Here is a 55,192-nt window from a genome sequence, read left to right as displayed (position 1 = left end):
CAACTCGCCCTCAAAGCGGCAGCCGAGCCTCTCGGCCTGACCGAAGTCCCCACCCTCCGTCAGGTCATCGCCGCCTACCGCCGCTGGCTCCGCGCCGACACCGCCAACCTCACGCCGTCCGCACCCTGAACAGCACCCCCGCCATCCCCACCCCCACCGCCAGAATCCCCCCGCACCACACCAGCGCCACCCACGGGGCCGACCCCACCGGCTGGCCCAGCAGCAGGCCGCGGATGGACTCGATCAGGGGGGTCACCGGCTGGTGGTCCGCGAAGGTGTGGAGCCAGGGCGGCATCGTGTCGATCGGGACGAACGCGCTGCTCGGGTACGGCAGGAACGTCATGAAGAACGTGAAGCCGCTTGCCGCCTCCGGGGTTCGGGCCAGGAGGCCGATCGCCGCCGAGAACCAGGAGAACGCGATCAGGAATGCGACCAGGATGCCGCCGGCCGCGAGCCAGGCGGCCGGGGTTGCCGAGGGGCGGAAGCCGATGAGGAGGGCGACCGCGAGGACGAGGGCCGTCGAGGCCAGGTTGCGCAGGGTGCTGGCGGCGACGTGGCCCGCGAGGATTGCTGTCGCGCCGACGTCGAGTGTGCGGAGGCGGTCGATGATGCCGCCCTTCATGTCCTCGCTGACGCCGACCGCCGTCGTCGACGCACCGAACGAGGCGCACAGGATGAGGATGCCGGGCACGACGTACGTCACGTACTTCGTTCCGGTGTCGATCGCGCCGCCGAAGAAGTAGATGAAGACCACCATCAGCATCAGCGGAAGCATCATCGACGTGATCACCGCGTCCACATTGCGCCGGCTGAGCCGGATGCTGCGGCCCGCCATGGTCAGCGAGCGGGTCAGTCCCGTAGCCGTCAGTACGTCAGACATGCGCGGGCTCCTTCTCGGTCGGCGTGCCGGTGGATGTGCCGGTCAGCGTGAGGAAAACTTCGTCGAGCGTGGCCCGCTCCACCGAGAAGCTCGCGATGTCCCGCCGCTCGGGGTCCAGTTCGTCCAGTAGCGCGCGGACCTCGGCCGCGCCCCCGTCCGTGGGGAAGCCGAGCGTGAGTGTCTCCGGCGAGCGGTGGGCCGCGCGGGATTCGAGCCGCCAGTACGCCGCGGTGCTGGTCAGTACGAGTTCCAGGCGGTGGCCCGCGACCTTGGCCTTCAGTTCGTCCGCCGTGCCCTCGGCCACCAGCCGGCCGTGGTCGACGAGCGCGATACGGTCCGCCAGCCGGTCCGCCTCCTCCAGGTACTGCGTGGTGAGGAAGACCGTGGTGCCGCGCCCGGAGAGGTCGCGGACCACCTGCCAGAGCTCCTGCCGGCTGCGCGGGTCGAGGCCGGTCGTCGGCTCGTCGAGGAAGACGATCTCCGGGTCGCCGACCAGGCCCGCCGCCAGGTCGAGGCGGCGGCGCATGCCACCGGAGTACGTCGCCGTCTGGCGTCGGCCGGCGTCCGTGAGGCCGAAGCGGTCGAGGAGTTCGGTTGCGCGGCGGCGGGCGGCCGGGCGGGTCAGGCCGCTGAGGCGGGCCATCATGCGGAGGTTCTCCTCGCCGGTCTGCTTCTCGTCGACCGCCGCGAACTGGCCGGTGAGGCTGATGGCCCGGCGTACACGGGCGCGGTCGGCGACGACGTCGTAACCGGCGACGCGGGCCCGGCCGGAGTCGGCCGTGGTGAGCGTGGCCAGGATCCGTACGGTCGTCGTCTTGCCCGCGCCGTTCGGGCCGAGCAGCGCGAAGACGGTGCCGCGGTCGACCCGCAGGCCGATGCCGTCGAGGACCTTGACCTTTCCGTAGGCCTTGGCCAGATCTGTGGCCTCGATGGCCGGTGACTCGCTCCCCATGGCTCTCCCCGTCTCCTTTGCGTATGACATACGCGTTACTGTGTAAGGGTTACGCATTACTAGGATGTGCGTCAAGCGGTGACGGAAGAGAAGGCGGAGGGCATGGCGGCGGACAGCGGGGACGGCAGAGACAAGGACAGCGGAACCGGCCTGCCCGCGAGCATCGAAGCCGCGTGGGGGCTGCGCGAACGCCCCGCCAAAGGGCCCAAGCCCGGTCTGAGCCTGGACCGGATCGTCGACGCCGCAGTCGCACTCGCCGCGGCGGAGGGGCTCGGCGCCGTGTCCATGGGGCGCGTCGCCAAGGAACTCGGCGTCTCGACGATGTCGCTGTACCGGTACGTCGCCGCCAAGGACGAGCTCTACATCCTGATGCAGGAGGCCGTCATCGGCACTCCGCCCCCGCCGCCCGACCCCGCAACCGGCTGGCGCGACGCGATCGCCGCCTGGGCCCGTGCGCAGCGCGAGGTCTTCCACCGCAATCTGTGGGTCCTGCGCATCCCGATCTCCGGCCCGCCGGCCACGCCGAACAACGTGGCCTGGTGGGAACAGGGCCTCGTCGCACTGGCGGAGACCGGCCTCGACGACGGGACGAAGATCTCGGTGATCCTGCTGGTCAGCGGCTTCGTGCGGAACGAGGCACTGCTGATGGCGGACATGGGCGCGGCGATCGAGGCAAGCGGGGTGGGCCCGGCGGAGGTCATGCGCCGGTACGCCACCACGCTGAAGCGGCTCGCGGACCCGGACCGCTATCCGTCGGTGGCGCGGCTGCTGGAGTCCGGGGTGATGTACGAACCGGACGAGCCGGACTACGAGTTCGAGTTCGGGCTGGAGCGGATCCTGGACGGGGTCGAGGTCCTCGTCCGCGGGAGCGAGGGCGGGAGTGGGGGCGGGGGCGGGAGGGAGTAGGCCGACCGGGGGCCGGCGCTGGTCTGCGGCCTCGGCCCTGCCGGTCCGCACGTGCCCGGGAGCCCCGGCGAGACCTCGGGCCTCGGCCCTGCCGGTCCGCCCGTGCCCCGGAGAGCCCCCCGAGACCGCGGCCCAACTCCCCTCACGGCCTCAGCAGCACCTTCCCCACCAGCTCCCGGCCCTCGATCGCCCGGTGCGCCTCCGCCGCCCGCTCCAGCGGGAACGTCGCGCCGATCACCGGACGCAGGCTGCCCGACGCCGCCACCTCCAACGCCCTTGCCGCCAGGCGCACATACTCCTCGTCGGAGAGCTGGACGTCCGCGATGCCCAGCAGTTTGATGCCGCGGCGTGCCGCATCCGACGGGTCCACCGGCGCGAAGCCGCCCGTCGGCGCGCCGTGGGCCGAGAAGCGGCCGCCGTCCGCAGTCAACGGGAAGGCCGCGAGGCCGACTTCGCCGCCCACGCCGTCTAGGACCACGTCCGCGCCCGCCGGGCCCAGCGCCGTACGGACCCTGACGGTCCAGTCGTCGCCGGACACGTCCCCTGCCGTGCCCACCGCCGTGCCCGCCGCCGCGTCCACCACCGCGTCCGCGCCCAACTCCCGTACCAGCGACGCCTTCCGCTCCCCGCGCGCGACGCCGACGACCTTCGCTCCCGCCGCCTTCGCCAGCTGCACGAGCAGTGTGCCCATGCCGCCCGAAGCCCCCAGGATCAGCACCTGGTCGCCCGCTCCCAGGCCGGTGGACTCGAGCAGCGCGCCGGCCGTGACGCCGTCGTGGACCAGGGCCGCCGCCACCTCCAGCGGGAGGCCGTCCGGTACCGGGACCAGTTTGGCCGCCGGCGCCACGGCCTGTTCGGCGTAGCCGCCGCCGAAGCCGAGCGAGGTGATCACACGTCGGCCGGTCCAGGCCGCGTCCACGCCGTCGCCGACCGCGCGCACCGTGCCCGCGATGCCGCCGCCCGGTACGTAGGGCGTACGGGCCGGGAAGTGCTCGCTGAAGGCGCCGGCGCGGATCTGTGTCTCGACGAAGATCGTGTCGATCGCGGCGATGTCCACGACGACGGATCCCGGCCCGGCGACGGGGTCCGGGACCTCCGCCGTGACCAGCGCTTCCGGGCCGCCGAACTCCTTGACCTGTGCAACGCGCATGACGTTCACACCCTCCGTGACGGGCGTTTCCGGCCTGTCCGGCGCCCTGTTGGGAAGCCTCGAACATCAAGTGCGATTGAGGTCAAGGGCCGACCGGCGGCAGGAGGTGCCAGGCAGGAGGACGGGGTGCGAGATGCGTAGGCTCGGGGGCATGAGCGGTGAGACGGGCCTGCGGGAGCGCAAGAAACAGCAGACGTACCGCGCGATCTCGGAGGCCGCGATCGCGCTCTTCCTGGAGCGGGGCTTCGACCAGGTCTCCGTCGCCGAGGTCGCGGCCGCCGCCGATGTCTCCAAGCCGACCCTCTTCCGGTACTTCCCGGCCAAGGAGGACCTGGTCCTGCACCGGTTCGCCGATCACGAGGACGAGGCCGCCCGCGTCGTGGCCGGCCGGCCGGCCGGGATCTCGCCGCTGGACGCGCTGCACCACCACTTCCTCGATGGCCTGGCGAGGTACGACCCGGTCACCGGGCTCAGCGACCACGCGCAGGTGCTCGCCTTCCACCGGCTGCTGTACGGGACTCCGAGCCTGGTCGCGCGCCTGTACGGGTACCAGGGCAGGTCGGAGGAGGCGCTGGCCACGGCGCTCGGCGGAGGTTTCGCGGCGCGGCTCGCGGCGGGGCAGATCATCGCCGTGCAGCGGATTCTCGCGGAGGAGAACTGGCGGCGGATGGCGGCCGGCGAGAGTGCCGTGGCGGTCCGGCCGGACGCGGAGGCCGCGGCCCGGCTCGCCTTCGACCAGCTGCGCCGCGCCCTGAACCAGTCGAACCAGTAGAGTCGCGGTTAAAAATGTTACTCGGTAACGTTATCCATTATTCTCGGTGGAATGACGGCACTCGATGACGCACTTGATGACGCACTCAGCCATGCCCTGAACCAGGAACGCGCCTACCACGACGCCTGCCGAGCCGCCATGAAGCGCATGGTCGAAGGCGCCGCACAACGGGTCGTCACCGGCGAGAACGCCTTCGCCTCGGGCGCCGACGCCGAAGTTCTCGGCTACCAACTGCGCAGCTGGGCAAAGGAGCTGGCCGAAGTGCCGGACACCCCGCTCTTCTTCGGCCGCCTCGACCACCGGGACGGACAGAGCTACCACATCGGCCGCCGCCGCATCACCGAACACCCGGCGGCCCCGCCCCGTGTCGTCGACTGGCGCGCTCCCGTCTCGCGCACCTTCTACCAGGCGGGTGCGCGCGATCCGCAGGGAGTCGCCGTACGCCGCCGGTTCGGCTGGGCCCCGCACAGCACGGGCGACTCGGCGGATCTCACCGGCATCGAGGACGAGCACCTCGCCGAAGAAGGAGAAGAGAGCGGCGCGAGCGCGATCGTCGCCGACGAGATCGAGCGGCCGCGCGTCGGCCCGATGCGCGACATCGCCGCCACCATCCAGCCCGATCAGGACGATCTCGTACGGTCCGATCTCGCCCGGTCCCTGTGCGTGCAGGGCGCTCCCGGCACCGGAAAGACCGCCGTCGGCCTGCACCGCGCCGCCTATCTTCTCTACACGTATCCGCAGCGCATCCGGCGCAGCGGACTGCTGATCCTCGGCCCCAACCGCACGTTTCTCTCCTACATCTCCGAAGTGCTGCCGTCGCTGGGCGAGTTCGACATCCGCCAGTCGACCGTCGACGACGAGATCGCCCGCATCGTCCGCCACGAGGTGCGCGCGCAGGACACCGCGGCCGCCGCGGCCGTCAAGCACGACGCCCGTATGGCCGCCGTACTGCATCGTGCGCTGTACGCCAGGGTGTCGCCGCCCGCCGAACCACTCGCCGTCCCGGACGGTTCGTACCGCTGGCGGATTCCGCTCGGCGAGCTGGAGCGGATCGTCGACGAGGTGCGCGCCGAGGCGCCGCCGTACGCCGTCGGCCGCGAACGCGTCCGCACCCGTGCCGTACGCGCCGTCCAGCTGCTGGCGGAGCGCCGCGCCGGGGCGGTGAGCAGCAGTTGGGTGCAGCGGATCGGACGGGCCCGTGCGGTCGCGGCCTTCGTCGACGCGGTCTGGCCGCGGACCCGGCCGGAGGAGGTGCTGGCCGCGCTCCTCACCGACCCGGACGACCCGCTGCTGACTCCGCAGGAGCGGGACGCCGTCCGCTGGTCGAAGCCGCCGCGCTCGTACAAGTCGGCCAAGTGGACCGCGGCCGACCTCGTACTCCTCGACGAGCTCGCCGGCCTGATCGAACGGCCCGACGGCTACGGCCATATCGTCGTCGACGAGGCGCAGGACCTCTCGCCGATGCAGTGCCGCGCTATCGCGCGCCGGGCCGGTTTCGGCTCGCTGACCGTACTCGGCGACCTCGCCCAGGGCACCACCGAGTGGGCGGCGCGCAGCTGGCCCGAGCAGCTGGCGCACCTCGGCAAGCAGCAGGCGGCGGTGGTTCCGCTGACGACCGGCTTCCGGGTCCCGGCGTCGATCGTGGCGCTCGCGAACCGGCTGTTGGGGGCGCTGGACGTCGATGTGCCGCCGGCGCGGTCGCTGCGCAGGGACGGGGAGTTGACGATCCGCCGGGTCGACGACCTGGCCGCAGCGGTGGTCGGCGCGGTGCGGGCCGCGCTGACGCGCGAGGGCTCGGTCGGGGTGATCGCCGACGAGCAGGACACGCACCGGCTGCGCGCCGCGCTCGCCGAGGCGGGCCTCGGAGGCGACGCCCGGGTCACGGTGCTGGCCGCGGCGGTCGCGAAAGGGCTGGAGTACGACCATGTCGTGGTCGCCGAACCGGCGGCGATCGTGGCGGCGGAGGCCCGCGGGCTGCACCGGTTGTACGTGGCCCTCACGCGGGCGGTGTCCCGGCTGGACGTGCTCCATGTCGGCCCGCTGCCAAGGGAGTTCTCCCGGTGAGCGGCGCCCAGGTCAGGCGCCCACGGTGCCGTCGATGCCTTCGCGCAGGAAGTCCGCGTGGCCGTTGTGGCGGGCGTACTCGTGGATCAGATGCAGCATCACCAGCCGCAGCGACACGTCCTCGCCCCACCGGGCCTGGTGGCCCGTCACATCGAGCGACTCCGCCTCCTTCTCGATCCGGCGCGCGTGCTCGATCTCCGTCTGCCAGGCGTCGAACGCCTCCGCGCGTGTGGCCGCGCTCGCGTCGTACGCCACCTGGAAGTCGCCCTCGTCCGACCAGACGAGCGGCAGGTCCTCACCGTTGATCACCCGGCGGAACCAGGTGCGTTCCACCTCCGCCATGTGCCGCACCAGGCCGAGCAGCGAGAGCGTCGACGGCGGCATGGACTGCCGGCGCAACTCGTCGTCGGACAGGCCGTCGGCCTTCATGGCGAGCGTCGCACGGTGGTAGTCGAGGAAGGCGCGGAGCGTCTCGCGCTCGCCTGCGAGGAGGGGCGGGGCTGTGCGTTTGACGGTCAAGGCGGGTCCTTTCGGCGGCGCACGGGCTCGACGGCTGCGGGGAATCTACGTCATGGCGGTCACCGAGGTCACAGAGTTCACCGCGGTCACGCCGGATCGTCGGGACTCCTGCCCGGCCCGCTCCCGCCCGGCGGCCCGTACATCGTGGCCAGTTCCGCCGCCAGCCGTGCCAGCCGCTCCCGCGCCTCCGGCGGCGCGAGGACTTCGACGCGCGAGCCGAGGCCCGCCAGCTGCGCGGCCACGATCTCCGGTGACGGGCCGTCGATCTCCAGCTCCGTCCAGCCGTCCGGGAGCGGCCGGACGATCCGCAGCCGGCCGCCGAACAGGCCCTGGAGCAGCGGTTCGGCGGCCCGTTCCGCGCGGGCCCGGACGGTTGCCGCGAGCATGCGGTCCTCCATCCGGTTGGCGAGCGAGCGCCAGGCGGTGCTGAGGTCGAAGCCGTCCGGACGTACGACGGGATCTCCGGTCGGCTCGACGGACGTGACACGGCTGAGCCGGAAGGTCCGCAGCCCGTCGTCCGTGCCCGCGACCAGATACCGGACCCCGGCCTTGGCTGCGACGCCGAGCGGATGGACCGTCCGTACGCCCGCGGGCCTGCCGGGACTGGCGTAGCCGAGCCGGATCTGGGTCCCGTCGACCACCGCCCGCTGGAGCGCGTCGAGGTGCGGCGGCGCGGCGGTCACGGGGGAGCGGGACCAGTCCGTGTCGTCGGTGACGCCTGCCTGCGAGGCCGCCTCCGCGCCGGACCGAAGCGTCGACGGCAGGGCGCGTACGAGCTTGCGCAGCGCCGTGCGCATCTCGGGCGTCGTCGACGATGGACCGGCGATCAGGAACAGCGCACGGATCTCGTCGGCGGTCAGGCCGCTGAGATCGGTCCTGGCCCCGCCGACCAGCGACCAGCCGCCGCCGCGCCCGCGCTGCGAGTACACCGGGATGCCGGCGGTCGCCAGCGCCTCCAGGTCACGGCGGGCCGTGCGCTCGGACACCTCGAGCTCCGCGGCCAGCTCGGACACGGTCACTCGCCCGCGTGTCTGCAGGAACAGCAGCGCCGCCACCAGGCGATCGGCTCTCATGCCGGTCATTCTTCCCGTCAAACAGGCCAGGAGATGACCTCTTTGATCCGCAGGATGGCTTTCAGAACCCCGAACCGGAGTGGAGTCGATCATGATCGTGGTGACCGGAGCGACCGGGAACGTCGGACGGCCGTTGGTGCAAGCGCTGGCAGCGGCAGGCGAGCAGGTGACAGCGGTGTCCCGGCGGCCGGACTCGGACGCGGATGCCCGGGCCGGCGTAACGCACCGCCGGGCCGACCTGTCCGATCCCGCAAGCCTCACCCCCGTACTCGACGGAGCCGACGCGCTGTTCCTCCTTGTCGCCGGCAGCGGCGAGGGCCTCGGCCCGCGCGAGATCCTCGACGCCGCGAAGACCGGCGGCGTCCGGCGGGTGGTCCTGCTGTCCTCGCAGGCCGCCGGGACCCGCCCCGATGCCGTTTCGCACGCACCGCTGCGGGCCTTCGAGGAGGCCGTACGGCACGCAGGCCCGGACTGGACGGTGCTGCGGCCGTCCGGCTTCGCCTCCAACGCCTTCGCCTGGGCGGACCCGGTCCGCTCGCGGCGGACGGTCGCCGCGCCCTTCGGCGACGTGGCGCTGCCGGTCGTCGATCCGCAGGACATCGCCGAGGCCGCGGCCGCGGTTCTGCGCGAGGACGGCCACGCGGGTCGTACGTACGAACTCACCGGACCTGCGGCGATCTCACCGCGCGAACAGGCTCGGGCGATCGCCGACGTCCTCGCAACGCCCGTACGGTTCCACGAGCTCAGCCGCGCCGAGGCCAGGGCGCAGCTGCTGAACTTCATGCCCGAGCCGGTGGTGGACGGCACGCTTGCCGTTCTCGGCGAGCCGACGCCCGCCGAACAGCGGGTCAGTCCCCATGTCGAGCAGCTCCTGGGCCGCCCGGCGCGCGCCTTCGGGGAGTGGGCGGCGCGCCATGCCGCTGCCTTCGGATGAGGCCCCGCGTCGGACGGGTTCAGGTGAGGGCTGACGCCCGGTCAGGCCGGTTGTCCCAGGGGTGAATCGATTCGCCGAGCGGTGCCGCCGTGGGCTGGAGGAGGTCCCACCACCAGGCGACGACGGGGATGTCCAGCGGTTCTTCGCTGTCGTCGGTCGGTGCGTTGCTGAAGGTCGACGGCAGCAGGGCCGGATCGTCGGGTGTGGTGTAGCGCATGGAGCTGATGCCCCAGTCCTGTGCGCCGCGTATGAAGTTGGCGAGGCTGTGCAGATAGCGCCGCAGCTGCGGACTTGCCGTCACCGCGAGTTCGTCGTGCAGCCGCAGGAAGAGGCACATCACCCGGTCCCGCTGCGCGACCGCGGTGGTCAGCGCCTGGTCCTGGTCGAGTCCGTACTCCTGTTGCAGCACTCGCAGGACGTTCAGGAAGTAGTCCGTCCCGCGGCTCTCCTTGTGGTGCGAGAAGATGTCGTTGTCCCAGGTGATGATGAACGACGCCATCTCGGCCGCGGCACGCACCGGTGCCTGGTCCCGCTCGTGCGGCTGGAGTTCGAAGCCGTGGCCCATCTCCAGCAGCGGCAGTACGACGGAGGTCGCGCCGTCGTAGAGGCGCATGAGGGTGTAGTCGTTCAGGTCGGGCACCGTGCCCGCCCGCCGGTGGTCGGCCTCCCACGCGACGGAGAAGAAGTACTCGCGCAGGGCGTCGACCCAGCGGGCGGCCTGACCTGCCGTGCCGTACCGGTCGATCCGCATCCGCAGGTCCCGCAGGCCGCGGGCGAGCGGATCGCTCTGCAGCATGGGGACTTCGGGGTTCTGCGCGACGCGCAGCAGCCGGTGGAGCACGGCGACGAGTTCGCCGGGCCGCCGGCCGATCTCGCCCTCCTCGCAGTAGCCGTCGTCGACGCCGAAGAGCCACAGGACGAAGTCGCCGAGCAGCGAGACGACTTCCTCGCGACCCTCGGGGAGGACGCGGGCGGCGAAGGTGCCGATGTCATGGCGTACGAGCCGGCTGCGCAGTTCCTCGGATCCGATGCCGAATGCCTCGGCCCAGGCGGTGGTCCGGGCGTCTATGGCCGCGTGGCTCGGGTGGATCGCCGGGAGTATTGGAGAGTAGATCGGCGGAACTGTCAGGTCGGGCCCCACCCTGATCACCTCTCTGCGAAACAAATATCGACTTTTCTGTTGCACTACCGGACGCAACTGATCAACTACGCTGCATAGTACCCACGAGAATCAGCCGTTCCAATAGGGCCTTGTCGACATGTTGATGAGGCCACAGCGGGTGTGCAGCATGTGCAACGGCGTCCTGGGGATCGGCCGGTATTTGACCCTTGGTCAGGTAGTTCGTTCTTGGTGAGTTTGCCGTATCGGCAACAATGTTTGCTCCTCCACGGGGTGCGGGTGCACCTTCGGGCGGGAACGGAGGTGCCACACATGACCCAGCAAACGGCACAAACGGCAGATACGGCACAGAACTACGACGTGGTGGTGATCGGCGGTGGAGCCGCCGGCCTGAGCGGCGCGCTGACCCTCGCCCGGGCCCGTCGTTCGGTCCTGGTGATCGACTCGGGCCGGCCGCGCAACGCACCGGCGGAAGGTGTCCACACGTACCTGGGCCGCGAAGGAACGCCCCCCGGCCAACTTCTGGCCATCGGCCGTACAGAAGTGACCGGCTACGGCGGCGAGATCGTCGACGGCAGTGTCGCGACGGCGGAGCGCCTGGACGGCGGCGGCTTCCGCGTCGTACTCGACGACGGATCGGTGGTCGCGGCGGCCCGGCTGCTGGTGACCACCGGACTCGTCGACGAGCTGCCTCAGGTGCCGGGCCTGGCCGAGCGCTTCGGCCGCGACGTGCTGCACTGCCCGTACTGCCACGGCTGGGAGGTGCGCGACGAGCCGATCGGCATCCTGGCGACCGGCCCGATGGCTGTGCATCACGCGTTGTTGTGGCGGCAGTGGAGCAAGGACGTGACGCTGTTCCTGCACACCGCGGCGGAGCCGGGTGACGAGGAGTACGAGCAGCTCGCCGCCCGTGGCATCTCGGTCGTGGACGGCGAGGTCACCGGCCTGGAGGTGACCGGCGACCAGCTCACCGGAGTGCACATCGGCGGCCGTACGATCCGGTGCCACGCACTCGCGGTCGCGCCGCGTTTCACGGCCCGCACCGGCGTCCTCGCCGGCCTCGGCCTCGAGGTGACCGAGCAGGAGATGGCAGGCCATGTCATCGGCAGCCGTATCGCGACGGATCCGATGGGGGCGACGGAGGTGCCGGGCGTGTGGGCGGCCGGCAATGTCACCGCCTTGACGGACAACGTCATCGGCGCGGCCGCGGCGGGTGTGCGGGCCGCGGCGGCGATCAACGCGGACCTGATCGCGGAGGATACGCGCCAGGCGGTCGCCGCGCGTCGCGAGATCTTCACGCCGGAGCTGGAACAGGAGGTCAGTGAGCGGGTCCTGGGCAACCGCCGCGGTTTCTGAGCGAGCCGAACTCCCGCCTGTGGCAGCCTGTTTCACACAGCTCACGAGTCTCAGGAGTCTCAGGAGTCTCAGGAGGAGAGTGCGGCCATGACCGGTACCGGAGACGACTTCCTGGCGACGGCCCGTACGGCCGCGGACCTGCTCCGCGACCCGGCGGTCGCCGCCGCCTGGAACAGCCCGAGTGCACTGCCGGACTTCGGCGTGAGCGGCCTGGCCGGCCACCTGGCGTACCAGGTCCTGGCCGTCCCGCAGATCCTCGCCGGACCGGTGCCGCAGGAGCCGACCGTCTCGCTGCTCGAACACTACGACCGGGTGTCATGGATCGGCGCGGACCTCGACGCCGACATCAACGTGCGTATCCGCCAGGGCGGTGAAGAGACCGCGACCGACGGTCCCGCCGCACTGGCGGCCCGCGTCGACGCGGCCGTCAAGGAACTGGAACCGGCCCTGACGGCCGGCCTCGGGCCGACGCCGGACCGGCCGGTGCGTATCCCGTTCTGGGGCCCGTGGTCGCTGACGCTCGACGATCTGCTGATCACCCGGATGATGGAACTGGCGGTCCACTCCGACGACTTGGCGGTCAGCGTCGGCCTCCCGACGCCGGAGTTCCCGCCAGCCGCCATGACCACGGTGATCGACCTGCTGTCCCGCCTGGCGGTGCGCCGCCACGGCGGGACGAACGTACTGCGGGCGCTGAGCCGCGCGGAACGGGCGCCGGGGACGATCTCTGCCTTCTGAGCCGGCGCAGTGCTGAGGGGCCAGAGGTCAGGGCTCTGCCGCGCGTCGATTCGTGGAATCGTGGATTCGTGCGCGGTCCCTACCCGACCCGCTGCAGTGCCTTCTCGCGGCGCACCGCCACGCTCGACCCCGACTCCCGCCGCGCCATCCGGCGCAGCACGATCGGCGCCAGAGCCAGGCCGAGCACGGCCCAGGTTCCCAGCACCCCGACGGTCTCCAAGTGCCGCCAGGAATCGCCGATTTCGACGCCGACCGCGCTGTCCGGCAGCAGCGCCGAACGCATGCCGAGGCCGAGCCAGTAGATCGGGAACGCCTGGGCGATCCCTTGCACCCACTCCGGCATCGACGTGACCGGGTAGAAGATCCCGGAGATTGCGATCAGACCGAGGATCGGCAGCGTCAACAGCCCCTGGCTGCGCGCGCTCGTGAACACCGATCCCAGCACCGCGCCGATCGGCAGCGTTGCCACCAGGCCCAGTGCCAGCACCCAGATCAGCGTGAGCCAGGCACCCGGGCTGCCGACCGCGAGGCCGGGGACGATGAGCAGGGCGGGAATCAGGAAGATCGCGAGGTCGGCGATCAGACCGCCGGACACCGAGACGATTTTTCCGAGCAGGTAGCCCGGCATTCCGTTCGGAGTCGCCTTTGCGCGCAGCAGGGTTCCGTCCTCGCGTTCTGCGGTGAGCTGCTGGCTCATGCTGACCATGGCCATCGAGGCGTTCATACCGAGGATGCTCGGCAGCACGAGGGTGCCGAGCAGCAGTCCGCCGGTCCCGAAGGACACGTCGCGCAGGAAGAACGTGACGGTCACCATCAGCCCCGGCCAGAAGAAGTGGCCCCACAGATCCGCGCCGTTGGTGAACGACTGCCGTAGCTCGATCAGCCCACGGGACCAGCCGGCGCGCAGCGCCGCAGCTGTCGGGTTCGCCGTTGTCGCACTCATCGGGCCACCGCTTCCGGCTCTTCCGCTTCTTCCGGTTTTTCCGGTGCGGTTGCCTGGTGCACGAGGGAGAGATACGTGTCCTCCAGCGAGGACCGGCGGACTTCGAGATCGGCGATCGATTCGCCGTACTGCCTGAACAGTTCGAAAGCGAACTTGGTGGACTCGGTGGTCGACTTCACGAAGTGCTGCCCGTCGCGGGTCCAGCGCACTTCGTCCTCGCCCGCGATCTGCTCGGCGAGTTCCGCGGCCGTGCCGTCCGCGACGATCCGACCGCCGTTGAGGACCATGATCCGGTCGGCGAGCTTCTCGGCCTCGTTCAGGTCGTGGGTGGTGAGCAGGATCGTGGTCTCGCCCTCCTCGGCGAGGTCCTGCACGAGCCCGTGGAACTCGCGCCGGGCCACGGGGTCAAGACCGGCGGTGGGCTCGTCGAGGAACAGCAGCTCAGGACGGCCGACGAGGCCGATCGCCACATCCAGCCGGCGCCGCTGGCCACCGGAGAGCATCCGGATCTTCTTGTCCGCGTGCCCGGTCAGACCCACCGCCGCCACCAGTTCGTCCGCGTCCCACGGGCGTCGGACGAATTCGGTGGAGTAGCAGGCGTAGTACGAACCGAGATGCGCGAGCAGCTCTCGCACCCGCCACTTGCCGTGGTCCCGCCAGGACTGCAGGACGATCCCAAGTCGCGCCCGCCACTGCTCGGTTCCGTGCGCCGGATCCGAACCGAGCACCTCGGCCCGGCCGGCGGACCGCATCCGGAAGCCCTCCAGGATTTCGATCGTGGTGGTCTTGCCCGCTCCGTTCGGCCCGAGGAGGGCCAGCACCTCGCCGTGGTGCGCCTGGAACGTCACATCGTGCAGCACGTCGTGCGCGCCGTAGCGCATGCGCAGCCCCGCGACATCGAGCACGACTTCCTCGCTCGTCCTCATCCCGTCACCTTCTCGCGATCCTTCAGATGTTCGCGAAGCTACGTTGCCTTTCGTTCACCGTCAACGAATTCCGGCGCGTGAAGGCGCTCTATTGCAAGCCAATGCGCCATAGATTGCAATGACGTTGCCGGTAAATGCAACGCCTGCTCGACGTACCGTTGCAATGGACTGATCGTGAACGCACACTGGACCGGACCATCCACCAAGAGGAGGCGGGCACCCATGCCGGGAGGCAGGCTGACCCACGAGGACCGCCGGAGCATCGCTTCAGGGCTGGCCGAAGGACTCGGATACGCCGAGATCGCCAGGCGGCTCGGCCGTCCGACGTCGACCATCAGCCGGGAGGTCGCCCGTAACGGCGGGCCAATGGGCTACCGGCCCGACCACGCCCACCAGGCCACGGGACGCCGCGCCCGCCGGAGCCGGCCGACGCCGCAGCCCGAACTGCCGGGCGCGGCAGGCGCGTACGGACGCGACCCCGAGGCGGTACGCGGCTTCGTGGAGGAGTTCGCGACGCTGATGGCCCAGACGGGCGTCCCGCGGATGGCCGCCCGCGTGCTCACCTGCCTGTTCACCACCGACTCCGGCAGCCTCACCGCCGCCGAACTGGCCCAGCTCCTGCGGGTCAGCCCTGCCTCGGTCTCCAAAGCCGTCGGCTACCTCGAAGACCTTGACCTGATCCGCCGCGCACGCGACCCCCGGACGCGTCGCGAGCGGTACGCCGTCGACGACGACGTCTGGCTCCGGGCGTGGTCCACGAGCGCCCAGAAGAACACGCTCTGGTCGGACGCCGCCCGGCAGGGCGCCGAAATCTTCGACTCAACGACCCCCGCAGGAGCGCGGCTGGAGCACATGGGCCTGTTCTTCGCCCGCCTCGGCGACGACATGGCGAGCGGCCCCATCACAGCGGCAGCCGGCGAGAACGTACTGACCGTTCTCGCCGCGCTCGTGCACGCGGCCACGCCACTCACCGCGGCCCAACTGGCCACCGCGCTGGGCTGGCCCCCGGACCGGGTCACCACGGCTCTGCACGACGCCGTGCAACACCCGGGCCTCACCGACCCGGTGACGGTCAGCCGCACGGAGCCGGGCACGTACACCGTCACGGCCAGACCCGACCGGCTCACCAACGCGCAGCGCGAGGCGCTCAGCCGTGCGTAGTCGGCAGGACCGCGATCTCGAGCTCGCTGAGCCGGTCCCGGTCCGCCACCACGTCGATTGCGGTGATCCTGCCCTGCGTGATCGTGAACTCGAGTACCAGGAACAGCCGTCCGCGCGGGGCCATCACCAGTCCGGCCTTTCCGTTGATCAGCGCCGGCTGGGTGAAGCGGACCCGTTCCGCGGCGGCCGATGCGCCCTTGGCCACGTTGCGGGCGCCGTGGAGCACGATCGGTGCGGGCGTCGGGCCGGCGGTGCGGTCGGCGTGGAAGACCACGTCCGGGTCGAGCAGGGCGAGCAGGGCCCCGAAGTCCCCGCCGCGGGAGGCGGCCTGGAAGGCCTCGACGACCTGGCGCTGGCGGGTCAGATCGGCGTCGGGCACCGACGCGTTCCCTCTGACCCGGCGGCGGGCGCGGCTCGCGAGTTGTCTGGTCGCGGCCGGGGAGCGCTCCATCATCGGGCCGATCTCGTCGAACGGCACGGCGAACATGTCGTGCAGCACGAAGGCGAGCCGCTCGGCCGGCGACAGCGTGTCCAGGACCACCAGCAGGGCAAGACCGACCGAGTCGGCGAGCAGCGTTTCCTGTTCGGGGTCGGCTCCTGACTCCGGGTCGACGACCGGGTCGGGCACGCGCATCTCGAGCGGCTCCTCGCGCCTGCGCTCGCGCGAGCGCAGCATGTTCAGGCACACGCGCGCCACCACCGTTGTCAGCCACCCGCCGGGGTTCTCCACGTCGCTGGTGTCGGTGCGGCTGATGCGCAGCCAGGCGTCCTGCACGGCGTCATCGGCCTCGCTCAGCGAGCCGAGCATCCGGTAGGCCACCGCCCGCAGACGGGGCCGGTGTTCCTCGAAGTGCTCCGCCAGCCATGCCCGCTCGTCCACCGTGTCACATCCCTTTCTCGGGTGGGGTCATAGCAGTAGACCCACAAAACCCGGCCGATGTGACCGGGAGACCGACTCTGGACCGTACGACTTTGGAGAAGCCATGACGTCAACCATCCTGGTCACCGGCGGCACGGGCACGCTCGGGCGGCTCGTTGTGCCGCTTCTGCGGGATGCCGGCTGCACGGTGCGGGTGCTCAGCAGGAGCGGCCGCGCGTCCGGGGACGGCAACGACGGCAATGACGGAAGCGACGGAAACGACGGCGTCGAGTACGTGACCGGTGACCTGCTCAAGGGTGAGGGGATCGAGGCCGCGCTGAACGAGGCCGGCACCGTCCTGCATCTCGCGGGCGGGCCCAAGGGCGACGACGAGGCGACCCGGAACCTGGTGCGGGCCGCTTCGCGGGCCGGGGTGCGGCACCTGGTGTACATCTCGGTCATCGGGGCGGACCGCGTCCCGCTGGGCTGGTTCAGGGCCAAGCTTGGCGCCGAGCAGGCCGTGTCCGGCTCCGGCATCCCGTGGACCATCCTGCGTGCCGCCCAGTTCCACGACCTCGCCCTGACCATGGTGGAGAAGATGGCGAAGATGCCGGTGATACCGGTTCCGGGCGGACTGCGGTTCCAGCCGGTCGACGCGCGCGAGGTGGCCGCCCGGCTCGTGGAACTGACGCTCGGCAAGCCGGCCGGCCTGGTGCCCGACCTGGCCGGGCCGGCGGTGTACGGGATGGCCGAGCTGAGCCGCGGATACCTCCAGGCCCGCGGCAAGCGCCGGCTGACGATGCCGCTCCGTATGCCCGGAAAGGCCGGGCGCGCCTACCGGGCCGGCGAGAATCTGACTCTCGAAGGGGCCGCTGTCGGCACGCGGACGTGGGAGGCATTCCTCGACGAGCGGGTGGGCCGGCCCCTTCAGCAGCGCTGAGACCGACCCTCCCGAGAGATCTTCGGTCAGGCGCCGACGTACTCCGCGAGGTGCTCGCCGGTGAGGGTGGAGCGGGCGGCGACAAGATCGGCGGGCGAGCCCTCGAAGACGATCTTGCCGCCGTCGTGGCCGGCGCCCGGTCCGAGGTCGATGATCCAGTCGGCGTGGGCCATGACCGCCTGGTGGTGCTCGATGACGATCACCGACTTGCCGGAGTCGACGAGCCGGTCGAGCAGGCCGAGCAACTGCTCGACGTCGGCGAGGTGCAGGCCGGTGGTCGGCTCGTCGAGGACGTACACGCCGCCCTTGTCGCCCATGTGGGTGGCCAGCTTGAGCCGCTGGCGCTCGCCGCCGGACAGCGTGGTGAGCGGCTGGCCGAGGGTGAGGTAGCCGAGGCCGACGTCCGCGAGCCGCTCCAGGATCTTGTGCGCGGCCGGGGTGCGCGCCTCGCCGGCGCCGAGGAACTTCTCGGCCTCGGTCACCGACATCGCGAGGACCTCGCTGATGTCGCGGCCGCCGAGGTGGTACTCGAGCACCGACGCGTCGAACCGCTTGCCTTCGCAGTCCTCGCAGGTGGTGGCCACGCCGGCCATCATCGCCAGGTCGGTGTAGATGACGCCGGCGCCGTTGCAAGTGGGGCAGGCGCCCTCGGAGTTGGCGCTGAACAGCGCCGGCTTCACGCCGTTCTCCTTGGCGAACGCCTTGCGGATCGGCTCGAGCAGTCCGGTGTACGTCGCCGGGTTGCTGCGCCGGGAGCCCTTGATCGGGGTCTGGTCGACCGCCACCACGCCCTCGTCGGACGGGATCGAGCCGTGCACGAGCGAGCTCTTGCCGGAACCGGCGACCCCGGTGATGACGGTGAGCACGCCGAGCGGGATGTCGACGTCCACCTTCCGCAGGTTGTTCGCCTCCGCGCCACGGATCTTCAGAGCGCCGGTGGGATTGCGCACCGTCTCCTTGAGGGAGGCGCGGTCGTCGAGATGGCGGCCGGTGACGGTGCCGCTGGACCGCAGCCCGTCGAGGGTGCCCTCGTAGCAGACGGTGCCGCCGGCCGTACCGGCGCCGGGGCCGAGGTCGACGACATGGTCGGCGATCGCGATGGCCTCCGGCTTGTGCTCCACGACGAGCACGGTGTTGCCTTTGTCGCGCAGCCGCAGGAGCAGGTCGTTCATCCGCTGGATGTCGTGCGGGTGCAGGCCGATCGTCGGCTCGTCGAAGACGTACGTGACGTCGGTGAGCGAGGAGCCGAGGTGGCGGATCATCTTCACGCGCTGCGCCTCGCCGCCCGACAGCGTGCCGGCCGGCCGGTCGAGCGAGAGATAGCCGAGGCCGATCTCCACGAACGAGTCGAGGGTCTGCTGCAGCGCGGCGAGCAGCGGCGCGACCGACGGCTCCTTGAGAGTGCGGACCCACTCGGCCAGGTCCCTGATCTCCATGGAGCAGCAGTCGGCGATGCTCTTCCGCTTGATCTTCGACGAGCGGGCACCCTCGTTCAGGCGGGTGCCGTCGCACTCGGGGCAGATGCTGAAGGCGACCGCCCGCTCCACGAACGCCCGGATGTGCGGCTGCATCGCCTCCTTGTCCTTGGACAGGAAGGACTTCTGGATCTTGGGGATCAGCCCCTCGTAGGTCAGGTTGATGCCGTTGACCTTGATCTTGACCGGCTCCCCGTAGAGGAAGGCCTGCATCTCCCTCTTGGTGTACTGGCGGATCGGCTTGTCCGGGTCGACGAAGCCGGACTGTGCGTAGAGCTGCACGGTCCACTGGCTGTCCGACTTCCAGCCGGGGATGGTGAACGCCCCCTCGGAGAGCGACTGGGAGTCGTCGTAGAGCTGGGTGAGGTCGATGTCGGAGACCTTGCCCCGGCCCTCGCAGCGCGCACACATGCCGCCGGTGATGCTGAAGCTGCGCCGCTCCTTCACGGTTGTGCCGGCGCGCTGCACCGTGACCGCGCCCGCGCCGCTGATCGAGGCGACGTTGAAGGAGAACGCCTTGGCCGAGCCGATGTGCGGCTTGCCGAGCCGGCTGAAGAGGATGCGCAGCATCGCGTTGGCGTCGGTGGCGGTGCCGACCGTGGAGCGCGGGTCCGACCCCATCCGCTGCTGGTCCACGCTGATCGCGGTGGTCAGACCGTCGAGTACGTCGACGTCGGGCCGCGCGAGGGTCGGCATGAAGCCCTGCACGAAGCTGCTGTACGTCTCGTTGATCAGCCGCTGCGACTCCGCGGCGATCGTGTCGAACACCAGCGAGCTCTTGCCCGAGCCGGAGACCCCGGTGAACACCGTGAGCCGGCGCTTCGGGATCTCGATGCTGACGTCCTTGAGGTTGTTCTCGCGCGCGCCGTGCACACGGATCATTTCGTGGGTGTCGGCGGCGTGCGGCTCAGGCGCCTGCGTGTCGGTCCTCGTGGCCATGCTCACTGTCTCCATCTGTGGTGCGGGCTCCATCTGTGGTGCGGGCCGCGTTCGCGGTCTCCGTCGGTTTCGCCCGGCTCGATCCGGCCAACCGGCGGCCGTCGCCCGTCAGCACCTCGCGCCAAGTCTGGACGCGACATGGGGAGATGCGGAACGGGTTGGCACTTATCGGTCCTGAAGCAAGCCGAGAACATTGCCGTCGGGGTCGGTGAAGGCGGCCACCAGGCGGCCGCCGCCGACATCGTGCGCGGGCTCCTTCACGGTGCCACCCGCGGCGGTCACCTCGGCCAGCTTCGCCTCGATGTCCGGCACGTGCCAGTAGGTCACCGGTGAGGTCATGCCCTGCTGTCCACCGCCCGGCACCAGCCCGATGTGCTGGCCCGCGGCCTCGAAGCCGACGTAGTAGGGCTCGTCGGTCTGCGGCGGTACGCCGAGCAGTGCGGCGTACACCGCCTTGGCCTTCGCCAGGTCGGAGACCGGATGCAGCACGGTCTTGATTCCCTGGGTCTCAGCGCCGGTCATGGTCACTCCCGAAGTCGTGGGTCAACTCGAGGAAGCTCGAGTGGATGGTGACGTCCATGGAGGTCACGCTAGCCACGGCTCGGTGACGGCGCTTCTCCATTCCTGACCTGTCTGGTCGCCTGCCACCCAGGCACGCGAAGCAGACTTCGGTGAGGCCGGAGCGCAGAGGTGGGAGGTCGCCTGTCCGGTGGCCGATCCGACTCTTGACGCCGCCCCGGCATCGACCGAGTCGGCCGCCACATGGCAAAGGCAAGGAGGTCACTCACTCCTTGCCACTCTCAACGTATAGCGCGCCGGGGGCCTTGCGGCAAGACCGGGGTCGTGCCGCAGAATCGTCCGCCGAGTACAGGACCTGCGGAAATTCAATCTCGTTGAATGGGCGTTCTGATGATTGACGTGATCATTGCCGGCGGCGGACCGACCGGCATGATGCTGGCCGGCGAGTTGCGGCTGCACGGCGTGCACGTGGTCGTGCTGGAGAAGCTGACCGAGCCGACCAGGGAGTCCCGCGGGCAAGGCCTGCACGCGCGCAGCGTCGAGATGATGGACCAGCGCGGCCTGCTCGACCGGTTCCTCGCGGTCAGTGAGAAGTTCCAGGTCGGCGGTCTCTTCGGCGGCATCATGAAGCCGTGGCCGGACCGGCTGGACACGGCGCACCCGTACGGCGTCGCCACCCCGCAGCCGGTCACCGAGCGGCTGCTCAACGAGCGTGCCCTCGAACTCGGTGCCGAGATCCGGCGCGGCTGCGAAGTGGTCGGGCTGAGCCAGCACGAAGACGGGGCCGGGGCCGGGGCCGGGGCCGGGGTGACCGTCGAGCTGGCGGACGGCACGCACCTGCGCTCGCGCTACCTGGTCGGGTGCGACGGCGGCCGCAGTGCCGTACGCAAGCTGCTCGGCGTCGGTTTCCCCGGTGTGCCCGCCACGGTGGAGACGCTGCTGGGCGAAATGGAGGTGACCGAGGATCCGGCGACGATTGCCGCCGTCGTCGAGGAAGTCCGCAAGACCCAACTGCGGTTCGGCGTCACCACTCCCAGCGAGGACGGGTTGTGCCGCGTCGTCGTGCCCGCCGACGGCGTGGCCGAGGACCGTGCGACCGCGCCGACCCTCGAGGAGTTCAAGAAGCAGCTGCGGGCGGTCGCGGGCACCGACTTCGGCGTGCACTCGCCGCGCTGGCTGTCCCGGTTCGGCGACGCCACCCGGCAGGCCGAGCGCTACCGGGTCGGCCGGGTGCTGCTGGCCGGCGACGCGGCGCACATCCACCCGCCGACCGGCGGGCAGGGACTCAACCTCGGCGTCCAGGACGCGTTCAACCTCGGCTGGAAGCTGGCCGCCGCGGTGGGCGGCTGGGCGCCGGAGGGGCTGCTGGACAGCTACCACGCGGAACGGCACCCGGTGGGCGCCGCCGTGCTGGACAACACCCGCGCGCAGATCACGCTGCTGGGGACCGATCCGGGTGCGACCGCGCTGCGGGAACTGTTCTCGAAGCTGATGGACTTCGAGGAGGTGAACCGGTACGTGACCGGGCTCATCACCGCGGTCGGGGTCCGCTACGACTTCGGCGAGGGACACGAGCTGCTCGGCCGGCGGATGCGGGACGTGGCGCTGAAGCGGGGTCGCCTCTACGAGCTGATGCACGGCGGCCGCGGACTGCTGCTCGACCAGACCGGCCGGCTCTCGGTGGCGGGCTGGGCGGACCGGGTCGACCACGTCGTCGACGTCAGCGAGGAACTGGACGTGCCCGCGGTGCTGCTGCGGCCGGACGGTCACGTGGCGTGGGTCGGTGAGGATCAGCAGGATCTGCTCGGCCGGCTGCCCACGTGGTTCGGCGCTGCCGTCGGCTGAGCGCGCAGTTGTGGCCCGGAAGGGGCGGTGTCCTGAAATATGGCGTTTGTCGCGCCCGGGCACAGCCAACCGGGTGTTGTCTGGAACACTTTTGCAAGCAGGTGCTTGCAATAGTTAGCGCCGACCCGGCACCATCGGAACATGGCATCACTCAACGTCGGCAATCTCGGTGAGTATCTGCGCGAGCAGCGGCGCAGTGCGCAGCTCTCGCTGCGGCAGCTCGCCGATGCCGCCGGGGTGTCCAATCCGTATCTGAGCCAGATCGAGCGCGGGCTGCGCAAGCCGAGCGCGGAGGTGCTGCAGCAGGTCGCCAAGGCCCTGCGCATCTCCGCCGAGACGCTGTACGTGCGGGCCGGGATTCTGGACGAGCGGGAGCGCGAGGAGCTGGAGACACGTGCCGTCATCCTCGCGGACCCCTCGATCAACGAACGGCAGAAGGCCGTTCTGCTGCAGATCTACGAGTCCTTCCGTAAAGAGAACGGATTCGAGAGCTCGGAAAGTACGGAGAGCTCGTTGAACCCGGAGAGCGCACATGGCGCACAGAGCTCCGAGGCATCGGCGGACAAGGAATCGCACTCCATGGACACCACCGCCCGACGGCCCCGCACGGCCGGAGGCAACGATGCCGACCAACCCTCAAACTGACCTGCGTCCCGGGAGGACCACCGTCATGGCCATCACCGATGACCTGCGTAAGACTTTCACCGACCCGACCCCCCTCTACTTCGCGGCCGGCACCGCCGATCTCGCCCTCCAGCAGGCGAAGAAGGTCCCGGCGCTGTTCGAGCAGCTTGCCGCCGAGGCGCCGAGCCGGATCGACGCCGTGCGCAACACCGACCCCAAGGCCGTTCAGGAGAAGGTGACCATCCAGGCCAAGGAGGCCCAGGCCACCGTCCAGGCCAAGGTCACCGAGGTGATCGGCACCTTCGACACCGATCTGAAGAAGCTGGGCGAGAGCGCCCAGGACCTGGCGCTGCGCAGTGTCGGCGTCGCCGCCGAGTACGCCGTCAAGGCCCGTGAGGCGTACGAGAAGGTCGCCGAGCACGGCGAGCAGACCGTGAAGTCCTGGCGCGGCGAGGCCGCCGAGGAGATCGCGGAGATCGCCGTCGCCGTCGAGCCCGAGGCCGCGAAGGAGCCGAAGGCGCAGACCACCGCCGCGGCGAAGACCGAGGTCAAGGCGGAGGCCAAGGTCGAGGAGAAGAAGGCTCCGGCCCCTCGCAAGTCCACCGCGCGCAAGCCGGTCGCGAAGAAGGCCACGCCTCCGGCCAAGTAGGGCCCGGTAGGCCGAGGCCGAGCAGGACAAGTAAGTCGGGTGTGCGCCGGGCACCATTTGGGGTGTCCGGCGCGTTCTCCCGGTACCTTGGCGGCGAGGCGCTACACATCACTCACTAGGCGGTGCTCAGCATGTTGCGCGCGGGATTCGACTTCACTCTCTGGCTGGTGCTGGATCTGGTCTTCCTTGTCACCGCCGTGACGGCGCTGATCATGGCCGCTTTCGCGCGCGACGACGCCTACCGCGCCGCCGACAAGCAGACCAAGACCTTCTGGCTGGTCATCCTCGGTGTCACGGTCGCGGTGAACCTGTTCATCTCCGTGCTGTTCCTGTCGATCGCCGGACTCATCGCCACGATCGTCTTCTTCGTGGACGTGCGGCCCGCGCTCAAGCAGGTCTCCGGCGGCGGCCGGCGCGGCGGCTCCAGCAGTGACGGCCCGTACGGTCCGTACAACGGCGGCAGGTAGCCGACCGGGCTCCTGGGGCCTGATCCAGAGGACAGGCCCTAGCCCGCGGCCCCGTTCCTGCTCAGCAGCAGCACCGCCACGTCGTCGGTGAGCTCTCCGCCGTTCAGCTCGCGCACCTCCGCCACCGCCGATTCCAGCAGCGCCTCGCCCTCGAGGCCCGCCGCCAGCTGGCGGTTGATCATGTCGACCATGCCGTCCTGGCCGAGCCGCTGCTTCTCTCCCGGCCCCTGACGGCCCTCTATCAGGCCGTCCGTGTACATCATCAGGCTCCACGCGCCGCCCAGCTCCACCTGGCGGCGCGGCCAGCGGGCCCGCGGCAGCAGGCCGAGCGCCGGGCCGCCGCCCTCGCCGTACGGCAGCAGCTGCGCCGCCCGCCCGGGCCGCGCGATCAGCGGTGTCGGATGGCCCGCCAGGCAGAGTCCCGCCCGCCGGCCGTCCGGCGAGATGTCGATCGTGCACAGCGTCGCGAAGATCTCCTCGCTCTCCCGCTCGTGCTCCAGCACCTGCTGCATCGTGGAGAGCAGCTCGTCCCCGCACAGGCCCGCGAAGGTCAGCGCCCGCCAGGCGATGCGCAGCTCCACGCCGAGCGCCGCCTCGTCCGGGCCGTGGCCGCAGACGTCGCCGATCATCGCGTGGACCGTGCCGTCGGCGGTGCGGACGGTGTCGTAGAAGTCGCCGCCGAGCAGCGCGCGCGAGCGGCCGGGCCGGTAGCGCGCGGCGAACCGCAGGTCGGAGCCCTGGAGCAGGGGAGTGGGCAGCAGGCCGCGTTCGAGCCGGGCGTTCTCCTGGGCGCGCAGCCGGGACTCGGCGAGCTTGACCTGCGCGGTGTCGGCGCGCTTGCGCTCCACGGCGTAGCGGACGGCGCGGCTGAGCAGCCGGGCGTCGAGCTCGTCGCGGAAGAGATGGTCCTGGGCCCCGATCCGTACCGCCTCGGCCGCCCGCTCGGCGTCGCTCGAGGTCGTCAGCGCGAGCACCGCATGGCGCGGTGCGAGGCGCAGTACGTGTTTGAGCGGGCCGAGTTCGTCGTCGCCCGCGCCGGGCAGCGCGAGGTCGACGAGCACGCAGTGGACGTCGTCGGTGAGCAGCCGCTCGGCCTCGGTGAGGTTGCGGGCGCTGCGGATCCGGACCCGGGTGCCGGCCGAGTCGAGCGGCTCGGGGACGGAGAAGGCGCCTGCCGGGTCGTCCTCGATGACGAGGAGCACGAGGTCGCCGGTGGAGGAGCCGGTGCTGCCGGCGGTGTTGCCGGGGCCGCTCTTGGCGCCGACGGCGCGGCGGTCGGCACTTGTGGTGCCTCCGCTGCTGAGGCCGCCTGGGGCGCTCTCCGCGGCAGGGGCATTCCTCTGTCGCGGTACGGGTACGGGCATAGAACCGGTTTCCTTCCCTCCCCCCGAGGGCGCGGGACGACGATCGACGTCCCGCCCGACGGGGACCATAGCGGTAGCCGGCGGTCCAGCGGAATGGCGAAGCGTGAAGAGCCGATGGCATATGCCGCGCATGGGGAGGTAGTTGGCTGTGGAGCCATGACGAACATCACGCCTGGCGCCCAAGTGCTCGAAGAATCAACTGTTCAGGCGCGCGTGACGGTGCTCACGTGACTGTGCTCACGTGTCCGCGCGCTTACTTGTCGGGGCGTACGACCCCCAGGATCGCCATCGAACCCGCGCCCGCGATCGTTACATTCCGGCCCGGCCGGGGCGCGTGCACGATCGCGCCGTCGCCGATGTACATCCCGACATGGCTCGCGTCCGCGTGGTAGATGATCAGGTCCCCGGGCCGCATGTCCTTGACGGCGATACGCGGCAGCAGCCGCCATTGTTCCTGCGAGGTACGCGGGATGCCCTTGCCCGCCGCCGACCAGGCCTGTGACGTCAGTCCCGAGCAGTCGTACGACTTGGGGCCCTCGGCGCCCCAGACGTACGGCTTGCCGATCTGCGCGGTCGCGAACTTGACCGCCTTCTTGCCCTGTTCGCTCGCTTTGCCGCCTATGTCCTTCAATGCGCCGGAACTCAGCCAGGCCGTCTGCGCCTTGTACTCCGCCTGCTGCTCCAGCAGAAGGAGCCGGGCGCGCTCCTCCTTCTCCAGCTTGTCCTCTATCTTCTTCGCCTCGGCGATCCGGTCCTCGATGTCCTTCTTCGCCTTGGCCTGCTTGACGCGGTTGGCCTCCAGCTTCTTCCACTGGGTGCTCGCGTCCTTGGTGTACGAAGCCAAGTCGGTCTGGGTCCGGGTGAGTTCGCCCAGCAGGTCCTTGGTCGCCTTCTGGCTCTGCCGGATCCGGCCCGCGCCGTCCAGGAACAGCTGCGGATCGTCGGTGAGGATCAGCTGCGCCCCGGCCGGAAGCCCGCCGTCGCGGTACTGCGCGCGGGCCGCGGCGCCCGCGCGGTTCTTGAGGTCGTCTATGCGCGCCTGGCCCTTCACGATCTCCTGGGCCAGCTTGACGATTTCGGCCGACTGCTTGTCCGCCTGGTCCTCGGCGAGGTTGTACGCGTCGGTCGCGGACGACGCCCGGCGGTACAGCGCGTCGAGCTCCAGGCGCACCTGCTCCAGCGACTTCTTGGCGGCGGGAGTGGTGGCGGAGGCCGGTGGCTCGGGGGCCGCGAAGGCCTGGCCGGGTGACGCCAGCACGGTCAGTGCGCAGACCAGAACGATCGCGGCAGTGGCACAGTGGCGTCGGTTCACGACTCCCCCTCCGGGCTCCGGACATGGACCAGAAAGCTGATTTACCGTCAGTAACTTATGGGTGTCGTCGCGATGGTGCCACGGCCGCCGTCAAATCGACAGAGCCGAGCACTCAATCGGTACTCCTTGCCCATCGGTAGATCACTTCCACCCGTGACGGACGAACAACACGCCGTACGCGTTCCCTTGTTCGAACCCGTTCATCCGGAATTGGGAGCGAGCGCGGCCCAGTTCACCGTGACTTCCCCCTGCCGCCACCGCCGCGGATCGTCCGTCAGCGGCCAGCCGGCCGCCAGTTCCCGTACGGCCCGGATCCAGCGCTGCCGTGCGCCGAGCGAGGCGTACGGAGCGGCCGCCGCCCACGCGCGGTCGAAGTCCCGCAGGAAGGCGTGCACCGGCTCGCCCGGCACATTGCGGTGGATCAGCGCCTTCGGCAGCCGTTCGGCGAGGTCCGACGGCCGGTCCAGGGAGCCGAGACGGGTCGCGAACGTGACCGTGCGCGGACCCTCCGGACCGAGCGCCACCCAGACGTGCCGGCGCCCGATCTCGTCGCACGTCCCCTCGACCAGCAGCCCGCCGGGTGCGAGCCGCGCGCACAGCCTGGCCCAGACCGCGGCGACCTCGCCCTCGTCGTACTGGCGCAGCACATTCGCCGCGCGGATCAGCATCGGCCGGGCTTGCAGGGGCACCTCGAAGCCGCCGTGCCGGAAGCTGAGCCCTTCGCGCTCGTACGGCTTCGCCGCCGCCACCCGAGCCGGGTCGATCTCGATGCCGACGACCTCGCAGCGCGGGTCCGCGGCCCGCAGCCGGTTCAGCAGTTCCAGGGCCGTCCAGGGGGCGGCTCCGTATCCGAGGTCGACCGCCACCGGGTGGTCGCTGCGGCGCAGCGCCGGGCCGTGCACCGCGGCGATCCAGCGGTCCATGCGGCGCAGCCGGTTGGGGTTGGTCGTCCCGCGGGTCGCGGTGCCGACGGGGCGGGTCATAGCAGCGAGGGTAGGCGTTAGGCCCTGTCCGGCCGACCTTGCCGGGCTCGCGTGCCCTTGCACGGCACCTCGCTGCGTTGTCGTCAGTCGCCGACGCTCCGCGTGGGCTCCTTCCTCCGCCTTGCGATGCTCCCCCGTAGCCCTTCGGGCACGGGAGGTGCCCCCATCGCCAGACCCCGCTCGCTGATCCGGCCTGATCGGCCGGACAGGACCTAGGGGCCCGGTGGCCGGTAACGGCCCTGGTGGCCACTACCTGACAGCCGGACGGCAATGATTTGGCAAAGCAGGAGGGGGCCGGAAATGGAAGGGCCGAGTCCGCTGTTGAGGGGGGTGCGGGATCGCTTGTGCCCGCTGTTTGCCGTGCCCGGAACGAGGAGGACCTTCGACGTGAGCCAGTACGTCTCCCGCCTCGGCAGCAGCTTCGCCGCACCCCGCATCCGATTCCCGGGCGGCCACCGGAAGCCGCGCCGGATCGCCATGCTCAGCGTGCACACTTCTCCGCTGCACCAGCCGGGCACGGGCGACGCGGGCGGCATGAACGTCTATATCGTCGAGCTCGCCAAGCGGCTCGCGGCGATCAACGTCGAGGTCGAGATCTTCACGCGGGCCACCGCGGGCGGGCTGCCGTCCGTCGTGGAACTCGCGCCCGGAGTGCTCGTACGCCATGTCGACGCCGGGCCCTACGAAGGCCTCGCCAAGGAGGACCTGCCGGGCCAGCTCTGTGCCTTCACGCACGGCGTGATGCAGGCGTGGGCCCGCCACCGGCCCGGCTACTACGACCTCGTCCACTCCCACTACTGGCTCTCCGGCCATGTCGGCTGGCTCGCCGCCGAGCGATGGGGCGTACCGCTCGTGCACGCCATGCACACCATGGCCAAGGTCAAGAACGCGGCGCTCGCGGAGGGCGACACACCCGAGCCCACGTCCCGCGTCATCGGCGAGACCCAGATCGTCAACGCCGCGGACCGGCTGATCGCCAACACCGCGGAGGAGGCCGACGAGCTGATCCGCTTCTACGACGCCGACCCGGCCAAGGTCGCCGTCGTCCACCCCGGCGTGAATCTAGACCGCTTCCGGCCCGCGGACGGCCGCGCGGCGGCCCGGGCCCGCCTCGGGCTGCCCCAGGACGCCTTCATCCCGCTCTTCGCCGGCCGCATCCAGCCGTTGAAGGCGCCCGACATCATGCTGCGCGCGGTCGCGCTGCTGGTCGAGCGCGACCCCTCGCTGCGCTCCCGGCTCTTCGTCCCGGTCGTCGGCGGGCCGAGCGGCAGCGGTCTCGCCAAGCCCGAAGGCCTGCAGAAACTCGCCGCCCGGCTCGGCATCGCCGACCTTGTGCACTTCCAGCCGCCGGTCGGCCAGGACCTGCTCGCGGACTGGTTCCGGGCCGCGTCCGCGCTGGTCATGCCGTCGTACAGCGAATCCTTCGGCCTCGTCGCGATCGAGGCGCAGGCGGCGGGCACGCCGGTGGTCGCCGCGCAGGTCGGCGGCCTGCCGGTCGCGGTACGCGACGAACGCACGGGCGTCCTCGTCCCCGGCCACAACCCCGCGGACTACGCGGACGCGCTGCACCGGCTGCTGTCCGATCCGTCGCTGGCCGCCCGGATGGGCGCGGCGGCGGCCCTGCATGCGGAGTCCTTCGGCTGGGACACGGCGGCGTCGGCGACGGCGGACGTCTACACGGCGGCGATGTACGAATACCGCCGGCGGGTACGCTCGCACCATGTCTGACGTACAGCGGGCGGCGCAGGTCATCGAGCGGACGCTGAAGGACGCCGGCCTGGAGTGGGAGAACCCGGAGACCGGCGCGTACGTGGTCACACTCCCCGGCACCCGCAAGCTGTCGACGACCTGTTCGCTGCGGGTCGGCAGGCACTCGCTGTCGGTCAACGCCTTCGTCATCCGGCATCCGGACGAGAACGACGCGGCGGTGCACCGCTGGCTGCTGGAGCGGAATCTGCGGCTGTACGGGGTGAGTTACGCGATCGACAGCCTCGGCGACATCTACCTCGCCGGGAAGCTTCCGCTGTCCGTGGTGAACCCGGAGGAACTGGACCGTCTGCTGGGCACGGTCCTGGAGGCGGCGGACGGCTCGTTCAACACCCTTCTCGAGCTGGGGTTCGCGAGTGCGATCCGCAAGGAGTACGCGTGGCGGGTGTCGCGGGGCGAATCCACGCGCAACCTGGACGCGTTCACTCATCTGACTCGCGACTGACGGGCGTCGGCTCCCGTCAACGGGTAGCCAACACAGGCAACAAGGGCCTGCACACCTCTTCCCGCGCGCTGTAGCGCCATGGCATGCTCACCGCCGACGCACACATGAACGGTGTTCACATCCATGGAAGGCTGGCTCATGGAGATCGGTCGGCGCACCATCAGCAGACGCGCTCTGCTCGGCAGCGCGACAGCCGTCGCGGCTGCCGGAGTACTCGGCGGTCCGGCCCCTGCGGCCGGTGCCCGCGGCCAAACCTCCCCGCTCTGGGACGAGTTCCGCCGCAACCCCTTCAACCATCCGCAGATCCCGTACACCGGACGCGCCGGGGCATACGCCGGCGCCGCGCGCCTGCCCCGGCGGCCCGTCGTCGCCAACGTCCTTGCCTACGGTGCCAAGCGGGACGGCTCCGCCGACGCGGCGCCCGCCATCAACCGGGCCGTCGCCGCCGTCGGCGAACGCGGCGGCGGCACGGTCCTCGTCCCTGCCGGCACCTACCGCATCGACGGCATCGTCCGCATCGGCCACAGCAATGTCGTCCTCAAGGGCGCCGGCTCCACCCGCACCAAGCTTGTCGCCACCAAGAACCTGACCGAGCTCATCGGCCCGTACGGCAGCCGCTACGGCGGCGACAAGTCGTCCTGGTCCTGGGCCGGCGGGCTGATCTGGCTCTGTCCGAACGGGCGTTGGGACAGTCTGGTCGAGGCCATCAAGGCCAAGGCCTGGCCCTTCGAGGGCTGGACCGGCAACAAGCGCGACGAGTGGCGCACACTCGCCACCGTCCGTCCGGCCCGTCGCGGCGACCGGTCCGTCACCGTCGACGACGCGTCATCTCTGCGGCGTGGACAGCTCGTTCTCCTCCGCCTCGCCGACGACGCGGCGCACACTCTGCTGGAGCACATGGCGGGCGACGGTGCGGGTCCCGAGGCGTACTTCTGGGACGACAAGACCAAGCTGACCAGCTACGTACCGTACGAATGGCCGGTGCGCATCACCGCCGTACACGGGCGGAAGGTTTCCTTCGAGCGGCCGCTCCCGCTCGACATACGGCCCGAATGGGATCCGCGCATCACCGCCCATGTCGACGCCATCACCGGCTCCGGCGTCGAAGGGCTCACGCTCGAAGCCGTCGAGACGCCGCAGTCCCTGCACCTCCTCGACAAGGGCTACAACGGCGTCACCTTCCAGTGCACGTACGACTGCTGGGCCGAGGACATCACCGTCCGTCATGTCGACAACGGCTTCGGATTCGTCGCCGCCTCCGCCACCACCATGCGCCGCACCCGCGTCGAGGGCCGCGGCTCGCACCACCCCTACTTCTGCCGCGAAGGCTCGCACGACAACCTGATCGAGGACTTCGCCATCGCGCAGCGCACCGTCCCGGCGCCCGCGGGCACCACGCTGCACGGCATCAATGTCGAGGGCCTGTCCAGCTACAACGTCTGGTCGCGCGGCCACATGGAGATGGGCACCTTCGACACGCACCGCGGTATGCCGTTCGCGAATCTGCGGACCGAGATCACCGTCGACAACACCGGCTCCCACGGCGGCGACGCGTCCGCGGGGCCGCTCTACGGAGCCCGCTTCACGCACTGGAACGTCACGGTCGTCAACGAGCGGGCCGGCTGCGTGAAGATCGACGAGATCGCCCCGTACAGCGCGACCGTCGGCATCTCGACGGTCCGTGAGTTCGGCCAGATCGACAAGCCGGACTTCACCGGAAGCCTCAACTCCCGCCTGGAGTCGTACGGTTCGCCGGGCTCGGTGCGGCCGCGCAATCTCCACCGGGCGCAGCGCGAACTGGATTGCTGACCGCCTGACCGCCCCCCACACTCCCCCTCTCCGGACGTGCGCGACACTCCGGGGAGGGGGACAATCTTCCTCATGAGCGACATATCGGGCCACTCCGCTGGCGCCGACGATACGGGCGTGCGCTCGAAGGCTCCGCCGAATCTGCCGTTGGCACTGGCGGCGATGATGTTCGCCGTCGCGATGACGTTCATCGACCAGACAATCGTCTCCATCGCCGCGCCCAGCATCATCGAGGAGCTCGGTCTTTCGTCGTCCGGGATGCAGTGGGTGGTCAACGCCTATCTGCTCACCCTGGCGGCGTTCTTCGCGCTCGGCGGGCGGCTGGCCGACATCTTCGGACACCGCAGGATGATGCTGATCGGCACGCTGATCTTCGTCGTCTCGTCGGTGCTGTGCGGCTGCGTCCCCAAGGGCGACTTCGCCCAGACGTGGCTCATCATCTTCCGTGCCACCCAAGGCCTGGGCGCGGCCCTGATGTTCCCCGCCGCGCTCGCCGTCGTCGTCGCGGTCTTCCCGGTCGAACGGCGCGGCCGGGCGCTCGCCCTGTTCTTCGGCGTCACCGGTGCGCTCACCGCGATCGGCCCGCTGCTCGGCGGCTGGCTCACTGGGGCATGGACCTGGCGTGCCATCTTCTGGGTCAACGTGCCGGTCGCGCTGATCGCCGTAGTGCTCACCGTGCTCGCCCGCATACCCAACCAGGCACGCCGCGAACCCCTCGACGTGCCCGGCGCGGTGCTGGTCGCCGCCGGGATGGGGCTCAGCGTACTGGGACTTCAGCAGGCGTCCGCCTGGGGCTGGAGCTCGTTCGTCACCTGGGCGTGCATCGTCGGTGGACTGGTGCTGCTCGTGCTGTTCTGCGTGTACGAACTCCGGGCCGCGCACCCGCTGATCAGGCTCCAGGTCTTCCGCGACCGGGCCTTCGCCGCCGACAACGCGGTGCTCTTCTTCGCGATGCTCGCCTTCGTCCCGGTGTTCTTCTTCGCCTCGGTGTACGCGCAGGTCTCACTGAGCGCCTCGCCCAACCAGGCCGCGCTGTACCTGCTGTACTTCTTCATCGGCTTCGCCATCGCGTCGCAGTGGGGCGGCCGCATCCTCGACAAGCGCGGCGCGCGCCCGGCGATGAAGCTCGGCACGCTGCTCGGCGCGGTCGGATTCGCGCTGTGGGCAAACAAACTGACGGACCTGTCGATGCACGACCAGTGGCCGTACGCGGCCCTGGCCGGCGCGGGCATCGGCTTCCTGCTGGCCCCGGCGTCCACGGACGCGGTCAACCGCGCGATCGGCGCGTCGTACGGCGAGGTCACCGGCGTCACGCAGACGGTGCGCAACTACGCGGCAGCGGTGGGCATGGCAATCTTCGGCACGATCCTCACGCATGTCACGACCAACCGCGTTGTCGAGACGCTCGAGTCGCGGGGCCTGCCGCCGGAGGTCTCGCAGGACGTGGCCCGCAGCGTCGCGGAGGACGTCACCGGCCACCCGGACGGCCCGGAACCGGCGGACGTCTCCGAGGCGCTGCGTTCCGCGGAGGACGCGGTCCGGATGGACTTCGCGGAGGCGAACCAGTGGGTGTTCTACGGGATGGCGATAGCGCTGGGCATCGCGTTCCTGTGCTCGCTGTGGCACCCGGGCACGCGCGTTACGGAGGAGCCGCCGGTACCGGACGAGGGCCCGGCCCCCGAGACCACCGCCGCCCGGCACAAGGCGCCTGTCACCGACCTGGCCGGGGAGCCGGGCCCGGAGCCCGGACCTGATCCCTGACCGGCCTCGGTCCGGGCGACCGTCAGCCGACCGAGTCGGCCGGCTCGGCCGTCGCCGCACGCGGCGAATCCGCCGCCCCGCCGCCGTCCGCCACCGCCTCCGCCGCCTCCTCCTCCGGAAGGTTCCGCATCAGCAGCCAGTACCCCAGCCCCGCCACCGTCCCCAGCGCCGCGCACAACCCCCACAGCCACTCCGCGCCGTACCGGTCGATGACAAAGCCGGCCGTCAGCGGGGCGACCAGGGCCGCCACCGACCACGACATCGTGTACATGCCCTGGTACCGGCCCCGGCCGTGCACCGGGGACAGGCGGACCACCAGACCCGTCTGCGTCGGGGCGTTGACGATCTCGGCGAGTGTCCAGACGCAGATCGTCAGTGCGTACACGCCGACCGAGCCGGCGAACGCGGTCAGCCCGAAGCCGTACCCCGCCAGCAGCGACGAGATGATCAGCAGCCGGCGCGGATCGCGGTGCTCGATATAGCGCGTGACCGGGATCTGGAGCGCCACGATCAGCACGCCGTTCACCGCGATCGCCATGCCGAAGTCGGATGCGGAGAACCCGTCCGCGCCCATCGCCAGCGGCAGTCCCACATGGCCCTGCATAAAGATCAGCGCGATCAGGAACGACAGTCCGACGACGCTCATGAACCGCCCGTCGCGCAGCACCGTCCCCATGCTGATCCCCGGCTCCGGCGCCGCGTCCTTCGCCGGCACCCGCTCCGGACGCGACTCCGGCAGCTTGACGAAGACGACGACCGCGCAGATCAGCGTCATCGCCGCTTCGCCGAGGAAGCCCGCCAGATAGCTGTACTCGGCGATGAAGCCGGCCGCCACGGACGAGATCGCGAACCCCAGGTTGATCGCCCAGTAGTTGAGCGAGAAGGCCCGCACCCGGTCCTCGGGCCGGACGATGTCGGCCATCATCGCCTGCACGGCGGGCCGCGAGGCGTTCGACGCCATGCCGACCACGAAGGCGACGGCGGCGATGGCGACCGGGTGCTGCATGAAGCCGAGCACCGCGACGGAGACGGCCGTCGAGCTCTGCGCGATCAGCAGTGTGGGCCGCCGCCCGAGGCGGTCGGCCATCACGCCGCCGCCGAGCGAGGAGACGACCCCGCCGAGCCCGTGCAGCGACGCCACCAGTCCCGCGTACGAGGCCGAGTAGCCGCGGTCCACGGTCAGATACAGCGCCATGAACGTGGCGACGAACGCCCCGAGCCGGTTGACCAGGGTGCTGGTCCACAGCCACCAGAACTCGCGCGGCAGTCCCGAGACGCTCTCGCGCACGGCACGTCGTAGACCGGCTATGGACATGCGGATTCCCCCACGGCGAGCAGCGAGCGAGCAACAAGTAGGTAAGTGGCTGAACGGCCATCCGCAAGTTACCGACGCCGGGGTCCCGGCCGCCAGTCAATTGACGCCGGGCGTCAACTGTCGGCGGTGTCGTGTGCGCTGTCGTGCCCGACTTTCGCGTCTATTAGGCTCGGACGCATGGCCGACGCACCGTACAAGCTGATCCTCCTCCGCCACGGCGAGAGCGATTGGAACGCGAAGAACCTGTTCACCGGCTGGGTGGACGTCAATCTCACCGAGAAGGGCGAGAAGGAGGCGGTCCGCGGCGGTGAGCTGCTCAAGGACGCCGGCCTGCTGCCCGACGTACTGCACACCTCGCTGCAGAAGCGCGCCATCCGCACGGCGCAGCTGGCACTGGAGTCCGCGGACCGCCACTGGATCCCGGTCCACCGCTCCTGGCGGCTGAACGAGCGTCACTACGGTGCGCTCCAGGGCAAGGACAAGGCGCAGACGCTGGCGGAGTTCGGCGAGGAGCAGTTCATGCTCTGGCGCCGTTCGTACGACACCCCGCCGCCGGTCCTCGAGGACGGCACGGAGTTCTCGCAGAGCGACGACCCGCGCTACGCCTCGATCCCGAGCGAGCTGCGTCCGCGCACCGAGTGCCTCAAGGACGTCGTCGAGCGGATGCTCCCGTACTGGTACGACGGCATCGTCCCGGACCTGCTGGCGGGCCGCACGGTCCTCGTCGCCGCGCACGGCAACTCCCTGCGCGGCCTGGTCAAGCACCTCGACGGCATCTCGGACGCCGACATCACGGGCCTGAACATCCCGACCGGCATCCCGCTCTACTACGAGCTGGACGCCGACTTCCAGCCGGTCACCAAGGGCGGCAAGTACCTCGACCCGGACGCGGCGGCCGCGGCGATCGAGGCCGTGAAGAACCAGGGCAAGAAGAAGTAAGAACCGCGATCAAGCCCCTCACTTGCGTTGTTCGGCGCAGATGAGGGGCTGTCGCCTTTCCTGGGCCGCCTGTGGGCCTCAGGGGCCCGCTCCCCGGAACGCGGCGTGTTGAGCATCCGGGCGGGCGCATGCTGAGTACGCGTACTCAGGGCTCGGCGAGCGTCGGCGGCGAGAGTTTGGGGCAGACCGAACGACTGGAGTGGAGACCATCGTGGCCATGCCCCGCAGGACCAGCCGATCCACCACTGCCTTCCGACCCGGCAGGGCCCGGGGCGTCGCCGCTGCTCTCGCGAGCGCTGCCGCACTCGCGGCACTCACCGGATGTGCCGGCTTCGAGTACGAGGAGGACATCTGCAGTAGCGGCGAGTACCCCGTCCTGTCGGTCGGTGGCACCGGTGGGGCGTGTGTCTCGGACGGTGAAGAGCCTCCGGCCGGATTCACGAGATACCCCGAGGGCAAGGTGCCGAAGCAGGTCGACGACAAGTGGGACGTGTACTGGAACACCCACACGCTCGACAAGGACGGCAAGATCATCGACGCACCGGACGCCGGCTGACCGGCCTATGGGCGGCGGCCCCGGCCGCCCAGGGTGTCCTCCAGCCAGTCGAAGACGACCTCGCAGTGCTGCTGCGGCGCCATCGGCGAGCAGTGCAGCTGCGCACCGGTGGCCGCCGTCAGCAGCTCGAAGTCCTTCGGCGCACGCAGCAGGTCGTAGAACGCGCGCGGCTGGCCGGGGTAGAACTGCTCGTCCTCGTAGTCGAGCACCAGCGTGGGGCACTTGATACGGCTCACGACCCCGGTGATGTCGAGCGCCATGATCCGCTGGGCCGGGGTCCAGAAGTCGGTGAAGATCCGGCCCTGACGCGCGGCCAGCATCGCCGGGATCGAGAAGGGCTCGACCCGCTTCTTGATGGTGGCGGCTTCATCCGGGCTCAGCTCGGGGACGACCTCTTCGTTCCAGATGCGGTTGGTCTCCGCCTTGTCGGGCGTCACGATGCTCCGGAGCTCCTCCGGGAATCCCAGCCACGGCGAGAGGCATCCCGGCATCGCGACAAGCGCCGCGATCCTGCGTTCGAAGGCCGCTGCGCGCGGCGCAAGGTTGCCGCCCATGGACAGCCCGGTCAGCGCGATGCGCCGTCTGTCGACGTCGCTGCGGCGCTCCAGCCAGTCCACCAGAGGTGAGACCACCCGCTCCCAGGTCGGGGTGAAGACGACCTGGTCGACGAAGAGCAGCTGGCCCTGGCCCGGTCCGTCGTACACGAGCGCGTTCCAGCCGCGGGCGAGCGCGGCGGAGACCCCGTACGTCCACATGTCGACGTTCTGGCCGTCGCTGCCGTTGGTGAGGATGACGGTCGGCCTTGCTTTGCCTGAGTCATCGGGGCGGAAGAACCAGACGGGGAGCGGTGTCCCGCCCTCGTACCGGACCTGGTCGGTGATCGCCGCCGGTGTGCACAGCCGGGCGAAAGTGTCCCAGGAGCGACGCCCGGCGAGGTAGAGCTCTTCCTCGTCGCCGGGGGTTTCCGAGCCGAGCACGAAGAACAGCGCCTGCCCGTAGTACTCGGCCGCCCTCAGCGAGCGGGAGCGCCGGGTCTGCGGATGCCGGGTCGCGGTGGCCGCCAGCCGGTCTCCCCAGCGCCGGAACTCCGCGGTGAAGGTCTGCTGGTCCGCCCCGGCTGCGTTGATCGCGTTGACTGCGGTCAGGACCTCGCCGACCTCGCTGGCGCCGTACCCGGCACCGCCCAGGGCCAGCAGCCCGGCGAAGTTGAGCGCGGGGTCCGTGAACAGCTGCATGGCTCCGGGCGTCGGCGACGCGGCCCCGGTCGTGGGCGGCGGGGTGGACTTGGCCGGCCCTCGGGCTCCGGCGTCCACCAGCGCGGAGGCCGTCGGCGCCGAGGCCAGGAGCGCCGCTCCGGCCCCGGCCGTCAGTCCGGCGATCGCTCCCCGTCGGGTGGGCCTCGCCGCTCGGTCTGAGGATGTGTTCGTCATATGCGGACACGCTAGGAGCCTGCCTCGGCCGGACCGCAGCGCCACTCCCACCAGTCCTCCGAACAGCCCGCGATCGGCACACAAGGGCCCCGTCCGCTCCCGGACGGGGCCCTGCCACGCTCAGCGGTCAGCGGCTAGCCGCAGCAACCGCCGCATTGGCACGGCCCGCCGGACTGGCAGCCGCAGCCGCAGCCCGAGCCGCAGCCACAGGCGCCGAGGACGGGCAGGAGCGTCACGCCGGCAGTGCTGCCGGTGGCTTCCTGCTGGAGGTCGGTCGCAAGTGATTCGGGCATGGGTCCCTCCTCATGGGCGTACGAGATGTGCCGCCTCTGCCCATCTCATGCCCGCTGCGGCAGGCGCATCAACAGCGCGCGGGGGCATACGCCCCTATGCGCCCTCTACCGTGGTCGGGGCCTGGATCTCGTCCGCGTACTCGCCCGTGACCAGGTACACGACCCGCTTGGCCACCGAGACCGCGTGGTCCGCGAACCGCTCGTAGTACCGGCCGAGCAGCGTCACGTCCACCGCAGTCTCGATGCCGTGCTTCCAGCGGTCGTCCATCAGGTGCTGGAAGAGCGTCCGGTGCAGCAGGTCCATCTCGTCGTCGTCGGTCTCCAGCTGCATCGCCAGATCGACGTCCTTGGTGATGATGACCTCCGCGGCCTTCGCCATCAGGCGCTGTGCCAGCTGGCCCATCTCCAGGATGGTGGCCTGCAGGTCGCGCGGTACGGCGGTGTCCGGGAAGCGGAGCCGGGCGAGCTTGGCCACGTGCTGGGCCAGGTCGCCGGAGCGCTCCAGGTCGGCGCTCATGCGCAGCGAGGTCACCACTATCCGCAGATCCGTCGCGACCGGCTGCTGCCGGGCGAGCAGGGCGATCGCCCGGGCCTCCAGGTCGTGTTGCAGATCGTCGACCTTCTGGTCGCCGGCGATCACGCTCTCGGCCAGTTTGAGATCGGCGTCGAGCATGGCCGTGGTGGCGCGCCCGACCGCCGACCCGACCAGCCGGGCCATCTCGACCAGGCCCTCGCCGATCGAGTCAAGTTCCTCGTGGTACGCGTCACGCATTGGGTGTCCCTCTCTTGATGTGACCGGGGTCCCGGTGCCCTAGGACCCCCACGCTCCCACGTTCTGTCCGGAACGAGTCGGGAGCCTCCCGCTCAAATGAATCAGCACTATCCCCTTGGTGAATTCTGAGCGACGAGTGTTCGAGTGGGCACCCGATTGGCTGGGAGCATCCATCTGGCCACGCATAACCTGGGTGCATGGACGTGAACGCGGCGGTCGCCGCAGCGGCAGCGATCGCCGGGCTGTGCACCGGCGTCATCGCCATGCTGGCGTTCCGCTGGAGCGAGCGCGACCAGAGGAGACCCACCCGCACCTCGCTGCACACCGACGCCGTGCTGCCGCCCGGCGTCGACACGGTTCTGTCGGTGCTCCGCTCCTCGGCGGTCGTTCTCGACGAGAGCGACTCCGTCGTCAAGGCCAGCTCGGCGGCGTACGCCCTCGGCCTGGTCCGCGGCGGAAAGCTCGCGGTCGAGCCGATGCTCCACATGGCGCGCGACACCCGTCGTGACGGCGAGATACGACAGGTGGAACTGGACCTGCCACGGCGCGGCACCGGCCGCGGCGAGGCACTCGCCGTCTCCGCCCGGGTGGCCCCGCTCGGCTCCCGGCTCGTCCTGCTGCTGGTCGAGGACCTCACCGAGGCCCGCCGTATTGAGGCTGTACGACGCGACTTCGTCGCGAACGTCAGCCATGAACTCAAGACCCCGACCGGTGCGCTCTCCCTGCTCTCCGAGGCTGTCATGGACGCCTCGGACGACCCCGAGGCGGTCTCCCGCTTCGCCGGCCGCATGCAGATCGAGGCGACCCGGCTGACCAATCTCGTACAGGAACTGATCGACCTCTCCCGGGTGCAGAACGACGACCCGCTGGAGGACGCCGAGCCCGTACGAGTGGACGAACTGGTCGCCGAGGCCATCGACAGGTCCCGGCACCCGGCGTCCACCAAACAGATCACCATGGCCGCGGGCGGCACCGCCGACCTGCACATCTGGGGCAACCGCGGCCAGCTCGCGGCTGCCCTCGGCAATCTCGTCGAGAACGCCGTCAACTACTCCCCGGCCCGTACCCGGGTCGGCATATCAGCCCGTCGCGTCCCCGCGCCCGGCGGCGATCTCATCGAGATCGCCGTCACCGACCAGGGCATCGGCATCTCCGAGAAGGATCGCGAACGGGTCTTCGAGCGGTTCTACCGCGTCGACCCCGCCCGCTCCCGGGCCACCGGGGGCACCGGCCTGGGACTGGCTATCGTCAAGCACGTGGCCGCCTCGCACGGCGGGGAAGTCACGGTATGGAGCTCCGAGGGCCAGGGCTCCACCTTCACACTGCGGCTTCCGGAAGCGGGCGCCGTGCGGGACCGTACATCCACCGGCCAGGATCGCGTCGACGAGGACGACGACCGGCCTTACGACACCGATCCGAACACCGAGATCCCTGCCCCGGAGGTCCTTCCGTGACCCGAGTGCTCGTCGTCGAGGATGAGGAATCCTTCAGCGACGCCCTGTCCTACATGCTCCGCAAGGAGGGCTTCGAGGTCGCGATCGCGACCACGGGCCCCGAGGGGCTCGACGAGTTCGAGCGCAATGGCGCCGATCTCGTGCTCCTCGATCTGATGCTGCCCGGGCTTCCGGGCACCGAGGTGTGCCGCCAGCTGCGCGGCCGCTCGAATGTCCCGGTCATCATGGTGACGGCCAAGGACAGCGAGATCGACAAGGTCGTCGGGCTGGAAATAGGAGCCGACGACTATGTCACCAAGCCCTTCTCCTCGCGGGAGCTGGTCGCCCGCATCCGCGCGGTCCTGCGCCGCCGCGGCGAGCCGGAGGAGGTCACGCCGGCGGCCCTGGAGGCTGGTCCGGTCCGGATGGACGTGGACCGCCATGTCGTCACGGTCTCGGGCGGCAAGGTCGACCTCCCGCTGAAGGAGTTCGACCTGCTGGAGATGCTGCTGCGCAACGCGGGCCGGGTGCTGACCCGTATGCAGCTGATCGACCGGGTCTGGGGCGCGGACTACGTGGGCGACACCAAGACGCTCGACGTCCACGTCAAGCGCCTCCGCGCGAAGATCGAGCCGGACCCCGGTGCGCCGAGGTACCTGGTCACGGTGCGTGGCCTCGGCTACAAGTTCGAGCCGTAAACCGGCCCGTACGTACGAGGGACACACAGCGCAAAGCACAGAGCACAACGCGAGGGCGCCCCGCCGGAAGTCTCCGGCGGGGCGCCCTCGCGTGTATGTCCCGGGGTCTCAGTGACCGGCCTCGGAGTGCGACGCCGACGAGGAGTCCGAGGGGGTGCCCGGTTCTCCCGACTCGCCGTTGCCGGGCTCGGCAGGCTCGCCCTCCTCGCCCGCGTGGCCGGTGGCCGACTCGGACGGCGCAACGGCGGGCTTGGACTCGCCCTCCTGCGGCTCGGCCGGCGGCTTCGGCAGCGAGCTCGGGCCGAAGCCCGCGGCGTAGCTCTCCGCGGGCACCACGAACGCCTGCATCTTCACGTCGCCGGTCTCGCTGAGGCGGACGACGAGCTCCTGCACGCCGCCCGTGTTCTTCGTCAGCTCACGGCCGTTCTCGATCACGGCGGACGCGTTGCCCTTGCCGCCGAGCAGGACCGAGCCCTGAGCCGGCACGGTGACCGGTCCCGAGCCGCCGGCGGCGCTCAGCTTCACCTCGGCGCCGGAGCCCGGCAGCGTGATGGAGTCGATGGTCTGCGCCGCGGAGCCGTTGTTGAAGACGGTCGCGGAGACGGTCGCGGGCCCTTCCGTGTCTGCGGTCGGCTGGACGATCACAATGGCGTTCTGGATCTTGATCGTGTCGACCGTCACCTCGGCGTTGTCCGGCTTGACGCCGAGCGTCTCCGCGCTGTTGCCCGCAGCGCAGGCGGTGAGCGCGGCGACCGACAGCATGAGGGCGGTGACGGCGAGGGCGCCGCGGCGAAGGCTGGGGGCGCCCCCGGACGAATTTTGGGGGAGGCTCACGGCGGCGGCATCTCCTTGGGCGTACGGACTGGCTACGGACGGGCGGGTTGAACCGGTGCCCTAAGACCTGCTCGGGCCGCGTCAGTTCGCGGACAGATTACCGAGCCGTCGCTCACGCCCCGCACCCGACCCGCCCCTTCGCCGACTGCCGTCCCCGCACCGCCGGGCGTCGGCCTCCCGGCAACCTTCCGCAAGACTTCCGATCACCCGGTTTCGCACGCCGTTCACATTTGGGCGGGTGATCTATTCTCCGGGTCGCCGCAGCTCCGCCGCGCATTCCCCGTGAATAGCCCCGTTGATCAATTCCGGATTCGACGCAGGATGAGTCCGTACGGGTGACCGAGGGCCGAACGGAGTAGAGGAAGTTCACCGCTTGGAACCAGGCAAATCAGGACGTTCAACCCCTCGTCAGGGGGTGATGCGGTGTGTAACGTGGTCGTTTCTGTGCGCCCGTGCAGCCGCTCCGACCTGCGAATACCCTCTTCCGGAAGCCGTCCGCAGCACGTTCCTGGCGCTGTTGTCAAGCCCCGAGATATGCCCTGACCTGCGAAAACGCCATTCAGAAGAAGCCGTTTCCGTGTTACCCTGGATAGCCACGGAAGGGGTACCTGTCACATGACGTTCAAGGTTGGCGACACCGTGGTCTATCCCCATCACGGGGCCGCGCTGATCGAGGCCATCGAAACTCGCCAGATCAAAGGCGTGGACAAGACCTACTTGGTGCTCAAGGTCGCTCAGGGCGACCTCACGGTTCGTGTGCCGGCGGACAATGCGGAGTTCGTCGGTGTGCGCGATGTGGTCGGTCAGGACGGGCTCGACCGGGTCTTCGAGGTGCTGCGCGCACCATATGCAGAAGAGCCGACGAACTGGTCCCGTCGCTACAAGGCAAATCTCGAGAAGCTCGCCTCCGGCGATGTCATCAAGGTCGCCGAAGTAGTGCGTGACCTCTGGCGTCGTGAGCGAGAGCGTGGGCTTTCCGCAGGTGAGAAGCGGATGCTCGCCAAGGCCCGCCAGATCCTGGTGAGCGAGCTCGCCCTCGCGGAGAACACCAACGAAGACAAGGCCGAGGCTCTGCTCGACGAGGTCCTCGCGTCCTGACGCCGGCGCATCAAGACTGCGTTGGATTCACGTTGGATTCAAATGAATGCCGCGGTGCCCGCTGACATGCTGTGACTACAGTCGTGTCGCCGGGCGCTGCGGCATGTTTGTCTCTTGTTCACAGCGTCTGGTCACAGTGGCACCTGACCCTGTGGTGTGCCGGGCCCGGGCGGCTGGCGCAGACCAGTTGTCACGGAAGGGTCCGGTCAAGGCGTCGCGCCCGGCACGCTGTGGCCATACCCATGTCGGCCGAGGAAACAAACCTGCCGGAGTGCAACCGATGTCAGACGATTCGCGCCCTTACCGCACCGCGGCCGTGATCCCGGCGGCCGGCCGGGGCGTACGGCTCGGCCCGGGCGCCCCCAAAGCGCTCCGTACGCTGAACGGCACCCCCATGCTGATCCACGCGGTACGGGCCATGGCCGCGTCCCGCGCCGTCTCACTCGTCGTCGTCGTGGCGCCGCCGGAAGGCGCCGCCGAGGTGAAGTCGCTCCTCGCCGACCACGCGCTCCCGGACAGGACCGACTTCCTGGTCGTGCCCGGCGGCGACAGCCGCCAGGAGTCCGTGAAGCTCGGCCTGGACGCCCTGCCGCCCGGCATCGACGCCGTGCTGGTGCACGACGCCGCCCGCCCGCTGGTGCCCGTCGACACGGTCGACGCGGTGATCGAGGCCGTACGGGACGGTGCGCCGGGCGTCGTGCCCGCGCTGCCGCTCGCGGACACCGTCAAGCAGGTCGAGCCCAGCACGGACGGCTCGCCCGAGCCGGTCGTCGCGACGCCCGAGCGCGCCAGGCTGCGCGCCGTGCAGACCCCGCAGGGCTTCGACCGGGCCACGCTCGTGCGCGCCCACGAGACCGTGACGGAGAACGTCACCGACGACGCGAGCATGGTCGAGCAGCTCGGTGAGCCGGTCGTGGTCGTGCCCGGTCACGAAGAGGCGTTCAAGGTGACCCGGCCGCTTGATCTCGTACTGGCCGAAGCGGTCCTCGCACGCAGGAGGGCCAACGATGGCTTCTAGCAACATCCCTCAGAATCTCCCTCAGCATCTCCCGCACATCGGCATCGGGACGGACGTGCACGCCTTCGAGGCCGGGCGCGAGCTGTGGTGCGCCGGACTGCTGTGGGAGGGCGAGCAGTACGGCCTGGCCGGGCACTCCGACGGAGACGTCGCCGCGCACGCCGCCTGCGACGCGCTCTTCTCGGCCGCCGGCGTCGGCGATCTCGGCGCGCACTTCGGCACCGACCGGCCCGAGTGGTCCGGGGCGTCCGGGGTGACGCTGCTCGCTGAGGCGGCCCGGATCGTGCGGGCCGAGGGCTTCGAGATCGGCAATGTCGCCGTGCAGGTCATCGGCGTACGGCCGAAGATCGGCAAGCGGCGCGACGAGGCCCAGAAGGCGCTCGGCGAGGCGGTCGGCGCTCCCGTGTCCGTGTCCGGCACGACGACGGACGGCCTCGGCCTCACCGGCCGCGCCGAGGGGCTGGCCGCCATCGCCACGGCGCTGGTCTTCCGCGCGGTCGGCTAGGGCCTGTCGTCTGGATCTTGCCGGAAGGGCCCGGTCCGCTCGCGCACCGGTCGTGCAACGTCACAAAGTTGTTCCCGCGCCCCACAAGGGGCGCGGGGCACTGCCGGGGGCCCACTACCCTTGTTGCGTGACCATTCGCCTGTACGACACCAGCGCCCGGCAGATCCGTGACTTCACCCCGCTTCTGCCGGGTTGCGTCTCGATCTACCTGTGTGGCGCCACCGTGCAGGCCGCCCCGCACATCGGGCACATCAGGTCGGGACTGAACTTCGACATCATGCGCCGCTGGTTCGAGTACCGCGGCTACGACGTGACGTTCGTGCGCAATGTGACCGACATCGACGACAAGATCATCTGGAAGTCGGCGGAGCAGAACCGCCCCTGGTGGTCGATCGGTTACGAGAACGAGCGCGCCTTCAACGACGGATACGACGCCCTCGGCTGCCTGCCGCCCACATACGAACCGCGCGCCACCGGCCACATCACCGAGATGGTCGAGATGATGCGCGGCCTCATCGAGCGCGGGCACGCCTACGAGGCCGACGGCAACGTCTACTTCGACGTGCGCTCCTTCCCCGGCTATCTGGAGCTGTCCAACCAGGAGCTGGACGATCTGCGCCAGCCGTCCGGCGAAGGCGAGACCGGCAAGCGCGACCAGCGCGACTTCGCCATGTGGAAGGCGGCCAAGCCCGGCGAGCCGAGCTGGGAGACACCGTGGGGCCGCGGCCGGCCCGGCTGGCATCTCGAATGCTCGGCGATGGCGCACAAGTACCTGGGTGAGGACTTCGACATCCACGGCGGCGGCATCGACCTGATCTTTCCGCACCACGAGAACGAAATCGCCCAGGCCAAGGCTTACGGCGACGAATTCGCGAAGTACTGGGTGCACAACGCCTGGGTCACCATGAGCGGCGAGAAAATGTCGAAGTCGCTCGGCAATTCGGTGCTCGTCTCCGAAATGGTCAAGCACTGGCGTCCCATCGTGCTGCGCTACTACCTCGGTACGCCGCACTACCGCTCGATGATCGAGTACAGCGAAGAGGCCCTGCGCGAGGCCGAGTCCGCGTTCGCGCGGATCGAGGGCTTCGTACAGCGCGTGGTCGAGAAGGCCGGGGGACCGGTCGAGCCGGCCCCGGAGGTGCCGCCCGCCTTCGCCGAGGCGATGGACGACGACCTGGGCGTCCCGCAGGCGCTCGCGATCGTCCACACCACGGTCCGGCAGGGGAACTCCGCACTCGCGGCCGACGACAAGGAGGCGGCCGTCGCCCGCCTCGCCGAGGTGCGCGCCATGCTCGGCGTCCTCGGCCTGGACCCGCTCGACCCGCAGTGGTCGGGCGAGGCCGGCGGCGGCGAAGATCTGCACGGCGTCGTCGACACGCTCGTACGGCTGGTGCTCCAGCAGCGCGAGTCCGCCCGCGCCCGCAAGGACTGGGCGAGCGCCGACGCGATCCGGGACCAGCTGCAGCAGTCGGGGCTTGTCATCGAGGACAGTCCGGACGGGCCGCGCTGGACGCTGGGACCGCGCTGACCAGTGACAATGTGCCGCCCGGCCTCCCGGGCGGCACACTTTATTTCATACGTACGCATTCGAAAGCTTCAGGAAACAGGTAGTCATGGCCGGGAACAGCCAGCGCAGGAACCGCCGCACGTCCAACAAGAAGGGCGCGCAGGTAGGCAGCGGTGGCCAGCGACGCCGCGGACTCGAGGGCAAGGGCCCGACCCCGCCCGCGTCCGCCCGCAAGGGCCACAAGAAGAACCGCATCGCCAACGCCCAGGCCAAGAAGACCGCCGCGCGCCGCCCTGTCGCCCGCCGCGGCGGCAAGGGCGCTTCCGAGATGGTCGTCGGCCGCAACCCGGTCTTCGAGGCGCTGCGCGACGGCGTGCCAGCGTCCACGCTGTACGTCCAGCAGTTCATCGACAACGACGAGCGGGTGCGTGAGGCGCTCCAGCTCGCCACCGGCCGCGGCAACATCAACATCATGGAGGCGCCGCGCCCCGAGCTCGACCGGATGACGAACGGGCTCAACCACCAGGGCCTCGTCCTGCAGGTCCCGCCGTACGAGTACGCGCACCCCGAGGACCTCGCGTCCGCGGCCTTCGACGACGGCGAGGACCCGCTGATCGTCGCGCTCGACGGCGTCACCGACCCGCGCAACCTCGGCGCGGTCGTCCGCTCCGTGTCGGCGTTCGGCGGCCACGGCGTGGTCGTTCCCGAGCGCCGGGCCGCGGGCATGACGGCCGGCGCGTGGAAGACCTCGGCCGGCACCGCGGCGCGTACGCCGGTGGCCCGCGCGACCAATCTGACCCGGGCCCTGGAGGCGTACCAGAAGGCGGGCATCGCGGTCGTCGGCCTCGCGGCGGACGGCGAGCACGAGGTCGGCGACCTCGAGGCGCTCGGCGGCCCGGTCGTGATCGTGGTCGGCAGCGAGGGCAAGGGCCTGTCCCGCCTGGTCGGGGAGACCTGCGACTTCCTGGTCCGCATCCCGATGCCGGGCGGCGCGGAGTCCCTGAACGCCGGTGTCGCGGCGGGTGTGGTGCTGTACGAGGCGTCCCGCCGCCGGGTCTGACGCGCCTGGCCCGGGGCCGGGCGCGTCAGACCCGGGTCAGCCCATCAGGCCCGCAAGCCTCGCCCGCATCAGCGCGGCGATGGTGAACGCGTCCGTCACCCGGCCGTCCCCCACCATCGCCTCCGCCTCCGACGGCGGCACCGTCCGCACGCTGCGGATGCCGTCGCCCGTCGCGAGGCGGCCGATCCCGTCGATGCGCGCGGCGAAGAGCAGCACCCGGTCGCCCATGATTCCTGTGTCGGGGTGGACCGCGCCGAGCGAGGTCAGTTCCAGGACACCCGCACCGATTTCCTCGGTGAGCTCCTTCGCCGCGTTCGCCTCCGGGCCCAGGCCGCGCGTGCCGAAGCCGCGCGGCACCTCCCACTGCCAGGAGCGGGTGGCGTGGCGGTAGTGCTCGATCAGGACGACCTCGCCGTCCAGCAGCGGCAGCACCACGCAGCCCGGTTCCGTATTGGCCGGGACCGAGCGGATGTACGTGCCCGTCCGGCCGTCCGGGAAGCGCACCGGGTCGCGCAGCAGCATCAGATACGGGTCCGCGTACATGACGCCGCCCGCTGCCGAGACCGCATCGGGATCGGTGAGGATCTCGATGCCGCCCGGCACGTTCCGGAACAGTTCGGGCCGTTCGCAGCGCAGCCGTTCGTACAGCTCCATATGCCTGCGACCCCCTACGCGTCCGGTGTCTGCTGGTCCGCCTGCCTGCGGCGGAGCTCGGTCCCGGCCTCGGCGACCTCGCCCCCGTACACCCGCAGAATCGTCGCCCAGTCCTTCTTGAGGTTGCCCAGCCTGAGCGTCGGCAATGTCACGGAGTGACTGAGCCCGGCCCGCCCGCTCTTTCCGCCGCGGCCCCGCTCCCGGAACTCCAGCCGGATCGCCACCGCGCCGGCCGCCGCCGTCGCCATCTGGATCCCGCCGGCGAGCAGCGAGACCTCCTCGCCGCCGGTGATCTGCAGACTGATACCGGCCGATTCGAGTACCACCGCGGCCACGATCTCCCGCTGGAAGCCCGTCTGCGTACCGCTGACCTTGCGGGCGGTACGCAGCATCCGGGCATGGCGCCTGGCGATGTCGGACGTCGCCGACTGGAACTCGTCAGCCGACGGCAGCCGTCCGTCCCGGAAGCCGTCTCGTACGAAGCCGTCGAGCGCGTTCACATAGCCACGCCACTCCTCCTCGCGCCGCAGCCGCGTGATGTCCGCGAGCGACAGCGAGCCGTAGGAGTTGGGCCCGTCGACGGCCCGGTGCAGCGAGTCCGCGAACAGATCCCGCAGCAGCAGCCCGATGGCCTCCGGGTCGTCGTCCCGCGTCCGGTCCTCCGCCCGCAGCTCCTCCAGCGTCGAACGCGGCGGCGAGTCGGGCGGGGTGAGCGCGATCAGCCTGCTCGCCTTGGGGACGCCGAGGTTGTAGAGGAGGTCGATCAGCTGCTTGGTGGGGACGATGTGGTCGCCGTCCCGCAGCAGTTGCTCGTACGGATCGGTTCCCGGCCTGGTCAGGAACTGCTGGTAGACGTCCGTGCGAAAGATGAGGCGGTCGACGTCCTGCTCGCCCGCCCAGATGTAGAGGTCCTTGAGGATGCCCTCCCGCATGGCCCGGGCCTGCTCCTCGGGAATGCCGAGGTTCTTGGCGAGCTGGGGAGCCCGCAGCCGCCGTAGCCCGGAGAGCTCACGGGAGAAGTAGTTGCCCACCGCGTCCGCCCGTTCGCGGTTCGGCTCGTCGTCCCAGTCGAAACGTACGAGCGCCGGTTCGGCCTCCTCCGTCAGCAGCCGCTTCCAGGCGCGGTGCACGGACCGGTCGTACCCCCACCGGTACTCGCCGACGGCATCGCGCTCGGTCAGCAGAAACGGCATGAGAGCACGGTCGTTCAGCAGTCGCACGAACGCCTCACGCTCGGCGGGCTCCGCGGAGTCCCGGTAATTCGCGTAGAGCGCCTCGTTGTTGAGGAAGTACGCGCGGTTCACCACGAGCGTGCCGCTGTTGACCAGCGAGCGGCGCAATTCGGCCGATGCCGCGGTGACCGCGTCGGCGCTCGGCCCGGACGGTGCGTTCGCCCGCTGGCGTTGGGCGGCGAGCGACGCCGGGAGCCATTGGTTGTCGAGTGCCTGAGCAATCACCGGATAGTCGGTGAGGTCGCCGAAGACCAGCTGATGGGCCGGCCGGGTGGGTCGTGGGCCGGTTACGCCGGTGCCGTCGGACATAAATCTGCCTCCCCCTCGCATCAACTCCGGTGATTCTAGGGCCGACTGATGTCCCGTTACCGAACGCCGGTTCCCAATCTGGAACGATTGGCCGATCTTGACGGGTCTCGGACATTTCAGGGCTGTCACGGCAGTGTCCTAAGTCCGCGTCACTCGGTTAGATGAGTGTGGACACCAGAACGCCCCGGCCCGGGTTCGACGATCAGCCTGCGCTGAGCATGGTCAAGGTTGACAGCGACCCCGCGCAGGTCATCGTGAACCACGCCAGCTTCCGGGTGAAGCTCGCACAGAGCCAGCGCCCCGCACGAGCCCATGCGGACACCGCACGGATTCCCGTCGTCGGCGCCGCCGGGGCGGTGGTGCGGCGGCGGGCGCCCGTCGTCTGGAGCGGCAAGTCGGCTCCCGGCGACGCGGGCGCGACCGGTCTGCTGCAGGCGATGCGCAACTCCACGGTGGAGCGCGCCGGCTATCAGCGCGACTCGTTCGAGCGGGACAGTTTCGAGCGGGAGCGCTTCGAGCGGGATACGTACGACACCGGCGCGACCCAGGTCATTCCGCGGGTGGAACTGGCCGAGGACACCGCGAAGGTGCCGGTGTCCGCCCGGCCCGGCGGCCCCGACCGGCCGCTGCTGCCGCCGATGCGACAGGCGGTCGGCGCATACGACTCGTACGACTCCTACGGACAGGAGCCGTACGAGAACGAGGAGTTCGACGAGGCCGTGGGAGTCGGCGACGAGGGCCGTCCGCAGCGCCACGGCGCCGACCCGGTGCGCCACGCCTACTACCCCGGCCGCCGGATGAACCTCGGAGTGGTGCTGCTGCCGCTGCGCGTGTTCCTCGGCTTCATCTCCATCTACGCCGGAATGGGCAAGCTCTGCGACCCCGTCTACTTCGACGGCGGCGAGCGCGGCTCCATGGTGAAGTGGCTCAACTCGCTGCACCCGTGGGGCCTTGCCGAGCCGCTGCGCGACTTCGCGCTCTCGCATCCGGTCGGCGCGGGCCTCACCGTCGCGTTCCTCCAGGTCGTCGTCGGCGTGCTGACCGTGCTGGGCCTGTGGCAGCGGGTCGCCGCCGTCGTGGGCGGGCTGCTGTCGGCCGCGCTGATCCTGACGGTGAGCTGGAAGACCGTGCCGGTGTACGACGCGCCGGACATCATCTTTCTCGCCGCCTGGTCGCCGCTGATCATCGCGGGCGCGCCGGTGTACTCCATCGACGGGCGGCTCGCGGGCGAGGCCTGGCGCAGGCTCGGACCCCGTTCCGAACTGTGGGAGCTGCGGCGGCGCGTGCTGCGGCGCGGCAGTGTCGTGGCCGCCGTCGTGATCGGCCTGACGCTGCTCACCGGCTCGGTGCTCGGCGGGGCCGTACGCTCCACCGAGATGGTGACCGTGCCCGGGCCGAACCAGGACCCGACCAACCATCTGCCGGGATCGCCGCTGCCGCAGGAGCCCAGCGGCGCGGCCAGCTCCTCGGGACCGAGCGGTGAGGACGACAGCCCCACGCCGTCGGAGAGCAGCGCCCCCAAGTCCGAGAAGCCGACGCCCTCCAAGGAGACGGTCCGCGAGACCGGCGGGATCAGCGACTCGCCGAGCCAGACGCAGGGCACGGGCCAGGCGCCGAGCCAGTCGGAGCCGGCGCAGCAGCAGCCCCCGCCGAGCAGCTCGGGTCCGTCCTCCAGCGGCGGGACCGGCAGCGGCGGAGGCTCGGGCGGCTCGGACGGCTCCGGCGGTGGTTCCGGCGGGGACGGCGGAGGCTCGAGCGGCGGACGCGTGATCGGCGGCCTGCTCGGCTGACGTACGGGGACAGGCGGAGAGGCGGCCACCGGAGGATTCCGGTGGCCGCTCTTTCGCGTGCGTCGGGCTGCCTCAGCGTCCCTGCGCGGCAAGCTCCTTGGCGGCCTCGGTGAGGTCCTTGGCGGTGTCGATGGCCCGCCAGTACGCGCCGTTCGGCAGCGGGAAGCCGGCCAGGAGGCGCTCACGCGCGAGTCCCGGGAAGGTGGTGCGCTCGTGGTCGCCGCGGTCCGGCAGCAGCTCCCTGAAGGCTGCGGAGAAGACGTACACGCCCGCGTTGATGAGATACGGCGACGGCGGGGACTCGATGAAGTCCGTGATGTGGCCGAAGGCGTCCGTCTCGACGGCGCCCCACGGGATACGCGGCCGGGCGAGCGCGAGCGTCGCGGTGGCGTCCCGCTCGGCGTGGAAGGCGGCCATGTCGCGCAGCGAGAACCGGGTCCAGATGTCGCCGTTGGTGGCGTACCAGGGCTGCTCGGGCTGCGGGAGGTGGGCGGCGGCGTACTTGAGGCCGCCGCCGCGGCCGAGCGGCTCCGGCTCGACGACGGTGGTGACCCGCAGCGGCAGATCGGCGGTCTCCAGCCACTGCTGGAGGACTTCGGCAAGATGACCGCAGGAGACGACGGCGTCGGTCACGCCCTCGGCGGCCAGCCAGGCAAGCTGATGGCCGATGATCGGGGTCCCGGTTCCCGGGATCTCGACCATCGGCTTGGGGCGGTCGTCGGTGTACGGGCGCAGCCGCGAGCCCTGGCCGCCCGCCAGGACCACGGCCTGCGTCGGATACGTAGGCGTTTGCATGCCGTGAACGATAAGCGGCGGACGAGGTGCCGCGCGGGCCGGGACCCGCGGATCAGCTTCCCTGGGTCTGCTGGGCGACGCCGCTGGCGAAGGAGGTGTCGCAGACCGGGCGGGAGAACTCCTGGGCGCGGGCCGGGCCGAGACGCTCGACGGTGGCGCGGCCGAGGGCGCGGGCGATCTGCATGCAGTGCCCGGCGAGCGACGGGCGGGCCTCGACCTCGCGCTGGAGATGCGTGAGGACGACGTCCGGGTCCTCCTCCTGCAGCTCGGCGAGGAGTCGGTCGCGCAGCACGTCCTGCGGAGCACGGGACTTCGCGCGTACGGAGACGTCCTGGGAGGACGCGGTGAGCATCTGCGACTCGGTTGACTGCCCTGCCCACGGGACGCTGGCGACCGCGAGGGTTCCGGAGAGCACCAGGACGACGGGCAGGACGAGGGCGAGAGTGCGGCCGATTCGGCGTGCTGTGTGGGTCACGGCAGTGAGCGTAGCGCTCGGTGATGATTTGGAGACATTTAGTCACTCGCGCGGGGGATGGTTCGACTCCGGGTTTCGAATCCGGTGTTGACGGAGTGGGTGAAATGCCTGATGTATAGGGGTATTTGTCGACATACGCGAAACGGCCCCGCATGAACTGCGGGGCCGTTTCTGCGAGTCGGACTGTTCGTACGGACCGACGTCCGGGCGTCAGTCGCTGAGGCGCTCGCCCGTCGAGGTCGCGAAGACGTGCAGCTCGCCCGGCCGCGGCACGACGTGCAGCTCGGCGCCCTTGTCCGGCACGGAGCGGCCGCCGACGCGGACGACGAGGTCCTTGTGCTCGCCGCCGACCTGGGCGGAGCCGTACACATAGCCGTCCGCGCCGAGCTCCTCGACGACGTTCACGGAGACGGCGAGGCCGGCCGGGGCGTCCTCGGTGTCCTTGGTGAGGCTCGTCGCGGCGGCGCCGTTGTGCTCGACGACGTCGAAGTGCTCCGGGCGGACACCGACCGTGACGGTCGTGTCGCCGCGGTCGGCGGCGGCGGTCAGGGCCTCGCGGGAGACCGGGACGACGCTGTTGCCGAACTTCACGCCGCCGTCGGTGATCGGCACCTCGACGAGGTTCATGGCCGGGGAGCCGATGAAGCCCGCGACGAAGAGGTTCGCCGGGCGGTCGTACATGTTGCGCGGCGAGTCGACCTGCTGGAGCAGACCGTCCTTGAGCACGGCGACCCGGTCGCCCATGGTCATGGCCTCGACCTGGTCGTGCGTGACGTACACGGTGGTGATGCCGAGCCGGCGCTGCAGGCTCGCGATCTGCGTACGGGTGGAGACACGGAGCTTGGCGTCGAGGTTCGACAGCGGCTCGTCCATCAGGAAGACCTGCGGCTCACGCACGATGGCGCGGCCCATCGCGACACGCTGCCGCTGACCGCCGGAGAGCGCCTTCGGCTTGCGGTCCAGGTAGTCCGTGAGGTCGAGGATCTTCGCGGCCTCTTCGACCTTCTTGCGGATCTCGCTCTTGTTCACGCCGGCGATCTTGAGGGCGAAGCCCATGTTGTCGGCGACGGACATGTGCGGGTAGAGCGCGTAGTTCTGGAACACCATGGCGATGTCCCGGTCCTTGGGCGGCAGGTGCGTGACATCGCGGTCGCCGATCCTGATGGATCCGGCGTTGACGTCCTCGAGCCCGGCGAGCATGCGCAGGGAGGTGGACTTGCCGCAGCCGGAGGGGCCGACGAGGACGAGGAATTCGCCGTCCTCGGTCGTGATCTCGAGCTGGTCGACGGCGGGCTTCTCGGTACCCGGGTAGATCCGGGTCGCCTTGTCGAACGTGACAGTGGCCATGGTGATGTTCTCCTTCACCGGCAGGAACGTGCCGGACGATCCGAGTAAAGGTGTAGTCCACCTGTGTGGACCTGCCGTGACGCTACCTGGCCATCTCCCATCTGTCAGCAGCCGGACGCCGACCAAATTTTCGACCGGAGCCGGGTGGGGCTTTGGTTACACTGCTACGGCTGCCTCCTTAGCTCAGCTGGCCAGAGCAACGCACTTGTAATGCGTAGGTCGTCGGTTCGAATCCGACAGGGGGCTCTCAGGAGGGCAGGGGGCTCTCGGGAGTGGGGACGCGCGTGCGCGGATTTTTGAGAAAAGGCGGGAAACGCCTCGGTGTGATCGGGAGCTCGGTGGCCATGGCCGCCGGGCTCCTGGGCGTTTCCGGGGGTGTCGCGTCCGCCGCTCCGGCGGCGGACGGGAGCACTGTGTCGCTGGACACCCCGGACGTTCCGACGGGCGGCAAGGTCACGCACACCGTGACCGTCCACGCGGTCGCGTCGGGCACGCTGAGTGTGACGTTCGCGGCGGCGCAGGACCAGCGCTGGTGGGACTCCGACGAAGAGTGGACGCTCGGTGTCCAGGCCTCCGGGGCGGATGCGAGGTGCGTCTTTCCGGCCTCGCTGGTCGCTGGGGTGCTGTCGTGCAGTCTCCCGGCCGGTGACCACACCATCACGTACACGATGAGCGCGAGCGCCGCCGCCGAGGCGTGGAAGGTCGATGTCGACGCCGGGTTCGACGACGGCGCGGACAGGCCGGTCGCGGACAGCCGGTTCGCGGTGCTCGGCGGCCGGGAGCCGGCGATGGACTACTGGCTCTACGGGCGGACCCCGGCGGGCGCGGTGCGGGCGCACGGCACCTATGTCGGCGAGTTCGGCCCGCTGGATCCCGAGTGGAGCAGCCAGGTTCAGGCGAGCGGCTGGGACCGGTACGACGTGGCGACCAAGACCGCGCCGATCAATGTGCGCGGAGTGGGCGGAGACGTCGTCGCGCGGCGCAAGGACGGTCACCTCTGGTTCTACCCGGCGATGCCGGGCGACTCCGGAGGCTTCCGCTACCCGACGGATGTCGGTGGCGGCTGGAGTCAGTACACCGCCGTGCGCGGCGCGGGCGATCTGAGCGGCGACGCCGAGCCCGACCTGATCACCCGGGGCGCCGACGGGACGCTGTGGCTGTACAAGGGCACGGGCCGGAATTCCGCGCCGTTCACGGCACGTACGAAGATCGGCTCCGGCTGGAACATCTACACCTCGCTCACCGGCGGTACGGATCTGACCGGTGACCGTGCGGCGGACCTGCTGGCGCGGGATGCCGCGGGCGGGTTCTGGCTGTACGAGGGCACGGGGAATGCGGCCGCGCCGCTGAAGGCGCGGGTGAAGGTCGGCTCCGGCTGGAACATCTACAACGCGCTGGTGGCGTACGGCGATGCGTCCGGCGACGGACATCCCGATCTGATCGCGCGGGATGCGGCGGGCGTGCTGTGGCAGTACGGCGGCACGGGCGAGGCGGCGCTGCCGTTCACGGCGCGAGTCAGGGTCAATCAGTACTGGGGCCAGTACAACGCACTGTTCTGACCTGGTCTTTCAGGGCGGGCCGGGGCATCACGACGTCCCAACAGCCTGCTCTGACAGTTCACTTCGGCAGGGGGGGGGGGGGGGGGGGGGGGGGGGGGGCGGGCCCGCGGCGGGGGGGGGGGGGGCCGCCCCACAGGGCCGCGGCGGCGCGGGGGGGGGGGTGGGGGGGGGGGGGGGGGGGGCATGCCTGGGCGGGGGTCGGGTTCCGCCAAAATCCCGTGTAGCCCCCCCCCCCCCCGGGGGGGGGCCCCCCCCCCCCCCCCCCCCCCCGACGGGGACCATAGCGGTAGCCGGCGGTCCAGCGGAATGGCGAAGCGTGAA

General features: G+C 70.4%; 52 protein-coding genes and 1 tRNA gene (1 of these 53 cut by a window edge). 29 read left to right on the top strand and 24 right to left on the bottom strand.

Annotated elements, in window-relative coordinates; translation table 11 throughout:
- Positions 1-129: the end of a phosphotransferase gene (locus ACH4YL_RS34935; RefSeq protein ID WP_398511539.1), read on the top strand. 984 nt of this gene lie to the left of the window's left edge; 129 of the gene's 1,113 nt are visible here — the last part of the coding sequence; the start codon falls outside the window, past its left edge; it ends in the stop codon at positions 127-129.
- Here ACH4YL_RS34935 and ACH4YL_RS34930 read toward each other — a convergent pair.
- A complete protein-coding gene (locus ACH4YL_RS34930) occupies positions 110-880 on the bottom strand; it encodes an ABC transporter permease (protein WP_398511538.1) in 771 nt (256 codons plus the stop codon). The genes ACH4YL_RS34935 and ACH4YL_RS34930 overlap by 20 nt on opposite strands.
- On the bottom strand, positions 873-1,862 hold the full coding sequence (locus ACH4YL_RS34925; RefSeq protein WP_398511537.1) for an ATP-binding cassette domain-containing protein: 990 nt from the start codon (positions 1,860-1,862) through the stop codon (positions 873-875). The genes ACH4YL_RS34930 and ACH4YL_RS34925 overlap by 8 nt, the downstream gene beginning before the upstream one ends.
- Before the next feature lie 72 nt (positions 1,863-1,934).
- Here ACH4YL_RS34925 and ACH4YL_RS34920 point away from each other — a divergent pair, with 72 nt between their 5' ends.
- Positions 1,935-2,738: a TetR/AcrR family transcriptional regulator gene (locus ACH4YL_RS34920; RefSeq protein WP_398511601.1), complete on the top strand. Its 804-nt coding sequence runs from the start codon at positions 1,935-1,937 to the stop codon at positions 2,736-2,738.
- Positions 2,739-2,880: 142 nt separating this feature from the next.
- On the opposite strand, the gene ACH4YL_RS34915 is transcribed toward ACH4YL_RS34920, so the two are convergent.
- Entirely contained in the window at positions 2,881-3,888 is a 1,008-nt protein-coding gene (locus ACH4YL_RS34915; RefSeq protein WP_398511536.1) for a zinc-binding dehydrogenase, read from the bottom strand.
- Positions 3,889-4,039: 151 nt separating this feature from the next.
- Here ACH4YL_RS34915 and ACH4YL_RS34910 point away from each other — a divergent pair, with 151 nt between their 5' ends.
- On the top strand, positions 4,040-4,660 hold the full coding sequence (locus ACH4YL_RS34910) for a TetR family transcriptional regulator (protein ID WP_398511535.1): 621 nt from the start codon (positions 4,040-4,042) through the stop codon (positions 4,658-4,660).
- A 51-nt stretch (positions 4,661-4,711) separates the two neighbouring features.
- Positions 4,712-6,724, top strand: coding sequence for a HelD family protein (locus ACH4YL_RS34905; protein WP_398511534.1), 2,013 nt, complete (start codon positions 4,712-4,714; stop codon positions 6,722-6,724).
- Positions 6,725-6,736: 12 nt separating this feature from the next.
- On the opposite strand, the gene ACH4YL_RS34900 is transcribed toward ACH4YL_RS34905, so the two are convergent.
- Together ACH4YL_RS34900 and ACH4YL_RS34895 are read right to left on the bottom strand one after the other, a co-directional pair.
- The gene (locus ACH4YL_RS34900; protein ID WP_398511533.1) at positions 6,737-7,243 is read right to left on the bottom strand and encodes a DinB family protein; all 507 of its coding nucleotides are present in this window, start codon (positions 7,241-7,243) and stop codon (positions 6,737-6,739) included.
- 86 nt (positions 7,244-7,329) lie between these two features.
- Entirely contained in the window at positions 7,330-8,316 is a 987-nt protein-coding gene (locus tag ACH4YL_RS34895; RefSeq protein WP_398511532.1) for a helix-turn-helix transcriptional regulator, read from the bottom strand.
- Between the two features lie 91 nt (positions 8,317-8,407).
- Here ACH4YL_RS34895 and ACH4YL_RS34890 point away from each other — a divergent pair, with 91 nt between their 5' ends.
- Positions 8,408-9,250, top strand: coding sequence for an SDR family oxidoreductase (locus ACH4YL_RS34890; protein WP_398511531.1), 843 nt, complete (start codon positions 8,408-8,410; stop codon positions 9,248-9,250).
- A 19-nt stretch (positions 9,251-9,269) separates the two neighbouring features.
- Here ACH4YL_RS34890 and ACH4YL_RS34885 read toward each other — a convergent pair whose 3' ends face one another.
- A complete protein-coding gene (locus ACH4YL_RS34885) occupies positions 9,270-10,391 on the bottom strand; it encodes a selina-4(15),7(11)-diene synthase (protein WP_398511530.1) in 1,122 nt (373 codons plus the stop codon).
- A 291-nt stretch (positions 10,392-10,682) separates the two neighbouring features.
- On the opposite strand from ACH4YL_RS34885, the gene ACH4YL_RS34880 reads away from it, so the two are divergent.
- Positions 10,683-11,726 (top strand): NAD(P)/FAD-dependent oxidoreductase, encoded by a 1,044-nt coding sequence (locus ACH4YL_RS34880; RefSeq protein WP_398511529.1) that lies wholly within the window; start codon positions 10,683-10,685, stop codon positions 11,724-11,726.
- 87 nt (positions 11,727-11,813) lie between these two features.
- On the top strand, positions 11,814-12,464 hold the full coding sequence (locus tag ACH4YL_RS34875) for a maleylpyruvate isomerase N-terminal domain-containing protein (RefSeq protein ID WP_398511528.1): 651 nt from the start codon (positions 11,814-11,816) through the stop codon (positions 12,462-12,464).
- A gap of 79 nt (positions 12,465-12,543) precedes the next feature.
- Here the strand turns inward: ACH4YL_RS34875 and ACH4YL_RS34870 are convergent, their stop codons facing one another.
- Positions 12,544-13,407, bottom strand: coding sequence for an ABC transporter permease (locus ACH4YL_RS34870; protein WP_398511527.1), 864 nt, complete (start codon positions 13,405-13,407; stop codon positions 12,544-12,546).
- Positions 13,404-14,333: an ABC transporter ATP-binding protein gene (locus ACH4YL_RS34865; RefSeq protein ID WP_398511526.1), complete on the bottom strand. Its 930-nt coding sequence runs from the start codon at positions 14,331-14,333 to the stop codon at positions 13,404-13,406. Before ACH4YL_RS34865 ends, ACH4YL_RS34870 begins: the two co-directional genes overlap by 4 nt.
- Before the next feature lie 222 nt (positions 14,334-14,555).
- Between ACH4YL_RS34865 and ACH4YL_RS34860 the strand changes: the two genes are divergently transcribed.
- Positions 14,556-15,494, top strand: coding sequence for a MarR family transcriptional regulator (locus ACH4YL_RS34860; protein ID WP_398511525.1), 939 nt, complete (start codon positions 14,556-14,558; stop codon positions 15,492-15,494).
- Here the strand turns inward: ACH4YL_RS34860 and ACH4YL_RS34855 are convergent.
- Positions 15,481-16,374 carry a sigma-70 family RNA polymerase sigma factor gene (locus ACH4YL_RS34855; protein ID WP_398511524.1) on the bottom strand — a complete coding sequence of 298 codons (894 nt, stop codon included), beginning with the start codon at positions 16,372-16,374 and terminating at the stop codon, positions 15,481-15,483. The genes ACH4YL_RS34860 and ACH4YL_RS34855 overlap by 14 nt on opposite strands.
- Before the next feature lie 103 nt (positions 16,375-16,477).
- Here ACH4YL_RS34855 and ACH4YL_RS34850 point away from each other — a divergent pair, with 103 nt between their 5' ends.
- The gene (locus ACH4YL_RS34850; protein ID WP_398511523.1) at positions 16,478-17,293 is read left to right on the top strand and encodes an SDR family oxidoreductase; all 816 of its coding nucleotides are present in this window, start codon (positions 16,478-16,480) and stop codon (positions 17,291-17,293) included.
- 26 nt (positions 17,294-17,319) lie between these two features.
- Here the strand turns inward: ACH4YL_RS34850 and ACH4YL_RS34845 are convergent, their stop codons facing one another.
- The gene (locus ACH4YL_RS34845) at positions 17,320-19,713 is read right to left on the bottom strand and encodes an ATP-binding cassette domain-containing protein (protein WP_398511600.1); all 2,394 of its coding nucleotides are present in this window, start codon (positions 19,711-19,713) and stop codon (positions 17,320-17,322) included.
- A 159-nt stretch (positions 19,714-19,872) separates the two neighbouring features.
- Positions 19,873-20,229: a VOC family protein gene (locus ACH4YL_RS34840; protein ID WP_398511522.1), complete on the bottom strand. Its 357-nt coding sequence runs from the start codon at positions 20,227-20,229 to the stop codon at positions 19,873-19,875.
- 387 nt (positions 20,230-20,616) lie between these two features.
- On the opposite strand from ACH4YL_RS34840, the gene rox reads away from it, so the two are divergent.
- The 4 genes from rox (at position 20,617) to ACH4YL_RS34820 (ending at position 23,811) form a co-directional block, all read left to right on the top strand.
- Complete coding sequence (gene rox / locus ACH4YL_RS34835; RefSeq protein WP_398511599.1) at positions 20,617-22,071, top strand: rifampin monooxygenase; 1,455 nt, start codon at positions 20,617-20,619, stop codon at positions 22,069-22,071.
- Positions 22,072-22,212: 141 nt separating this feature from the next.
- Positions 22,213-22,716 carry a helix-turn-helix domain-containing protein gene (locus ACH4YL_RS34830; RefSeq protein ID WP_398511521.1) on the top strand — a complete coding sequence of 168 codons (504 nt, stop codon included), beginning with the start codon at positions 22,213-22,215 and terminating at the stop codon, positions 22,714-22,716.
- Between the two features lie 25 nt (positions 22,717-22,741).
- A complete protein-coding gene (locus ACH4YL_RS34825; RefSeq protein WP_398511520.1) occupies positions 22,742-23,344 on the top strand; it encodes a hypothetical protein in 603 nt (200 codons plus the stop codon).
- A gap of 131 nt (positions 23,345-23,475) precedes the next feature.
- Positions 23,476-23,811, top strand: coding sequence for a DUF2516 family protein (locus ACH4YL_RS34820; RefSeq protein WP_398511519.1), 336 nt, complete (start codon positions 23,476-23,478; stop codon positions 23,809-23,811).
- A gap of 38 nt (positions 23,812-23,849) precedes the next feature.
- Here ACH4YL_RS34820 and ACH4YL_RS34815 read toward each other — a convergent pair whose 3' ends face one another.
- The 3 genes from ACH4YL_RS34815 to ACH4YL_RS34805 form a co-directional block, all read right to left on the bottom strand.
- A complete protein-coding gene (locus ACH4YL_RS34815) occupies positions 23,850-25,307 on the bottom strand; it encodes a PP2C family protein-serine/threonine phosphatase (RefSeq protein WP_398511518.1) in 1,458 nt (485 codons plus the stop codon).
- A gap of 121 nt (positions 25,308-25,428) precedes the next feature.
- A complete protein-coding gene (locus ACH4YL_RS34810; protein WP_398511517.1) occupies positions 25,429-26,487 on the bottom strand; it encodes an NlpC/P60 family protein in 1,059 nt (352 codons plus the stop codon).
- Positions 26,488-26,687: 200 nt separating this feature from the next.
- Positions 26,688-27,470, bottom strand: coding sequence for a class I SAM-dependent methyltransferase (locus ACH4YL_RS34805; protein ID WP_398511516.1), 783 nt, complete (start codon positions 27,468-27,470; stop codon positions 26,688-26,690).
- A gap of 387 nt (positions 27,471-27,857) precedes the next feature.
- Between ACH4YL_RS34805 and mshA the strand changes: the two genes are divergently transcribed.
- From mshA to ACH4YL_RS34785, 4 genes are all read left to right on the top strand, one after another.
- Positions 27,858-29,198, top strand: a complete 1,341-nt coding sequence (gene mshA / locus ACH4YL_RS34800) for a D-inositol-3-phosphate glycosyltransferase (RefSeq protein ID WP_398511515.1) — start codon at positions 27,858-27,860, stop codon at positions 29,196-29,198.
- Positions 29,191-29,682, top strand: coding sequence for a YbjN domain-containing protein (locus ACH4YL_RS34795; RefSeq protein WP_398511514.1), 492 nt, complete (start codon positions 29,191-29,193; stop codon positions 29,680-29,682). Before mshA ends, ACH4YL_RS34795 begins: the two co-directional genes overlap by 8 nt.
- Positions 29,683-29,805: 123 nt before the next feature.
- Positions 29,806-31,491, top strand: coding sequence for a glycosyl hydrolase family 28-related protein (locus ACH4YL_RS34790; RefSeq protein ID WP_398511513.1), 1,686 nt, complete (start codon positions 29,806-29,808; stop codon positions 31,489-31,491).
- A 162-nt stretch (positions 31,492-31,653) separates the two neighbouring features.
- Positions 31,654-33,252 (top strand): MFS transporter, encoded by a 1,599-nt coding sequence (locus ACH4YL_RS34785; RefSeq protein ID WP_398511598.1) that lies wholly within the window; start codon positions 31,654-31,656, stop codon positions 33,250-33,252.
- Positions 33,253-33,274: 22 nt separating this feature from the next.
- Here ACH4YL_RS34785 and ACH4YL_RS34780 read toward each other — a convergent pair whose 3' ends face one another.
- The gene (locus ACH4YL_RS34780) at positions 33,275-34,567 is read right to left on the bottom strand and encodes an MDR family MFS transporter (protein ID WP_398511512.1); all 1,293 of its coding nucleotides are present in this window, start codon (positions 34,565-34,567) and stop codon (positions 33,275-33,277) included.
- 177 nt (positions 34,568-34,744) lie between these two features.
- Here ACH4YL_RS34780 and ACH4YL_RS34775 point away from each other — a divergent pair, with 177 nt between their 5' ends.
- Both ACH4YL_RS34775 and ACH4YL_RS34770 read left to right on the top strand, forming a co-directional pair.
- Positions 34,745-35,506 (top strand): phosphoglyceromutase, encoded by a 762-nt coding sequence (locus tag ACH4YL_RS34775; protein ID WP_398511511.1) that lies wholly within the window; start codon positions 34,745-34,747, stop codon positions 35,504-35,506.
- Positions 35,507-35,723: 217 nt separating this feature from the next.
- On the top strand, positions 35,724-36,062 hold the full coding sequence (locus ACH4YL_RS34770; RefSeq protein WP_398511510.1) for an SCO0607 family lipoprotein: 339 nt from the start codon (positions 35,724-35,726) through the stop codon (positions 36,060-36,062).
- Positions 36,063-36,067: 5 nt separating this feature from the next.
- Here ACH4YL_RS34770 and ACH4YL_RS34765 read toward each other — a convergent pair whose 3' ends face one another.
- From ACH4YL_RS34765 to phoU, 3 genes are all read right to left on the bottom strand, one after another.
- Positions 36,068-37,492, bottom strand: a complete 1,425-nt coding sequence (locus tag ACH4YL_RS34765; RefSeq protein WP_398511509.1) for an alpha/beta hydrolase family protein — start codon at positions 37,490-37,492, stop codon at positions 36,068-36,070.
- A 134-nt stretch (positions 37,493-37,626) separates the two neighbouring features.
- Positions 37,627-37,785: a hypothetical protein gene (locus ACH4YL_RS34760; RefSeq protein WP_398511508.1), complete on the bottom strand. Its 159-nt coding sequence runs from the start codon at positions 37,783-37,785 to the stop codon at positions 37,627-37,629.
- Between the two features lie 94 nt (positions 37,786-37,879).
- Complete coding sequence (gene phoU / locus ACH4YL_RS34755) at positions 37,880-38,557, bottom strand: phosphate signaling complex protein PhoU (protein ID WP_398511507.1); 678 nt, start codon at positions 38,555-38,557, stop codon at positions 37,880-37,882.
- A gap of 197 nt (positions 38,558-38,754) precedes the next feature.
- Here phoU and ACH4YL_RS34750 point away from each other — a divergent pair, with 197 nt between their 5' ends.
- Together ACH4YL_RS34750 and ACH4YL_RS34745 are read left to right on the top strand one after the other, a co-directional pair.
- Complete coding sequence (locus ACH4YL_RS34750) at positions 38,755-40,011, top strand: sensor histidine kinase (protein WP_398511506.1); 1,257 nt, start codon at positions 38,755-38,757, stop codon at positions 40,009-40,011.
- Positions 40,008-40,688, top strand: coding sequence for a response regulator transcription factor (locus ACH4YL_RS34745; RefSeq protein ID WP_142217884.1), 681 nt, complete (start codon positions 40,008-40,010; stop codon positions 40,686-40,688). Before ACH4YL_RS34750 ends, ACH4YL_RS34745 begins: the two co-directional genes overlap by 4 nt.
- A 108-nt stretch (positions 40,689-40,796) precedes the next feature.
- Here the strand turns inward: ACH4YL_RS34745 and ACH4YL_RS34740 are convergent, their stop codons facing one another.
- Positions 40,797-41,450 (bottom strand): DUF461 domain-containing protein, encoded by a 654-nt coding sequence (locus ACH4YL_RS34740; protein WP_398511597.1) that lies wholly within the window; start codon positions 41,448-41,450, stop codon positions 40,797-40,799.
- A 687-nt stretch (positions 41,451-42,137) separates the two neighbouring features.
- Between ACH4YL_RS34740 and ACH4YL_RS34735 the strand changes: the two genes are divergently transcribed.
- From ACH4YL_RS34735 to rlmB, 5 genes are all read left to right on the top strand, one after another.
- On the top strand, positions 42,138-42,620 hold the full coding sequence (locus ACH4YL_RS34735) for a CarD family transcriptional regulator (protein ID WP_003953493.1): 483 nt from the start codon (positions 42,138-42,140) through the stop codon (positions 42,618-42,620).
- A gap of 280 nt (positions 42,621-42,900) precedes the next feature.
- Positions 42,901-43,638, top strand: coding sequence for a 2-C-methyl-D-erythritol 4-phosphate cytidylyltransferase (ispD, locus tag ACH4YL_RS34730; RefSeq protein ID WP_398511505.1), 738 nt, complete (start codon positions 42,901-42,903; stop codon positions 43,636-43,638).
- A complete protein-coding gene (ispF, locus tag ACH4YL_RS34725) occupies positions 43,628-44,143 on the top strand; it encodes a 2-C-methyl-D-erythritol 2,4-cyclodiphosphate synthase (RefSeq protein ID WP_398511504.1) in 516 nt (171 codons plus the stop codon). Before ispD ends, ispF begins: the two co-directional genes overlap by 11 nt.
- Positions 44,144-44,270: 127 nt before the next feature.
- Positions 44,271-45,671 (top strand): cysteine--tRNA ligase, encoded by a 1,401-nt coding sequence (gene cysS / locus ACH4YL_RS34720; RefSeq protein WP_398511503.1) that lies wholly within the window; start codon positions 44,271-44,273, stop codon positions 45,669-45,671.
- An 85-nt stretch (positions 45,672-45,756) separates the two neighbouring features.
- Positions 45,757-46,710, top strand: coding sequence for a 23S rRNA (guanosine(2251)-2'-O)-methyltransferase RlmB (gene rlmB, locus ACH4YL_RS34715; protein WP_398511502.1), 954 nt, complete (start codon positions 45,757-45,759; stop codon positions 46,708-46,710).
- A 36-nt stretch (positions 46,711-46,746) separates the two neighbouring features.
- Here the strand turns inward: rlmB and ACH4YL_RS34710 are convergent, their stop codons facing one another.
- Positions 46,747-47,364 carry an NUDIX hydrolase gene (locus ACH4YL_RS34710; protein ID WP_398511501.1) on the bottom strand — a complete coding sequence of 206 codons (618 nt, stop codon included), beginning with the start codon at positions 47,362-47,364 and terminating at the stop codon, positions 46,747-46,749.
- A gap of 14 nt (positions 47,365-47,378) precedes the next feature.
- Entirely contained in the window at positions 47,379-48,905 is a 1,527-nt protein-coding gene (locus ACH4YL_RS34705) for a hypothetical protein (protein WP_398511500.1), read from the bottom strand.
- 161 nt (positions 48,906-49,066) lie between these two features.
- On the opposite strand from ACH4YL_RS34705, the gene ACH4YL_RS34700 reads away from it, so the two are divergent.
- On the top strand, positions 49,067-50,695 hold the full coding sequence (locus ACH4YL_RS34700; RefSeq protein ID WP_398511499.1) for a DoxX family membrane protein: 1,629 nt from the start codon (positions 49,067-49,069) through the stop codon (positions 50,693-50,695).
- 72 nt (positions 50,696-50,767) lie between these two features.
- Here ACH4YL_RS34700 and ACH4YL_RS34695 read toward each other — a convergent pair whose 3' ends face one another.
- From ACH4YL_RS34695 to ACH4YL_RS34685, 3 genes are all read right to left on the bottom strand, one after another.
- Positions 50,768-51,490, bottom strand: a complete 723-nt coding sequence (locus ACH4YL_RS34695; protein ID WP_398511498.1) for an NDP-sugar synthase — start codon at positions 51,488-51,490, stop codon at positions 50,768-50,770.
- A gap of 52 nt (positions 51,491-51,542) precedes the next feature.
- The gene (locus tag ACH4YL_RS34690) at positions 51,543-51,965 is read right to left on the bottom strand and encodes a hypothetical protein (RefSeq protein ID WP_398511497.1); all 423 of its coding nucleotides are present in this window, start codon (positions 51,963-51,965) and stop codon (positions 51,543-51,545) included.
- A 210-nt stretch (positions 51,966-52,175) separates the two neighbouring features.
- Entirely contained in the window at positions 52,176-53,312 is a 1,137-nt protein-coding gene (locus ACH4YL_RS34685) for an ABC transporter ATP-binding protein (RefSeq protein ID WP_398511496.1), read from the bottom strand.
- A 172-nt stretch (positions 53,313-53,484) separates the two neighbouring features.
- Between ACH4YL_RS34685 and ACH4YL_RS34680 the strand changes: the two genes are divergently transcribed.
- Together ACH4YL_RS34680 and ACH4YL_RS34675 are read left to right on the top strand one after the other, a co-directional pair.
- A tRNA-Thr gene (locus ACH4YL_RS34680) sits at positions 53,485-53,558 on the top strand.
- A gap of 98 nt (positions 53,559-53,656) precedes the next feature.
- Positions 53,657-54,871, top strand: coding sequence for an FG-GAP-like repeat-containing protein (locus tag ACH4YL_RS34675; RefSeq protein ID WP_398511495.1), 1,215 nt, complete (start codon positions 53,657-53,659; stop codon positions 54,869-54,871).
- The last annotated feature ends 321 nt before the right edge of the window (positions 54,872-55,192 follow it).

The sequence above is a fragment of the Streptomyces sp. NPDC020681 genome, from assembly GCF_044334895.1.
Lineage (GTDB): Bacteria > Actinomycetota > Actinomycetes > Streptomycetales > Streptomycetaceae > Streptomyces.
This window is presented reverse-complemented; position numbering and strand designations above follow the sequence as displayed.

Coding starts and splice junctions, on each gene's coding strand:
- ACH4YL_RS34930 (WP_398511538.1), bottom strand. CDS start 880: ATGTCTGACGTACTGACGGCTACGGGACTGACCCGCTCGCTGACCATG.
- ACH4YL_RS34925 (WP_398511537.1), bottom strand. CDS start 1,862: ATGTCATACGCAAAGGAGACGGGGAGAGCCATGGGGAGCGAGTCACCG.
- ACH4YL_RS34920 (WP_398511601.1), top strand. CDS start 1,935: ATGGCGGCGGACAGCGGGGACGGCAGAGACAAGGACAGCGGAACCGGC.
- ACH4YL_RS34915 (WP_398511536.1), bottom strand. CDS start 3,888: ATGCGCGTTGCACAGGTCAAGGAGTTCGGCGGCCCGGAAGCGCTGGTC.
- ACH4YL_RS34910 (WP_398511535.1), top strand. CDS start 4,040: ATGAGCGGTGAGACGGGCCTGCGGGAGCGCAAGAAACAGCAGACGTAC.
- ACH4YL_RS34905 (WP_398511534.1), top strand. CDS start 4,712: ATGACGGCACTCGATGACGCACTTGATGACGCACTCAGCCATGCCCTG.
- ACH4YL_RS34895 (WP_398511532.1), bottom strand. CDS start 8,316: ATGAGAGCCGATCGCCTGGTGGCGGCGCTGCTGTTCCTGCAGACACGC.
- ACH4YL_RS34890 (WP_398511531.1), top strand. CDS start 8,408: ATGATCGTGGTGACCGGAGCGACCGGGAACGTCGGACGGCCGTTGGTG.
- ACH4YL_RS34880 (WP_398511529.1), top strand. CDS start 10,683: ATGACCCAGCAAACGGCACAAACGGCAGATACGGCACAGAACTACGAC.
- ACH4YL_RS34875 (WP_398511528.1), top strand. CDS start 11,814: ATGACCGGTACCGGAGACGACTTCCTGGCGACGGCCCGTACGGCCGCG.
- ACH4YL_RS34870 (WP_398511527.1), bottom strand. CDS start 13,407: ATGAGTGCGACAACGGCGAACCCGACAGCTGCGGCGCTGCGCGCCGGC.
- ACH4YL_RS34865 (WP_398511526.1), bottom strand. CDS start 14,333: ATGAGGACGAGCGAGGAAGTCGTGCTCGATGTCGCGGGGCTGCGCATG.
- ACH4YL_RS34860 (WP_398511525.1), top strand. CDS start 14,556: ATGCCGGGAGGCAGGCTGACCCACGAGGACCGCCGGAGCATCGCTTCA.
- ACH4YL_RS34850 (WP_398511523.1), top strand. CDS start 16,478: ATGACGTCAACCATCCTGGTCACCGGCGGCACGGGCACGCTCGGGCGG.
- ACH4YL_RS34840 (WP_398511522.1), bottom strand. CDS start 20,229: ATGACCGGCGCTGAGACCCAGGGAATCAAGACCGTGCTGCATCCGGTC.
- rox (WP_398511599.1), top strand. CDS start 20,617: ATGATTGACGTGATCATTGCCGGCGGCGGACCGACCGGCATGATGCTG.
- ACH4YL_RS34830 (WP_398511521.1), top strand. CDS start 22,213: ATGGCATCACTCAACGTCGGCAATCTCGGTGAGTATCTGCGCGAGCAG.
- ACH4YL_RS34825 (WP_398511520.1), top strand. CDS start 22,742: ATGGCCATCACCGATGACCTGCGTAAGACTTTCACCGACCCGACCCCC.
- ACH4YL_RS34820 (WP_398511519.1), top strand. CDS start 23,476: ATGTTGCGCGCGGGATTCGACTTCACTCTCTGGCTGGTGCTGGATCTG.
- ACH4YL_RS34815 (WP_398511518.1), bottom strand. CDS start 25,307: ATGCGCGGCATATGCCATCGGCTCTTCACGCTTCGCCATTCCGCTGGA.
- ACH4YL_RS34805 (WP_398511516.1), bottom strand. CDS start 27,470: ATGACCCGCCCCGTCGGCACCGCGACCCGCGGGACGACCAACCCCAAC.
- ACH4YL_RS34795 (WP_398511514.1), top strand. CDS start 29,191: ATGTCTGACGTACAGCGGGCGGCGCAGGTCATCGAGCGGACGCTGAAG.
- ACH4YL_RS34790 (WP_398511513.1), top strand. CDS start 29,806: ATGGAAGGCTGGCTCATGGAGATCGGTCGGCGCACCATCAGCAGACGC.
- ACH4YL_RS34785 (WP_398511598.1), top strand. CDS start 31,654: ATGATGTTCGCCGTCGCGATGACGTTCATCGACCAGACAATCGTCTCC.
- ACH4YL_RS34780 (WP_398511512.1), bottom strand. CDS start 34,567: ATGTCCATAGCCGGTCTACGACGTGCCGTGCGCGAGAGCGTCTCGGGA.
- ACH4YL_RS34775 (WP_398511511.1), top strand. CDS start 34,745: ATGGCCGACGCACCGTACAAGCTGATCCTCCTCCGCCACGGCGAGAGC.
- ACH4YL_RS34770 (WP_398511510.1), top strand. CDS start 35,724: ATGCCCCGCAGGACCAGCCGATCCACCACTGCCTTCCGACCCGGCAGG.
- ACH4YL_RS34765 (WP_398511509.1), bottom strand. CDS start 37,492: ATGACGAACACATCCTCAGACCGAGCGGCGAGGCCCACCCGACGGGGA.
- ACH4YL_RS34760 (WP_398511508.1), bottom strand. CDS start 37,785: ATGCCCGAATCACTTGCGACCGACCTCCAGCAGGAAGCCACCGGCAGC.
- phoU (WP_398511507.1), bottom strand. CDS start 38,557: ATGCGTGACGCGTACCACGAGGAACTTGACTCGATCGGCGAGGGCCTG.
- ACH4YL_RS34750 (WP_398511506.1), top strand. CDS start 38,755: ATGGACGTGAACGCGGCGGTCGCCGCAGCGGCAGCGATCGCCGGGCTG.
- ACH4YL_RS34740 (WP_398511597.1), bottom strand. CDS start 41,450: ATGCTGTCGGTCGCCGCGCTCACCGCCTGCGCTGCGGGCAACAGCGCG.
- ACH4YL_RS34735 (WP_003953493.1), top strand. CDS start 42,138: ATGACGTTCAAGGTTGGCGACACCGTGGTCTATCCCCATCACGGGGCC.
- ispD (WP_398511505.1), top strand. CDS start 42,901: ATGTCAGACGATTCGCGCCCTTACCGCACCGCGGCCGTGATCCCGGCG.
- ispF (WP_398511504.1), top strand. CDS start 43,628: ATGGCTTCTAGCAACATCCCTCAGAATCTCCCTCAGCATCTCCCGCAC.
- rlmB (WP_398511502.1), top strand. CDS start 45,757: ATGGCCGGGAACAGCCAGCGCAGGAACCGCCGCACGTCCAACAAGAAG.
- ACH4YL_RS34710 (WP_398511501.1), bottom strand. CDS start 47,364: ATGGAGCTGTACGAACGGCTGCGCTGCGAACGGCCCGAACTGTTCCGG.
- ACH4YL_RS34705 (WP_398511500.1), bottom strand. CDS start 48,905: ATGTCCGACGGCACCGGCGTAACCGGCCCACGACCCACCCGGCCGGCC.
- ACH4YL_RS34700 (WP_398511499.1), top strand. CDS start 49,067: ATGAGTGTGGACACCAGAACGCCCCGGCCCGGGTTCGACGATCAGCCT.
- ACH4YL_RS34695 (WP_398511498.1), bottom strand. CDS start 51,490: ATGCAAACGCCTACGTATCCGACGCAGGCCGTGGTCCTGGCGGGCGGC.
- ACH4YL_RS34685 (WP_398511496.1), bottom strand. CDS start 53,312: ATGGCCACTGTCACGTTCGACAAGGCGACCCGGATCTACCCGGGTACC.
- ACH4YL_RS34675 (WP_398511495.1), top strand. CDS start 53,657: ATGGCCGCCGGGCTCCTGGGCGTTTCCGGGGGTGTCGCGTCCGCCGCT.